The following is a 57,671-nucleotide window of genomic DNA, read 5'->3' as shown; positions in this document are numbered from 1 at the left end:
AGGTGTGCCTTTTATTTGATATGCCTAGTATCATTAAGGCGGATTTTCATCAATGATAAGTTTTTAAGCTCAATTGGTTTTTTTATTACATCAAAACATCAATTGAAAGACTGGCGAAATTCCAACGGGGACATCCTGGTTTTCTTTTTGAATAGGGTACTGAAAGACTGGGACTGCTCAAAGCCTAAGGCATAAGCGATTTCACTAATTGACAAATTGGATGAGGAAAGTTGTTCCTTCGCTCGTTCAATTAATTTTTCATGAATGTGTTGCTGTGTGTTTTGCCCGGTATGGACACGTAACAGGTCACTCAGGTAATTCGGTGACAAATTCATTTGCTTTGCTATATACTGAACAGTCAACAAGCCTGTTTGCTCAGTTTCAAAATACTTGTTAACTACCTGTTCAAAGTTGATTAGCAACTGATGATTGCCTGTTTGCCGGGTGATGAACTGCCGCTCGTAAAATCGTTTTGAATAATTCAAGAGCAATTCAATCTGGGAAAGAATAATTTCCTGCGTATGCCTATCGATAGGTGCACACTCCTTATCTATTTTCTTGAGAATCGAAATAAGGTCCTCTTCCTCCTCTGCCGACAAATGAAGCGCTTCATTGGTTGCATAAGAGAAAAATCCATATCTGCTCATGCTCTGGGCAAGGGGATGCTTCATCAAAAAATCCGGGTGGAAAATCAATAGATATCCTGAGCCGCACTCCATGGTCTGAAGGTCTAATTGTTGAACCTGATTGGGCGCTGTGAAACTTAAGACTCCTTTATCGTAATCGTAATGTTGCTGTCCATATTTTATTTTGCCTTTTGCTTCCCTTTTTAATGCAACGCAGTAAAATCTGTTCACAAAACCTTTCCACACCTCGTCTTCTATAAAGATACTATCTGCTAGATTAATCATGCTCACCATGGGATGCTTGGGCTCCGGCAACGACAGCAAGCGGTGAAATTCTGATATAGATTTTATGGTATTCATGGTCTAGGTTTTACTGGTAAAGCAATATCCGAAGAAAGCGGATGCATGATGAAATGCAGCCGCCAGCACAAGTTAATCAATAAGTCCCATGCTAAACTCATCATAGGGCAAGCCTGTATCAGTACCCAGAGGGACTATACTTTCCAACTGGGTAAGCTCAGTCTGACTTAGTTTGACATCTACCGAAGCTATATTCTGCTCCAAGAATTTTCTACGCTTGGTTCCAGGAATTGGCAAAATACCTTTGCACATGATCCATGCTAACGCCAGCTGTGAGGAGGTAATTCCCTTTTCTTCCGCCATGGTCTCTATTAATTTGACCAATTCAATATTCTTGTGGAAATGCGCTTCCTGAAAGCGTGGGATTGCCCTTCGGAAATCATCTTCAGGCAAATCACTTATGCTGCGAATGTTCCCTGACAAAAAGCCTCTGCCTAAAGGCGAGTAGGCGACAAAACCTACCCCCAGTTCCTTCAAGGTTTGTAGCACCCCACGCTCCTCCACTGTACGCTCGAACAAAGAATATTCGCTCTGTACAGCGGTGATGGGATGAACTGTATGAGCTCTTCTGACTGTATCGGATGATACCTCAGAGAGACCTAAATAGCCCACCTTTCCTTCTTTCACCAGCAAGCTCATAGCCTCGATGGTCTCCTCAATAGGGGTATTTTTATCCAGTCGGTGCAGGTAATACAAGTCAATGTAATCGGTATCCAGGTTTCTCAGGGAGCGCTCCACCGCCTTTTTCACATATTCCTTGGTACCATTAATCGCCCAGGTCACTTTGTTTGTATCGTCTATCTCCCAGCCAAATTTGGTAGCAAGGACGTATCTATCCCTGTTTCCCTTGATCGCTTTAGCAATAAGCTGCTCATTTTTGAGCGGCCCATAAAGATCTGCTGTATCCAGGAAATTACTGCCTAGTTCAAAAGATCTGTGAATCGTAGCTATCGCTTCTTTCTCATCTGCTTTGCCATACATATTGCCTTCTTCAAAGCCCGTCATACCCATACAACCCAATCCGATTTTCGGAACACGAAGTCCCTGACTTCCTAATTCTATTTTCTTGATATCCATAAATCTTTGTTTTAATGTTAGGACAAAGTTCAGCTAAAGTACCCTCACCCCTGTTTGCAAAACCACGAATGATGTATGCAAATCAAGGATGGCATACGCAATAGGTAAGATTTATAAATCCAGCAAAGAAAAATTATCGGAAAACCTGGCTAGAATAGAAGGAAATCGGTAATCCACCTCAGCAACCCACTAAACCAACATTTTCATCATAAAATGGGTGGGTAGTTTAGCGCGAGCTATACATACTTTTATAAGCTGCAGGGTATAGGTTAAAAAAGGACACCTAATCACCGAAGATAGCTTTGCACTATTACCCGGATTAATAACTGTATTCCTTAATAAACCAGTCATGTCAATTACTAACTAGACCGAGATTGGAAAAAATTCTTTGCAATCCCCAATTCCCGGAATACCAGCCGGTTTTTCATCTTCAGGCTACGGCTTCTTTCTGCGATTTCCCGGAGTGTTTTGAGTACCTGCAGGGTATGATCCCCTTTATTGATCATAATGCATTCTGCCATTGAAGCCCTTCCTGCATCTGTGATTTCTGCCCGGCTAGCAATACCGGATTTATGGAGACTTTCCAAGACCTGGGTAGCCCAGATCACCGGTGTATGGGCGGCTTCGCAAAGCCAGGAAATTTCTTCCTGAATTTCCACCAGCCTTTCAAAACCAATCTCGACTGCCAGGTCTCCCCTAGCGATCATCACACCAAAATGGGGATGTTTCATTCCTTCCAAAAGTAAGTGGGGCAAGTTGTCCACCGCTTCTTTGGTTTCTATTTTTAAAATAACCGGGGGAACATCACTTGAAAAAGAGGCGAGTTCTTCCCGTAGTTTTTGAAGATCAGAAGCCTTACGTACAAAGGAAAAACCTACTGTATCTGCATGGCTCATCACAAAAGGAAGACAGGCGATATCATAGTCTGTCAAGGATGAAATAGGCAAATCTGAGTCTGGAAAATTAATCCCTTTTTCTGCCTTGATTTTGGATTTTTTGGAGGAATCCCGTGCTATTTTTAGACGGACTCCCCGCTCCAGCAACTCCTCTACGGTAGCCATTATCAGCCCATCGTCTATAAATACTCTCTCCCCGACCTTCAGGGCAGAGATCACGCCGGGTTCACCTGGACTGATTACCACATCTTTCTTAGAAAATTTTTCCTGGGATTCAGCCAACCAGATAGTTTGTCCCTGCTTTATTTTCACTTTCCCTTCCTCTTTTCCCTTTTGGAGCAGAACAACCCGCAGTTTGGGTCCAGCCAGATCAAGGTGGATTTTACATTCTATATTTTCCTGGGCACTTTCCTTCCGGATTCTCAAAATCATTTTCTCCCATACCTCCTCACTGTCATGCGCGCAGTTGATTCTGGCGACAGCCATACCGTTTCGCAATAGATCACGGATGGCATGCTTCTTTGCCAAGAAAGCCGGATCCATAGTTACCATGATGGAAGAAGGCCATTCCTGATGCGTATGCCCAAATAACACCTCGCCCGTCTGACTGATCCTATCACTGCCGTATTGGGCTGTACTTTGATCCTTTACTTCAAACTCCCGTCCAAGACGCTCCATAGTGGATTGGAGCTGGAAATGCGTGTGACTCTCACAACTTGCCAACGAGGAAAGTCCCATCAGGTGCAAATCATTTTGCAACTGTTGGATATCGGTCTTTCTTAAAACGAGGTATTTCAGCAAGTTTTGCGCTGATAGTAATCGGTCCGGGTGAATATGTGATAAGATCTCTGCAAACTCTCCGGGGATGCTGGACATTTCTGACTCCAGCGCTGAAAGCGCTACGGTTATTTCTTCAAGATTGGGTTCCATATCACATATGTCTTATTCTACTATCTCTTTAACCGTTTTCTTCAAAAGCCGAAACTTATATTTGGACACCAAACTGTATGTGAATCACATTTGAAAACTACAGGTCATGACTTGCTGTAGCTGGTCATAGTCCAATTATAAGCATTGCAAATAGGACATGCAAAGCAAGTGGAATCCCAAGGTGAATTAACTATAAAAACTAGCTGCAGATTTTATTCTTTCTTATATTCTATAATATCTCCCGGCTGACAGTCCAACGCCTCACAAATAGCTTCGAGCGTGGTAAAACGAATGGCCTTGGCTTTTCCGGTTTTTAAAATCGAAAGGTTTGCAGGGGTGATTCCAAGAATCTCACACAATTCCTTCGATTGCATTTTTCTCCTTGCAAGCATCACATCCAGGTTTACTATGATTGGCACAATTAAATTATTAAATCGTTTTCCTCCTGCAGCGTAATCCCCTCTTTAAAAACATCGGCCAAAAAGAACATCAGGTATCCCAAAATCAGAAACACCAATAACTCGGTAGATAACAAATCCATTACTCTACTGGAGGTATGAGCCCAAGCCAAAAAAGCAACGTCTATAATGAATGTACCGAAAGCAAAAGCTAGGAATGATTTCCCTGCTCTCTTAAAAGACACACTCACTTCGGGTTGAAAAACACTATTCCCCTCAAACAACTTAGTGGTTCTGTTGAGTTGGTAAAGCCCCAAAATAATAAATCCAAAAACCAGGATGTAAGCCAATGCAAACACAAGATAGGCAGTGGTTGAAATCTCAACCGTATTGTTCATGAGTACCACCTTAGAAAAAAATGGTTCATCGGGTAGATCCCATTTCTTAATCAACTGAAAAGTCCACTGAAGATAATCGATCAATTTGGTGGTGGCAAAAATGACTCCAATCATGTAAATGACAGTAAAGGAGGCTCCCTTCTTACCTGTGCTTGCTGTTTTTCTGTTCATTGTATGTAAGTTTTATTATTGCAAGTCTATAAAAATTTATCGTAAAACAATAATTAAATATCAATTTTTAATAATTGAATAACAGCAGCTTCACAATCACATAGCAGACACCAAACATCATGCGCTATAGGTAATGCTTTTAAACTCCATAGGAAGTTGATGTTTAGTCCCGTGAATATCCCCAGGTCACTTAGAAGATTAGGCAGGCTTGCGACGGTTAACCTCCATCTAGTTGAATTTAAAGTAGTCGCTGAATGCTATTCCTTCCATCATTCCTGCTACTAGGGCGAAAAAAGCCTTGGCTTTGTCCCTTGGCTTTATATTACTCCAATTGGCTTTAAAGCAAGTCTCAACTTTCTCAAATTAATTTAATTGCGTTCTCTTTCTGCTTACTTAAAATCAATTGCCAGTAAGCAGCTTGAGTAAGAGTAAAACTAAAGAATCAAGCAATTCCAAAATAAAAGCTGAGCATTCCTAAGGTGTTGAAAAAACCGTGAACCATGATATTAAACCACAAATCGTATTTGCGCAGGTAGAATATAATGCATAGGAGAGATCCGGTAGATGCAGCGACTATCTGTCCGGTGATCCCTTGCTGCATATGCATGTAACCAAAAAAACTGGAAAATATCAGAATATTAATCACTAGACTGATTTTGCTTTCCCCAAAGAATTTGACAAACTGTCGCATTAAGTAGCCGCGAAAAATAATTTCTTCTCCAAATGCAGCAGTAGCCCACACGATTAACAACCAAACAACAGTGGTTGGAAGATCACCTTCCAAGTGACGCATACTTGAATAATCAATAGGAACTCCCGTGAGCATTTCGACTCCGGGCACTATGGCGAATACATACAAAACAAAAAGCCCAAAGGCTACCAAGGGGGCAAGCACAAAGAGGTTTTTGGCAGTGAATTTATCACGATAAAATCCAAGTGCTGAAAATGGTTTTCCCTTGTATTCAAAATAATTAGCCGCAATTATCACTAAGGAAATAATGACATTTTCAAAAGCGGTCCGGGTGATCGGGCCAAAGTACATGAAGATAACAATGGCGAGGGTAGCTATGGGAAGTATGACTTGCTTTAGCGATAATTTATTCATCTTTCTGCTTTTTTAAATTGATACAAGGGCAATATCAATTTATGCTACCTACCTAGAAAGCTGTTTAAACTGGACTATCGTAAATGTCGGTTGAATTGCGATAGCCGACAGATTACCCGTTCATCCAATTCTTAAAATCGCCGGTTTTTGACCTGCTTACGATGAATTCCTGCTCTCTTGGGTTGCTCACAGAAAGCCTTACCCGATGGTTGAAATAAGGCTCCAATTTCAAAATGGAAGATTTAGCGACTATCTGTCCCCGGTTGATTTTGAAGAATTTTGTTTGATCCAGTGTACTGAATAACTCATCTATAGTCTCTTCAATAATAAATCGTTTGTGATGCGTAACGCCAAAAGTGATGCTATCCTCAGAATAACAATACAGTAAATCAGCAATTTTAAGCTGTACAAATCCATTCCCTGATTTAACCAATATCCCATCTCTTTCGGCAGGCGTTTGAAGGTCACGGAGTAGTTGGGTTAACGTAGCAGTATCCACCGTAGCAGAACTGTTGGATTGGAGGAATTTGTCAAGTGCCTTGCTAAGGTCATCTTTTTGTATAGGCTTCAGTAAATAATCCACACTGTTGACCTTGAAGGCCTGAATGGCGTATTGGTCAAAGGCCGTTGTAAAGATAATTGGAGCCTTTACGGTTGTTTTCTGAAAAATTTCAAAGCTCAACCCATCGGCTAACTGAATATCCATGAATACCAGATCCGGGCTGTCGTTCTGTTGAAACCAGATCACCGCATCTTCTACCGTATCAATGATTTCGAGCAATTCGAATCTAAAGCCGCAGGCTGTCAACATTAATTGCAGCTGGCTAACAGCCCTAATTTCGTCTTCGATGATTAAGATTTTGGTAGTCATTCTTCAAGCAAGCTAGTATCCAACAACGGGAGCGAAACGGAAAACAGATGGCCGTCATTCTCTATTTCAATTGGTCTGTCTGTAATGAGCGCATAGCGCTTTTTAATATTTTCTAACCCCACCTTAGTAGAAGGGAGTTGTGTGGATTTTTTTTGGATTTTATTAGTAACTACAATAAAACCATTTGCAATACTAATGTTGATCTCCAGTGGCCTAGACCTGGAAATAACATTGTGTTTAATGGCATTTTCCAAGAGCAATTGGAGGCTCATGGGTGCAATAATTTTATCTTCGATCGCTATAGGGATGTTCCAATTCAATTTCAGGTTGTCACCAAACCGTTCTGATTGTATATGCATATAAGCTTTGGCAAACTTCAGCTCCGCCTTTAATGAAATCAAATTGGTGTCTCCTGATTCCAACAAAAAGCGATAGATATCCGATAGTTTATCTACAAATTGCTTCGCATCCTCCCTGGGGCTTTGGTCAATTATATCCCGCAAGGTATTCAAGGTGTTGAAGAAAAAATGGGGTTGAACCTGATTTCGGAGGGTGTCAAGTTCGGCTTGAATGATCGCTTGCTTTGCCTGTTCTTCTTCTCTGACTGATTTTTTAAGAAGAACGAAGAAGTAAATAGCTTCATAAATGGCCATTATCATGGTCGTGAGAAAAACGATGACGACCAATGACCTGGCCCTTTCCTGAAAATCATAGCTGACATTCTCCACGAACAGGGAGATTAAACTGACCCCAACAAAATCAACAATAGTTACAGTTAGTAAAGTCCCAATAAAAAGCAGCGTTACCCGCTTGGCACTATCCTTTAAGCTGGGATAAATAATTCTTAAGCGTATTAAGATCAACCTATTGATCAGCCAATCAGAAGCTGAAAAAAATAAAGAAGCTACAAAGGTGATGATGAGTTCAATAGTACTAAGCTGAACTACTGTTAGATTAAAGAGGTATGAAGCTGACAAGCCCAACAGCAGCACACCAATGGCAGCAAACCATCTATCATCAAACCCCAGGTATTCTATCCGCTTGTATTTATTTGTGATCATTCAAATCCCAATTTCTACTCATTTCGACGTAAATCTCTATACTGGGCTCAACTTACGAAAGTACTTTGAGTTGAATCATCGTTAATCGGGTTTGAATTGAAAAAGTTTGATGACATAAAGGGCTATGCCGTCCATCTTAATATCAGTTCAGGTGTGTTCCTGTTCAGGAATCTTTAAGCTTCTATCCATCATACTATAAAACCTTAAATCTGCGGTTTTAAGTCCAAGATGGCATTCTGTGAGGCTTTCCTGAAATGTAAAGAGTGCTTTTCATCCTTTGGACTAGTGTCAGCTGAAAAACGCCATCAATTGCTCAAAAGCTATCATTTTGAATGTTTCTGCCATTTATAATGGATTATACCTGGATTCCCCCAATCCTTCACTATATAGTCCAGTCAGTACACAGGGACATTAAATATCCTCTTGTGTGACACTTGGAGGAAATCTTGTTTTACCCTTAGAATATGGACATTCGTTGACTTGACTTAACTTAAATCCACCCTAATTCTTTTACCGTTACCTCAGCATCCACGTTCCCGGTATGAGCGGTTGTCTTCGGCTCAAAGAGCAGATTCAAAACGATTTCTCCGTTAGTATGTGGACGGTGTTCCACTCCTTTGGGGACAATCAGAATCTCTCCCTCCTTGACTTCCACGGTCCGGCCATCCCGAAAGTCCATGAGAAGGGTCCCTTTAAACACCATAAACAGTTCATCTTCATTATCGTGACTGTGCCAGACAAAGTCGTTTTTGAGTTTACAAAGCTTGACATATTGTCCATTGAGCTCCCCGATGATATGTGGAGTCCAGAGCTTTTCAAACATGGAGAATTTCTCCAAAATGTTGATGGGTTTGATTTCTTTCATAGTTCTCTGGTTTTTAGGATTAGGTAGTGTTCCTGGTTAAAGTTTATCCAGCCCCCCCTTTCGTAGTAAATAGAATTCTGCTCAACCCGGATCTTGCCCAATAGTATTAACCTGTTCAAACAGATCTGAAATAATATGTTGCTTAGAATCAGGAGTCACTTCTCGAAAATACTGGATTAAGTCTAAGGTGGTTGCATAGCGACTGGGCTTTTTTAGATTATCGAAAGAATGCCAATCATTCAGAAAATTCTGTAAAGCAAGGTTCACATTTTTTTCGCCTATCTGCCTTTGGAATTCGTACATAGCCAGCGCTCCTTTATTGTAGTAGATGTGTTCTTCATTTTCAACCAAGGCTAAAGGCAGCTCCTCTATACTGGACTTAATAGTAGCTTCTGTGTAGTCCTCCAACTGGAGTTTCAGAAATTGTTGGACTTTTTCATCCGCATATTTTTCCCTGAGCACCATCATGGCTGAATACTGTGCCAGGGCTTCCAAAATCATGTGCTGTCCCTGCACGTTGGCAGCTTCGAGTTGCAAGCCCCACCATTGGTGAGCCACTTCATGCGCCGTAACATAAAAAGCCATGTCCACATCTTTTTCATCATCAATGTCCAAAATAAAACCGATGGCCTCCGAAAAAGGAATGATGCCAGGTAGGGATTGGGCGAAAGTTCGATACCTTGGAAACTCCACGATTCGAAGTTGTCTGTATTGGTACGGACTGAAATACCTGCTAAAATAATCCAACGACATTTTCATCGATTCCATCATCCGTGAGAGGTTGTATTCATGTCCTTTGTGATAATAAATCTCCAAATCCACCACTTCCTCCACCGTATTGCCAGATGGAATAGTGCTATCTCTCATTACCTCATAGTGAGCTGATACAAAGGGATAAAAGTGGATGATTGGCTGATTGGTTTTGTAGTGAAAATAATTACGATCCTCCTTATTCCATGTTGCCACTAAATCACCGGAGGTCAAAGCTGTTTGTGGCGCTTCTGTACTGATTATTACTTCTAAGTTGGTACCATCTGAATCACTTCCACCACGGGCATTTACCAATTCTCTCGCGTCATTGCGTTTGGCTTTATGGAATCTTGTAGCCAGCCCAAAATTGGCTCGATCATCCTCATCCTGCAGCTCATATTTTTTCTGATAACCAAAACTCGGCAATTCAGCATTGTCGAAGAAGGTCCCGTTATATACCACATCCGAAACGGAATTATCTGCTTCAAACCCCTTTGGATTTAAGGTTTGTCTGAAATTCATTCTCAGCGTATCACCGGGGGCTAGAGATTCGCTTAATTCGTAGATGGCATAATGATAGTCAGAATACGAGTTGTTTATCTTCATGCTGCGATCAAAGGCCACATCCGTTAGTTCCACATTTGACTCGATTAGCTTTTGAACATGGACTTCATGGATGGGTTCTTGGGATGTATTGGTGACAAGATAATATCCTGCTACTTCATAGGCTCTTTTGGATGGGAATAGGTCTATAGTGAGTTTGACATCTATTATTTTGGGCTGTGGAATAAATTCAAACTGCTTCAGTGACTTTTCGTATTCCGCTCTGAAACTGATTTGTTCACCTTTTGTCCAGAATTCATTCAGCACATTGGTATTGTAAAAAATATACCCTCCAACACTGAGGAAGAGTATGAAGCAACCTAAACCAAAAACTGCGAGAGGTTTTCCAGTTTGCTTGAGTCCACTTATCCATCGTTTTCCCAAGCCCGTTTCGTTGCCCTTAACCATCAACATACCGGCGAAGATCAGGAGCAGCACTCCAAACAAGACCCAATACAGTTTCACCCAGAGATAGGCAGGCAGAAAGTGGCCATAACCATTCATATCCGAGTAAGTGGACAGCGCATGTCCACCAAAATTGAGTAAGGCATGTTCCAAACCGAAAACGCCAATGCCTACATTGATGATAGCAAACGCGATGGTGGCGAGCATGCCCATAAACTTATTTCCGGTAAGCGCCTGAAAAAACATCGCCGCAAAGGTATATAAGGCCAGAAATGGAAATAACTCCAAAAAGAACCCAAAGAAATAAACCTTCAATTCGTAGTTATGGAAGCCATTTAATGTCTGAAACAGCATCCCTGCTGCAGTGAGTGAAAGCATGACAATGGCATAGATGAGCAGTAATGCAAGGAACCTGCTACCCACATTCACCATACTGGAAATAGGAGTAGCATCATGAATGAGGTCAAGCTTTACGTCCCGTTCCTTCCACATGATTTCACCGGAATAAAAAACCAGGATGATCATGAAAAAGTAAATGGACATCTCCCGTAATTCTTCGATAATAAGATAAGTGGTTGGATAACTATCCACGCCATAGGAGGTGCCCAGGCTAACAGAATTCACAAGAATAATGATGAAACAGCACAGGATAATTGCCCAAAAGGATTTGAGCTTGAGTATGGAAACGCCATGAAACCAAGTGTTGAGTAGTAGCTGTCTGATCTGCGCATTAAGATGAAATACAGGAGATACAGCAGGCAGCCTCTTGGAAAATGTATGCGGTAAGGATTTGACTTTGTGAATCTGCTTTTTATAAAAAGCCTTTTCATTTACCACCATCAGCTTGAACTTGATATAGGCACCTGTCAACACCCAAATCCCAATCCCTGTCCAGAAGAGTTTGTTGAGCAGCATAATACCTGACACAGGAATAAGCAGAGAATTCCTGTCCGCAACCGTCCACTCCTTACTTGCCTTTGTCAATGTGGTAAGGGAAAAAGGATCCAGCAAGGCTTGAAGCGTCTCGTTAGTAATGCCTTTGGTAATCATGAACAAAACAAATATGACCACACCTTGCGTGTAAACCACCATCAGATTTTTGCTAAGGGCACCAGTCGCAAAAAACACGCAGGCGCCAAAAAACAAGGTGGGTAAAACAACCCATAAAAAGGGCTGCAGGTAATTGATGTATCGAAAAGGTAAAAACTCGGTTGGATCATTCCAGGGCATAAATTCTCCAATCATCATTCCCCAAAGTATCCCACTGAAAATAAAGAGTAGTACAAGAAAGGATCCCAAGAAACGTCCCACTAAATACTCCTTCTTGGAGATTGGATTGACATAAATAAGGGAAGTAACGTCGTACTGAAAGTCCCTCAGTACAGGAACACCCATAATCATCGAAGCAATGATCATCGACAAGCCTGTAATTGCCCCCATGGTTTTAGCAATGACCAGTGGAGAATTCTTCTTCACCAATCCTAAATCAATCCCCTGAAAAACGAATTCAGTGCCTACTACAGAGAATAAAAACAAAAGCAGGAAAAAGAAATACGTTTCCGGTCGCTTCAATCGGTACTTAAATTCGAATATGAAAAACTCGTAAAGCATGAGGAATTGAGATTAGGATTTAAAAATTTGAGTCATGTACACATCTTCCAGATTGGCTTCAATGGGCTTGAAGTCAGACCCAGGATGGGAGTCACTGAGCACATGCACCAACTGTTTTCCTAAATACAGGCGATCACTGATTACCTGATATTCATTTTTGTAATGTTCCAACTCACATTTTTGAATTGTCTTTTCGTACAACCGCCCATTGAGGCTTGCTATTATTTCGATGGGATTTCCCTGTATGACCACTTGGCCTTTGTTGATGATGGCCATCTTGGTGCATAATTCTTTCACATCATCAACAATATGGGTGGAGAGGATAACAATAGTTTGCTCCCCCACTTCACTTAGAAGATTGTAGAACCGGTTTCGCTCGACAGGATCTAAACCTGCCGTTGGTTCATCTACAATCAAAAGCTTCGGATTATTCAGCAATGCCTGGGCAATACCAAAACGCTGCTTCATTCCCCCAGAGAACTCACCCAATTTTTGCTTCCGCACTTCATAGAGATTTACCCTATTAAGTAGAGCGAGTACAATATCTTTACGCTCTTTTCGGTTCATAATTCCCTTCAACACCGCCAGATGGCTCAAAAGCATTTCTGCAGATAGCGCTGGATATACACCAAATTGCTGTGGCAGATAACCCAATATTTTTCGCAGTTCATTAGGTTGTGTTTGAATATTGAGTCCGCCAAGCATCAATTCGCCGTGGTCAGCTTCTTGAAGCGTTGCAATCGTACGCATGAGTGTGGACTTCCCCGCGCCATTAGGCCCCAGCAGTCCGAACATGCCTTTTGGTATTTGCAATGAAATATTCTGAAGTGCTTTTACCCCGTTTTTGTACGTTTTGGAAAGGTCAGAAATAATCAGATTGTCCATGTGTCGTTATTTTTAACACAAGGTTAGGTGGAGAAAAAGGGTAGAAAAAAGAACTGGGATAGACGTATTGCTAGGTGGTTTGGATCAGTGAAATTCCGGGGTCAAAGAACTTCGTACCTATATTTAGCTAATCCGTCACACCCATGCATACGTCTGCAACAATGACCCAATGCCTGTAGGTTTTTGATTAATTTCGCAGGATGATTTTCTTTCAAAAACCTTTCAACAAGCAATTTCTCAAAAGGCTTGTGCCTTATTTTTTTATTATAACCACCATTTTAATTTTGGTTTTCAATGATGCTTTTGGAGAGACCGATGAGTTAGTGGTTTTCTCACTTTTGTTTTTCACTTCCATGGCAGTCTGGATGATCCGATGGTTGGTGATCCAAATAAAAGCTATCCTAAGGCTCAAAAAAGAAAAAAAGCAAGCTGAATTAATGCATTTGAAAAGCCAGGTAAATCCGCACTTTTTCTTCAACACCTTGAATAACCTCTATGGTCTGGTCGGCCAGGACACCGAGAAAGCCCAAGAGCTGATCCTCAAACTGGCTGACATGATGCGCTACAGTATCTATGAGGGACAAAATGATTTTGTGACTTTGGCTGATGAAATCGCATATCTGGACAACTACATGGATCTACATCGAATGAGGTATCATAAGGAGATTTCCATTCGTTTTGATGTAGATGCGGACGACCAATACATTCAAGTCATGCCACTGCTGTTCATCATACTAGTGGAAAATGCCTTTAAACATGGCGTGGAAAAACTAAGGTCCAATGCATTTGTTCGCATTCGCTTGAAAGCCACAAATCAGCTTGTTGATTTTGAAATCGAAAACAACTTTGATATTGAGGAGATGGATGAAAGTAAAGGTATTGGGCTAAAAAACCTGAAAAAGAGACTGGAATTAGTCTATCAGAATAGATATGAACTTGAAACAAACCTGGACCCTACCGGACTATACAAGATCAGACTTAAGCTAATGCTATGAGTATTAAATGCCTTATAGTGGATGACGAAACTGTCGCCCATGACATCATCAGAAAATATTGCGCACTGCTTCCCAACCTGCAGGTAATGAAGGATTGCTACGATGCTATTGAAGCAATTGAATATCTCAATAGTAATCCTATTGACTTGATCTTTCTTGATCTCAATATGCCCAAGCTTCGTGGCTTTGAATTTCTTAAAACACTTCCTAATCCGCCCAAGGTAATCGTAACGACTGCTTACAAAGAATATGCATTGGAAGGCTATGAACTGAATGTAGTGGATTATTTGCTGAAACCTTTCTCATTCGAGCGATTTGTAAAAGCTGTAAATAAGGCAAGTTTACAACCTTCCAAACCAGTTCCTATCCCCCATGAGGAAGCTTCGGAAACAAAGGCAGGTAGAATCTTTCTGCGCACAAACAGCAAACATGTACAAATCGAACTGGATGAAATTCTCTTTGTTGAAGCTTCCGGGAACTATGTAAAAATAGTGTTGAAAGAAGAAGTTATTACGATACGAGGGAACTTGTCTTCGCTTACAGAACATATCCCAACGGGTGGTCTGGTCCAGGTGCATCGGTCGTTCATGGTGTCGCAAAAACACATCAAAAGCATTGAGGGAAACCAAATCACTATTGATAAATACACCGTGCCTATAAGTAAGTCTTTCAGAGCACAGCTAGACCAGCTTTTAAAAGAATAGAATATGCGTATCCCGTAGATCTTTGGGTTGTTTTCCAAAATCCTTAAAATATTCAATGCTTAGTTTTAATACAATGACGATTTACCGATAACGATAATCGGGAGCATGAATATTTTTTTTAATCGCACCTAATGTCTGATAATATCCCTCTTGGAGCGGTTTGGGCAATAATAGGGAGCTTGAATTCCTAAGATTCATTTGTTTGATTTTGATCAGTTTAATGATATTTCTCCTTCAATCTTAATCTGTTCCAAAAACGTTTCATCGTGGGATATCACAATCAGGGTTCCTTGGTATTCATTGATGGCGGCGGTCAATATTTCAATATTCTGGATATCCAGATTATTGGTCGGTTCATCCAGGATTATAATATCAGGAGAAGAACTATAAACCGTTAAACAACAAAGAAGTAAACGCATCCTTTCTCCACCGCTTAGCGCACTGCAGGGTTTGACCCATTCTTCTTTTGTAAACAAAAATCTGTTTAGCCTACTTTTAATTTGGTGTTCCTGCAAGGAGGATTCATTGAATTGTTGTGCCTGATCGTACACATTCAATGAGTTATCGATCAGGGAGTACTCCTGATCAATGTAAACCGACTTAATTTCGGCGCGGTAAACACTGCCTGATGTTGGTTCTAAACTCCCCAAAATCAGGTTTATTAATGTGGTTTTCCCTGAGCCATTTTTTCCTTTAATTGCTAGGCGATCACCACTGGTAATCTGAAATTTCAGATCATTTCTCCAGCGAGGTTGCTTCCCGTAGTAGAAATTGATGTCAGAAGCTGAAAAGAGGACTTTGCCCTTGTGCAATTGGGAATTATCAAACCCAAAAGTCATTTTGTCAATACCGGGCACGGCTGCCCGCAAGGATTTTAATTCTTGGGAGATCCCTCCAATCTTTTCGGTATGGACATTTTTTAATTTTGAGGTACTATTCTCTGCTTTGTTCCGCAGGGTATTCATCATAATTCGGGATACTCCTGCTTTTTCCTGCTTCCCTTTGCCCCGGCTATCCAATTTTTGTTGACGTTCTGCAGTCTCCCGTTCTTTTTCTTTGGCTTTCCGCAAGGCCTTTTCTTTACTTTGGATATCCAGGCTAAGGGACTTGGTTTCAACTTCTTTCTGTTCTGCATAAAAATCATAATTGCCACCATATATTTTCACACCGCTCCTGCTCAGTTCAGCTACTCTGTCCAGCAGATTAAGTAACTTTCTATCGTGACTTACAATGAGCATGGTGCTTTTGGAAGATCTTATAAAATCATAAAGCAATTCTCTGCCTGACAGATCCAAATGGTTGCTGGGTTCATCCAGCAGAATAAATTTAGATCCATGAATGGAAGTGCCGGCAAGGAAAACCTTTGTTTTTTGACCTCCGCTTAGTGTTTGAAGCGATGTATTCAAGTCCAGATCTCCGATACCCCAGAGACTCAATGCCTCACTACAACGCTCTTCAATAGTCCAATCATCATTCAGCGTGGTAAAATAATGGGCTGAGGTATCACCTGCTAGAATAGCTTGCAGGGCAAAGAGTTTATCCTCGACACCCAAAGCCTGCGCAACTGTCAGGTGATTGAATTGCCCGAAAATCTGGGGAATAAAATATGGGGTGACATCAACGCTGAGTTGGCCTCCGTAGGTTTGGATCTCTTTTGCTATGATTTTTAGCAGGGTGGATTTCCCCGATCCATTATTGCCTATCAAGGCAATCTTTTCATGGGAGTTTACTGTTAAGTTAACATCAGTAAACAGTAAGTCTTTGTTGGGAAGTATATAGGAAAGGTGTTGCGTAGTCAACATGATTTCTTTCTTTAAAGCGTAAACAATCGGACAAACTGCATTGCGGTTTGCTGTCTTTAAATGTTCTGAAAGAAATTAATTTTCACATACTACTAGGCGTATTTCCTGTTTTTGCGGTGGCAAATATATAAAATTCTAGGTTGGGAGTAAAATGCATACCGCTACACCAGGATGAAATACTCAGGTTTTACCTAGTATTCCAATAATCAGCCAGCTTCTACATCATGGAGCTTTAAGGTATATAGGTTAGTTGATTCTTTAGCATAAATCCCTTTTCCTATACTTGATTACTGGGCTGCAATAGAGCATATGCATGAATGGATTGACTAACAATATCTTACCGAAACTCTCCTGTTCATAGCCGTCAAACAATTCCTTCAGGTTTATTAATCTGCTACAAATAATACCTATACTACACCAGCAGAATAGTAAGTAGGTTATAAACCCCATGAGCAACAATTGAAGCCGTCAATCGGCCGGAATAGAGAAGCAATGCGGTATAAAGAACAGGTGGAACCAAAATATCGAACCAATCCAAACTTGTTGAAGGCATATGCCCTACTGCAAAAAGCAGCACGGACAAGCCAGCCGATACCCATATTCCCAGCTTTGAGTTTTGGAATGGAAGACCTGCCGGAAATCAATTCATAAGAGCCTGTTTAAGGAAGCAGTTCGGGAAGTTCTTCGTATTCCTCTTTCGCTGCCACTTCGGCCACATTAGAGTTTTCAGTACGGGAAGTCACCAGCCTACTGATCGTGTGGGCTTTCATCTTTGATGCCTCAAGTGGGCTCATTAAAGATTCAATTTCTTCTTTAACCAATCCAGAGTTCAGCCATTCCCCGGCACCTACGCTATCCAAAATCAGAGGCATCCTTTTCTTGGTATTGTGGATCTGATCCATCATGCCATTGGCAGCAGTGGTAAGGATAGAACAAGTCTTTCTGATTTCTCCTGTTTCCTTATCCGTCCATTCTTCCCAGAGTCCAGCTAACAGGTACACCTTGCTATTCTCCGGATAAATAAAATAGGGATAAGTCTTGCTCTTAAAATGTCTCCATTCATAAAATCCGGAAACAGGGATTATACATCTGCGCTGCTTGATGGCTGCCCGGAAGGATGGCAGTTCAAATACCGTTTCAGACTTTGCATTGAGGGTTTTATTGGCAATATCCGCAGCCTGCTCGGCATTTTTCACCCAGAAGGGAATCAGTCCCCACTCCATCTGCTGGAGTTCCCCAGGCTCATCGGAAGCAATCACCCAGAGCTTGGGATGGGCAAAACCGTTCAAGTGATAGCGATCTGTACCGTCCTTCACAAAATACTCAGGAACGGTAACTTTGAAATCCTCATCAAAATCCAGAGAAGACTGGTTTACATGGTAGCACATCTTGCTTTAGAATTGATCATACCCTAAAATAGCACAAATATTCCCTCTACCATAAGCTTACAATCTAATATACAAGTGATGCAACTGATGCTTACTCCACCTTTGTGAAAATCTGAGCTCCGATACAATTATTCATGCCCCCCAACATATCATTACAGGTGTATTCCAATAAAAATGATTCCTCTGAATCATTTAAAACCAAGGTTCCTGTTTGCGTAGGATTTGTTGGGTTAAGATTACTTACCAATTGGTCTTTGGGTACGCATCCATCAGAGATATCAAAAGTTGCTGGATCTGGCCCCAAAGAAGAAGTAAATGAAAACGTAAAGTCCTCTCCTTTCAGAGAATATGTTCCCTCGCTATAGCCTCTCAAACATCGCACTTCAGAATTAGCTCGGGTAATGAAGTGTTCAATCAGTACATTGCCTGATCTGGAAAAAGTTATTTCACTGGAATAAACCGGGTTGCCTTCTGAGGATTCTAACACACCATGATAAGTTCCTTCCAAAAAAACCGATGGAACGTTATCCTCCTTTTCGCAGGAGTAAAGTGCCAATGCCAGTATCGTCAATAGTAAAAATTGCTTTTTCATAGTGGAGTGGATATAAATTAATGTATGAACTTATATACCGGTTACGAATAACGTTTTGTTAACGCTACAGGGCATGAACAAAAAAGGGGGATCGCTCCCCTAGTTCTAAAATGGCGGCTCCATCAGGATGTATTCCACCGCCTTCTGTGCTAAGCTGGCAGCCTCTATCAGTAAGTGCTTGTCGTTTCTGAGTTAACACAGCCCGTTTTTGTTAATAGCACCTAGCTATCCACCAAAAACAACTTATAATCAGAGCATTAGATAAATTATGTAGAAATAGTCTAAATAAGACTAGGATTTTTAAAGAAGCCAGCCTTATTTTTGCTATTATTTATAATTAATCTAATTAAGCTTATTATGAAGAAAATCATACTCCTCACGCTGATTTTTATCCTTCCACTTGGAGTTATTTCTGCTTTCGCACAAAGTGCAGGTATAAAAGGAAAAGTGACTGATGCAACAGGAAGTCCTTTGGAATTTGCCAATATCAGCCTGAAAAACACCAAACAAGGCGCCATTACCGACGCTAATGGAGAATTTTCCATTTCAGAAGTGAATCCAGGTGCATACAGTTTGATAGTTTCATCCATCGGCTATGAAAAGCAGACAAGAGAAATCAACCTTGAGAAAGGACAGATTTTGGAAGAAAACTTTCGTATGTCTGAATTACAACTCGGTCTGCAAACAGTAGAAATCGTAGGCCGAAGAGAAGTGGGCTACGACAATAAAGAAACCTTTTCTTCAACCAAAACAGCCTCCCTTATCAAGGACGTCCCTTCTACCATCAATTTCGTTACCAAAGAACTGATTCTGGACCAGGTCGCTTTCACAGTCAATGATGTAGTCAAAAACGTACCGGGTGTCAACCAGTTCTCTTTTTACAATGACATAAGCATACGGGGTTTTAGAATCCAGGGTCAGCGGAATTCAGGGACACTCCTGAATGGCATGCGTACATTCACCAGCTTTTGGAAACCACAGTTAATCCCGCATATCGAGCGCGTGGAAGTAATCAAGGGACCTGCTTCCGCCCTGTTTGGCAATGCTTCTCCCGGGGGATCCATCAACAGAGTGACCAAAAAACCGTTGGAAGAATCCAGAAAATCAATTTCCACTACCGTGGGAAGCTTCAATACCATCCGTGCTTTGGCGGATTTTACAGGGGCCATGTCCGAGGACAAAAAACTGCTCTACCGATTGAATCTTGGATTTGAAAACTCAGACGGCTTCAGGGACTTACAGTTTAGCCGAAATTTGGTAATTGCTCCTTCCTTTGCATTTTTGCCAACTGCCCATACCAGTTTGAATTTTGATATTGTCTATCAGGATTCCAAAGGCAGATTAGACAGAGGACAGGCAGCATTTGGAAACCGGGATCTAACGACTACCCCTATCACCACCTCATTGAGTGCCATCAATGATTACCTCAACGAAGTCACGATTAATGCCACGGTATCTTTACTCCACAATTTTTCGGAGGCCATCAGCTTCAATAGTACCTATCAGTTGTCCAGTTATACAGAAGACCTGTTGGAGCATAGAACTTCCAACCAATTTGCTGCTTTAGGGGATGGGTCACTGGATGACACCAAAGTGGCTATGCGGGTATTTATCAGAAAACGCTCCTGGAACAACAATGCTTTTAATAATTACCTCAATGCAGCTTACAACCTAGGCAGCATAAAAAACACCGCATTGATCGGCTATGATTATTTCCGTCAAGAGCAATTGCCGGGAGGATCCCAACTCGAAGCAAGAACCTATTTGTTAAAAAACGGAAATGCAGTCAACAGCTACAATCCTGACAACAGAGACAACTACCAGCTCGATGCTGAGGGAAACCCGCTGACCAACGTTGCCCACTTTGATCTCACCTCCCCTATCTCCAATGGAATCCGGGATATGAGCAAATACATTTATAATCAAGTGACCTATAACCAGTACTTGCAGCAGACTCATGGGATTTACCTCCAAAATCAGTCTGAAATCGGTCCGTTAAAAGTATTGTTGGGACTTCGTCAGGAATACTTTCAGGATTTACTCAACTACAACAGCCCAGAGGAAGAAGAGGTAAAACAACAGGCTCTATTACCCAGAGTAGGTTTGGTTTACACAATCAACCCAAGGATCAACCTCTATGGGACCTGGGTGCAGGGCTACCAGCCTCAGGAAGCCGCAGGAATTATCAATCCTGACGCAGGGGGTCCATTTGATCCCTTGACCAGTGAAATGTTTGAGGTAGGAGCCAAAACAGAATGGTTCAATAAAAGAGTGAGCGGGACGGTATCTCTCTATCAGATCAAAGAGCGCGGCGGACTGTATAATGCCAACAACCCGGACAACCCTGAATTAATGCTACAGCTGGGAGAAGAGCAATCCCGTGGCGTAGAATTGAATCTTAGCGGAAACATTCTTCCTAATTGGTCCATAGTGGCAGGCTATGCCTTTAATGATGCCAAGATCACACAGGCGGATATCGAAGAAGTAGTCGGGAGGCAAAAACCAAATGCCCCAAAAAACTCGGCTAATTTCTGGACCAAATACATATTTGAAAATGGTTCTATCAATGGGTTGGGCATAGGCCTGGGATACAATTACGTATCAGACCGATTTGGATCCATTGTTTCGGCAGACCAACCGGATGTATTTCCTGCCTATGGGATTGTGGACGCAGCGCTTTACTACAAACTGGAAAAAGTACAGTTTCAGGTCAATGCAAACAATTTATTCAATAAAACACATTGGGTAGGAGGATATGATGTGCTCCGCGCATTCCCGGGCAGTCCTAGAAGTATCATGACTACCGTTTCTTACACATTCTGATCTTCAATTTCCAACCTGTGAAGCTTCAAAAAAAGACCTTATTTAAAATCCACAGTTGGATTGGGATCAAGTTGAGCATACTATTTTTTATAGTATGCTTTTCCGGCACGATGGCTACCATAAGCAATGAAATGGATTGGTTGTATTATCCGGGACTTAGGGCTTCTCCGCAGGGCGAAAGAGTTTCTTACAATCTTTTGGTTGATCAGATTCGCAAGGAATACCCTACGGGAAATCTTTCCTATTGGGTGATGGCGGAAGAACCCTATCTGAATGACATAGCCTATGTGGAAGTAAATGGCCATAGAAAATATGTCTTTGTGGACCCGTATCAGGGAAAAGTGACCGGGAGTACCACGGTGACTTTCCAGCGCTTTTTCAGGGATTTGCATTATTACATGTTTATGCCGTTTTACCAGATCGGCTATTTTCTGGTGTTGGTTTTTGCCTTTTTCCTGATGACAGCATTTATCACCGCATTGGTTTTCTACAAGAAATGGTGGCAAAAATTTCTGGAATTGAAGCAAAAAAAAGGTCCTCTTGTCTTCTTCCGTAGTTTACACAGGGTAGTCGGTCTTTGGTCCTTACCCTTTGCCCTTTTAATCTCAATTACAGGGATCTGGTATTTTATAGAACGGACCAACCTGGGCAATGTATCTGATATTTCAAATCCTATCCCACCTAAACTCGAAATTAGACCAAATGAAATCCCAGACACCACTGTTTTTTCCTACCAGCTGGATTATGATCAGGCAGCGCAGCAAGCACTGGCAGCTATTCCAGGCCTTAAAATCGGCGGTATTGTACCTGGCAAGGACAGCAGCCAACCTATCTATATCCGGGGAAAAAGCCATGTTCAATTGGTACGAAAAAGATCCAACAGAGTCTATGTAGATCCTTTGGACAACCAGGTGGTAGGAGTACAGAAAGCAGAAAACATTCCTACAGTCATGTATCTGAATGATATAGCCGATCCGTTGCATTTTGGCAATTGGGGCGGTCTGACTACCAAGATTATTTGGTTTCTGGGAGGCTTATCCATTTGTGGTTTGGTGCTGACAGGGATTTGGATTGCTTTGAAAAGACAGGCCACATCCAAAAAAGCGAAAAACACGAATGTAATGGGAAAATGGAAGTATGTTAACTGGGGCTTTGCTGTATTGATTGTAGGTTATATGTATTTCTTCATGATCAGCCGATATGCCAGTTCCTGGAGTTCAATTGCATTTGTGTCCCTGATATTAACTTTATTTGCGGTTGGCACTTGGTATGTATTTGATTATAAAATTACCAAGTCCATTAAGAAGAGTAAAAGTTTAAATTCCCTCTAACAGTTTACGTCCACCCTTACCAAATCAGGACAGTTTACCACTCACTTTAAGGCTAGTGAAAATTGGTTTTTGCAATACATTACTTTTCCAAAAAACCCTTCATAAATCCGTGACAAAAAAATTAAAGCTGGCTCAAACAAATTACCATCTGTTTGAGCCAAACTTCTATTATTAAAACGGAGCCTCCATCAGGATGTAATCCACGGCCTTCTGGGCTTTGCTGGCAGCCTCTATCAGTAGGTGCCTGTCGTTTCGAAGTTCGTTTAGCCAGTTTTGGATGTATGCTGCCGAGTTTTCCAACAGATTCTGATCCAATATCCCGGTAAAGTTATTCAGGTACCCTGCTCCCATCTCGGCTATTAATTCTTCTTTAGCGTAAAATCCATTTGCAAATTGCTGAGGTTCTGAAACTCCTACCCTGTTTAATCTGGATGGGTGCCCTGTAGAATGGCAGATCTCATGGTACAGTACCCCAAAATATTGCTCAGCGGATGCAAAGAGCCTTTTCTCCGGCATGGTAATCTGATCCAGATCTGCCCGGTAGTAAGCTGAGGAACCGGTATGGACCAACTCAGGAGCGCGGAGCATTTCCTAATCAGAATCGGCATTAGGCCATCTCCCCTGCTGGGACATGACATGGCGGCCCATCAATCCCGCATCGGTCAAAAAAAGCAAGGGAAAGGTTTCTTTAAGTTGCTCAAACTCCAAATTGCCTCAAATGATGGTCATAATGCTTGTAAACAAAAATCCCGATTTGATCTTCATTCATTTTCCCGAACAACCCGTGGATAAAATCAGGATTATTATAGGTCTTAAATTTTGAAGTTAAATCAATCCACTTCCTTTTTTGAAAATCAAAATCCCCGTTGCGCGCCTTAATTATAAAATTTGCACCGGCAGGAATATTTTTCCCAAAGGGTTTATCATCTTTGACAGTACTATGGAGCATTATTTTCCCAATAATCTTACCCAGAAAACTCTGTTTGTACAGAATTTCATTATCAATCCCCAATACCCATTGGTCCCATAAATTAAAATGTCGGATCATCTGATAAACAGTCATTTTTCCCCAACGAGCTTTACTTTTTTCGGAAAGGGAACTGATCCTTTTAATCAATTCCTCATTGGTGGATTTATCAAATACTGTTTTCATCTCCGAAATTATTTATGGGTTGTAATGAAAAGAAATTTCCTGAATCGTCTTTAAACAATGCCTCCGTCCCATAAAACTCCTTTGTTGGCGGTTTTATAAATTCCACACCCTTCATCTTGAGTTCCTCATAAGTGGCAAAAATGTCTTTACAAGTAAAAACACCGCATCCAAAAACCCCTTTTCTGATTAGCTCAATTAAATTTTCAGCAACCTCTTTTGGAAACATTTTACTCACTTTAACAGGAAACAAAACAAGTTGTAGGTCGGGCTGCTCCGGAGGTGAAACCGTCAACCACCTGGAATCACCCATCGGAATATCATCCACCACAGCAAAACCTAACTTATTGACATAGAAATCATAAGCACTTTCCTGATCAATAACATTGACGTTTGTGATAGTCATTTTAGTAATCATAGCATTCTGTTTTATTTATTAAATCCTATGCAATACTAGGGAAGAAATTATTCCACAACTTCTTCAAAATTGCTATTCTCAGTCCATCCATGCTGAGACGCATAACAACTTGGAATAAATGCCAAAGGCCTTTTGCGGATTTCACTAAAAGTTTTTCTATAATTTTTTGAATAGGCAGAAGGCGATTCCCCAATCATTCGTTTAAATAAACCACTAAAGGAAGACAGGCTGTCAAAACCAACCGAACTGCATACTTCTGTCACAGAAAGTCCTTTTTTTAACAGGTGTTGGGCTTTTTCAATTCGGACTGACTTCAGGTATTGGTGGGGTGTTTTTCCATAAATTGACTTAAAAAGCCTGATGAAATGGAATTTTGAAAAATAAGCCTCATCAGAAATATTGTCTACATCAATTTTGTCAGCATAGTTTGAGTCAATGAACAGTTTAGCTTGAACCACTCTTCGATAGAGATATACTTTTGGATATTCCTCCTTTGTCATTGTTAATTCAATTTTGATCACTTAATAGCTATTAGAACGGTCATTTCCTGTGAACCTGATAATTTTCAGTTTGCTTATTCTTACAGGAGCCGGAAAATATCCTCTAGACTATTTTTATGGAAGGATTAGAAAGCCAGAGTAACTCGTGTTTTGTTAGCAAAAAGGCCAAACCTACTATAAAATATAATCGGTTTTGCGGCAGTTTTCTTTATTTTTGATTACCCAGGAAAGTCTTTGTTGTGAGGCCATACTAGTTACTTGCGGATGTGTTTTTTATATCTGACACCCCAGTTTTCAAGTTCTTTTATTAAAGGTTTTAGTTCATGGCCAATCGAGGTTAATTCATATTCCACACGAGGCGGAACTTCTGCATAAACTGTTCGTTTCACAAGTTTATTTTCTTCCAATTTCCTTAGTTGAAGTGAAAGCATTCGTTCTGTTATATTGGGTAAACATTTTTTCAATTCTCCAAATCTATGCTTTCCGTTTATCAGGTAACAACAAATGGCTAAAGCCCATTGCCCGCCAATAATATTTGAAGCAAAAACCTCAGCACATTCATTCTCTAATTCCTTTTTGTTTTGAAAATGGGTTGATGTCTTTTTTATTTTTGTCATCACTTACATTTTTTATAGTACCCTGCAATTGGTCGTTCACATACGAATTTAGCCTTTTATCATCTAATTTTGTTTCAATATGAAAACATTAGTAATTGTCATCCACCCAGATATTCGAAATTCCATCATCAATAAACGATGGATAGAAGAGCTGAACAAGTCTCCTGAAAAATATGATATTCATCTGTTGCACGAAGTTTATCCTAACGGAAAAATTGATGTGTCAGCAGAACAGAAATTAGTAGAGCAATACAGTAAAATTATATTCCAGTTCCCTTTATATTGGTTTAATTGCCCTCCGTTTTTAAAAAAATGGTTAGATGAAGTCCTTACCTATGGCTGGGCTTATGGAAGTAAAAGTGGCTATAAGCTATCGGGAAAGAAAATTGCTTTGGCAATGTCTGTGGGAATAGACGAAAATGAATATACCCAAACAGGAAAATACAACTATACATTAGAACAATTGACTGCTCCATTTGAACTTACCTTTACCTATGTAAAAGCTGATTATCAGCCACTTTTCGCGTATTACGGAATTGAATTAAACTCTTCAAGGGAATGGATTGAAAGGAGCGTCCCACTGTATAAAAATTTTTTAAAGTCTTTTTAATTTCCAATTATTACGGGCATAGCGTTTTTGCAGGACGCACTGAGCCTGAAATAAGCGTATCGGGGAATTCTGGAACGATTTTCCTGCGCAATGTTAATAGGCTGCAAAAAAGCCAAATCTGATGTAAAGTATAATCGATTTTACAGGGGTTCTATTCCATTTTGAGAAAACCAACCAGCTCTTCTATCAGCTCCCCTTTACCTTTTTCCAATCTATCAAGGAATACATAATGAGTACCTGGTATTTCAATGATCCTTCTTTCTACCGTAGATGGTAAATCCTGTTCAAATGCCTTCAAATCATCAGGACGTGACCAAAAATCAAGTTCAGTTCTGATTATCAACGACGGAACATTAATATTCTCTGCTGTCCAGTATTTTCGACCCTGAGACATGTAAAAACTTTCCTCTCGATAACCTCCCGGCACAGTCATCCGGGTGGTATCCTTCCCAAAACTTACTGCTGTTTTCCTATAGCCCTCCATGACCAAAGAATCTCTCCACTCGTCTTTATTTGCGACAGGAATGGTTTCCATCCATTTTCTAACCAGACCTTGTTTATCCGAAGTCCTGAACAAGTCACCTTTTTTGAATTTGGTGGTATCTCCCTCATGCCAAAAATACTGCTTCAGTTCCCAAGGTGCATTGGTTCCATACAGGGAGTTCAAGGAAATAAAATGGGCTAAATCTGAAGAATTCTTGGAGGCAAAATATCCGCCCCAATGTCCGCCTGTAGCCCATCCAAAAAGAGAGATCTTATCCTTGTTATCTTTCTCTTTGATAAAATCCACCACACTTTTGATGTCATTATACGCCTCCAAATGATTGCCTATAACCAATGTCGAATCACTTTCCTCGTATTTCGGTAAGGTGGATGATTCCCATCCTCTGATATTCATCAAATAAACTTTGATCCCTTTTTCAGCCAATGATCTGCCAAACGAACCATTCGGAACAGCTACATCAAATGAAGCAATGGCTCCTGGCCCACCTCCATGAATTAATAAAAGAGGATAAGGGAATAAGGTTTCATTTACAGGATCCTGAAACTCCCTTACAAATATTTTCACACTGTCCGTACTGTTGATCAAGTAATCTTGATGAGTTTTGCCGGTATTAATTTCAGTTTGCTCACTACAGGCGATGATGAAACTTGATCCTATGAGTAAGAATAGCAGCTTTTTCATGTGTTTATAATTTGATTTTTAATGGCCACAACCTGTCCCGTGACGAAGGATACGGGATGGAATCTTCGCATGAATTATAATCATCCCTCTGTGTGTCGCTTCGGGTCATGCTTGATTTCATATGTTTATAATTTGTCTTTCAAAGGCCACAACCTGTCCCGTGACGAAGGATACGGGATGGAATCTCGCAGGGTGAATAATCATCAATCTCCCGAATTAATTTCGGGACAAGTAGTGTGACGCTTCCGACATGCTCGATTTCATATACTTATTATTTAAACACCTCGAATTTTGCATGATCAACCATCACGGCCTACCCCTCGATCTTATAGTTCAATTGTATAAGAAGTGATTGATTTGATTTTTGTGCCTTTGGCTCCTTGGAAAATAAAAAAATCGGAAAAGGCAACTGATTTACCATTCTCCAATTTGATTTCCCCATTGACAGCCCCTTCTTTTCCATGTGACAGAATCTGGTCAATGAGGAGTTCATGAACCTTTAAAGAAACTCCTTCTTTTAATTCACGAATAAAATTATTCTTTCCCTCTGTTTTCTTATCACCGATTTTATTCCAAACAATTTCATCAGTGACACTTTCCTTTAAAAAATCATGGTCTCCTTTGGCATAGGCAGTTTTAAACTCTTTTAGAAAGGCCATTTTTGGTGAATTCCCACATTTTGGGCTTGATACTTTAATGGTCATAATTCAGGCAATTCATTAAGGGTTAAACATTTAATCTGGTGTAGAAAAACTCATAGTTCCTCTAGTTGCTCAATCAGTTTAGCCGCATGGGCTTTTGCCGTTTTCCTTATCTCGCTAGCTGTGTACCCATCTGCCTTCGACGTTCTGAAAGAATAAATAGGGTCAATGAGGTTCATTTGGGCGAAATAACAGGTTTGCTCCAGATTCTTGCAAAATTCATATACCTTAAAGTGATGCTTTTCCAATAAGGTATACTCTTTTTCCTTCCCTCCTACAGTAAAACTGGCCAGAAAGTTTTTCCCTTTCAGCTTATCCCCCTTTGAACCGAAAGCAAATTGATGTTCAAATACTACATCAAACCATTGCTTCAAAATAGCCGGCATATTGTACCAATAAAACGGATATTGAAACAATACAGTATCATGCCTCACTAAAAACTCCTGTTCTATTTGGGGATCAATTTTAAAATCAGGATACAACTGGTGTAAATCACGGATCTCTAACTCCAGGTTGCTTTTCTCCAATTCTTCAATAATTGTTTTGTTGGCTGTAGACGTTTCGAAAGTCGGATGTGCCAAAATGATTAAAGTCATACTATATTTATTATAGTTGCAAAACTATTTTTAGTGATTTATTTTTACAATAACTATCTAATTCGATAGGTGCAAAAAAACTTCCTATGAAAACAGAATGCCTTAGCGAATACGTGAAGCTGAACCAAAAAACCTATCCCTGCACAGTAAGTCTGACGATGGATCTGGTGGGAGGAAAATGGAAAGCGGTCATCCTTTACCATCTAAAAGACGGGGCAAAAAGATATAGCGAACTCCGTAAGGAAATGCCTTCTGTTACAGAAATGACATTAAGCTTGCAGTTGAAACAACTGGAAAAAGACGGAATGGTTTCCAGAAAAGTGTATGGAAAAAAGCCTCCAATTAAAGTGGTCTATAGCCTTACTGAACTTGGTCAAAGTTTCGTTCCAATTCTGGAAGCTATCACCCAATGGGGAAATGAATTGGTCATCCAAAAAGGGGAATTTATCCAAGAACAGTAGGAAAAAGCCTTTTTTCGCTCTTATTTTCAAACCTTCTTTTTTTATGGAGTAACCATTCAAAACACTGCTGTTCAGCTAAAAAAATCAACAAAACGATACCATTTATCCAATGTTTACCAAAAATGAAACAGACCAATCTAACTTATCTACTACTGATAGGCTGAGAAAAGAAATCGAGGAGTTTGTCTGTTTGTCAGAACAGGAATTAGACTTTGTATTGGATCATTTCCAATTAAGGCATTTTAAAAAACATCAGATCATCCTCCACGAAGGAGATAATGCCCAGCACGAATATTTTGTACTGGACGGTTTGTTGAGAGTCACCAAACTGGACGCTACAGGGAAAGAACACATCTTGCAGTTTGGGATGGAAAACCGATGGATTACAGACTCGGAAGCCTATCATACACAATCAAAAGCAACCTTAACAATAGATTGCTTAGAAAAAACCACCGCCTTTTCTTTGACCTTGGAACAGAGAGATAAGCTGTGTCAGGCACTTCCTAAAATGGAAACATTCTTCCTTAAGAAAACCACGCTTGCTCTTCTGACATTGCAAAAAAGGATTCTATGCTTTTTAAGCAGCAATGCCAGTGACCGATATCACCATATCCTTTCAGTTTACCCCGGATTAATCCAACGAGTTCCTAAAGCGATGATTGCCTCCTATCTAGGCGTAAGCAGGGAGACACTCAGTCGATTATCCAAAACGAATCCATGACATGTGATATACCTCACATCAATTCATTGACAATTGTCCTGTTCAGGAAATCCAGTAATGTGGAATTTTGTAGAAATGGTAAGGTTAATGATTGGATTAAGGAGTTATTCCAGCTTGCTGGGAAAGAGTTTACTTAAGTATTCAATTTGAAACCATCCTATTTAAAATTAAAAATTGACTATAACGAGATTGGAATGGAATTTAGAAAATTGGGAAAATCAGGTTTAAATGTTCCTGCATTAAGCCTTGGGACAGGTACTTTTGGAGGGACAAATGAGTTTTTTGAAAAATGGGGACAAACCGATGTAAAGGAAGCCACACGTCTAATTGATATCTGCATAGACCATGGTATCACCTTTTTTGATACAGCAAATGTGTATTCCATTGGAGATTCAGAAATTTTATTAGGGAAAGCCCTTCAGGGGAAAAGAACACAAAGTCTGATTTCAACGAAAGCAACCTTTCAAATGGGAACTCAACCAAATGATAAAGGGTCCTCACGATATCATTTGATAAAAGCGTTGGAGGACAGCCTACAAAGATTGGGAACAGATTACATAGACCTTTATTTAATGCATGGTTTTGACAGCGAAACCCCAATTGAAGAAACGCTCCTAACACTTGACACAATGGTAAAAAGCGGAAAAGTCAGATATATCGGTTGCTCCAATTTCGCTGCTTGGCAATTGATGAAATCACTCTCCGTTTCTGAAAAATTAAATCTTGAAAAGTACATTGTTTACCAAGGGTATTACTCCCTGATCGGTAGAGACTATGAACAGGAGTTAATGCCTCTTCTGGAAGATCAAGGATTGGGGTTAATGGTTTGGAGTCCTCTGGGATGGGGTAGGTTGACAGGGAAAATTAAACGGGGATTGGAAGTGGAAGCAGGAAGAATAAAATCAGGAGGTGACCTTGGATCACCTCCTGTGGAAGAGGAAAGGCTTTATCAAGTGATCGATCATTTAGAACAAATCAGCAGGGAAACCGGAAAGTCAATTCCCCAGATTGCAATAAATTGGCTATTGCAAAATAAAACGGTCTCAAATGTGGTAATCGGAGCACGCAATGAAAAGCAGCTTCTGGCAAACATTGAAGCAGTCGGCTGGCAGTTATCAGATGAGCATCGACTCCTTCTCAATGAGGTTTCGGAACAAACACCCATTTACCCGCACTGGGTTGGAGAAAGATAACTTTTTGCAGAAAGAAACAATACAATAAGGTGTATGTATTCAAAGAGAAATTCAGCAAGTAATCTTTACAATTCATGGCTGCATTCCTAGATTATATTGCTAATTATCTCGGAAATTAAATTCCTTCTGAATTAAATCTTTGTAACGCCAAAATAGTCAATGACCAAAAAAAAGGGGATTGCTCCCCTCTTTCTAAAACGGAGGTTCCATCAGGATATAATCCACTGCCTTTTGGGCTTTGCTGGCAGCCTCTATCAGTAGGTGCCTGTCGTTGCGAAGTTCGTTTAGCCAGTTTTGAATATAAGCTGCCGAGTTTTCCAACAGATTCTGATCCAATATCCCGGTGAGGTTGTTTAGGTACCCTGCTCCCATCTCGGCGATCAACTCCTCACGACTGTAAAATTCTGACGCAAATTGCTGAGGTTCTGAAACTCCTACCCTGTTTAATCTGGATGGGTGCCCTGTAGAATGGCAGATCTCATGGTACAATACCCCAAAATAGTGCTCAGCGGATGCAAAGAGCCTTTTCTCCGGCATGGTAATCTGATCCCGGTCTGCCCGGTAGTAAGCTGAAGAACCGGTATGGACCAACTCAGGAGCCCGGGGCATTTCCTCATAGATCTTCCGACATTGTTCATTATCAGGTAATGGCTCTACTTTGCTGATTTCTGGAAACTCCCATTCTATTCCCTCAATCTGTTCTATGGGAAATACTTTAAACTCCTTGAGAAAACCGGATTTACTCACCAGTTTCAGGTCATATTCCCCTATTCTATCTTCTGGTATTACCTTTCCCGTCTTCTTGTCCCGAAAGGCAAAGTTCCAATAGCAGATCGGAAGTGCCTTTGCACCTTTCTTGATCTTACCTCCCAGTGAATTAGCCTGTTTAAAGGTCAGGTAGTAGGGATACTGATGGCCACAGGATAGCAATAGCCAAAGATTGATCCCTTTGTAGGGTTTCTTGGTCAGGTAGTTGGATGGCATTCCCATTTCATGCCAGGGCTGCTTCCAAGGAATCACCCCCTGCTCCAGCTTTTCTATGATCAGGTCGGTAACCTTCTGATAGATATCCGCTGATCCTTTTGGGAACTGGGTACTGCGTCCCTTGTTTCTTGCTAAATCATTTCGGCTTTTTCTCTTGGCCGGTGTCGTTGCTGATGTTTTTGCTAGTGTCTTCATAGTCTTTTGTGTTTTGGTTTGACAAATACTTATGAAGCTGCACCAGCCTGAAAACGGCACTACCTGCAAGAGGAAACGGAATAAACCAGCAGAGACAAGTGCGTGGGCTTTATGCCGTAAGCTCTTGCCTCGTGTGGCGGGATCAGGCTAAATTGGCGGAAGAAGGAATGGAAAAAAATTAGTCTTATTGTTGGCCTAGCAGTAATTCCCAGAGAAACACTCTTGTGAAGGGATGACATAGAATGTTTTCAGCTGTAGAACCCACGGATATAAAGCTTGGTCCGGTAAATAAACTGTTCAGTTAATACAACTTAGAGTTTAAAGAATAAATAATACTAACTTAGAAATTCAAAGTAGGATGTTTTAGCCCATCTAGTCATTCTTCGAGACACCATGCGTATGAACCCAAAAACTTGGGTTATCAATATCTTAACGATAATTAAACTAATTCATCAGGGCTGCATACCGAGATGAATCCTTGAAATGAATAACTCAATTAGCAAATATTTTTTGATTGCGATTGCTATCCTTTTTAGTATAACTCTGTTATCCTTCAAGAGTGCATTATTAGATATAGGCGACCAACAGAAAAAAGGCTTTTATGAAGAATCGTTTTTCTTTCCCATAAATGGCGGAAAACAAACATTAACTGGGACTTTAGCCATTCCCGAAGGGTTTAATGCGGACGATAAGGCAGTTATTTTGGTAGCACCTCCCGGAGCATCCTCGAGGGACTATAGCGGGCTTTATTCAAATTTATCCAAAGAACTGGTCAGGAATGGAATAGCCGTACTTAGGTATGACCCGCGTCATGTGGCAGATACTACGTTGGCAATTCAAAGCGTAACTATGTTTGATCAGGCCGACGACGCAGAAAGTGCATACAATGCCTTAAAAAAAGATAAACGATTTGGGCCAATAGGTTTATTGGGCCATAGTGAAGGAGGAAGTTCGGCAGCCATAGTAGCATCAAGGAATAAAAATATTCACTTTATAGCACTGTTATCATCACCTGGTATTTCCGGGCTTGATTTTCAATTGCAGAATACACTCAATAATATTAATAAGACTGATAGATTTATAAAATTAGTAGATGGAACGGAACCGGACACAGTACAGAATAACCTATTATATTTCCACAGGAAAAGAACCTATTCCGCAATTGCCAATATCAGCAACATAGATTCATTATATAGCTTATTAAAAACCGAAAATAAAAACTATCGCGAAAACGTTCGCAAATATCATAATACATCGTCTGGAAAAGCTTCTATGTCTATAAAGGAGAGGAATGAATTTGATTCGGTAATCTTACTCAATGATTCTTTAACCCTACTTAATCCTCGTATCATAGTTCTCATCCAATATCAACCTGAGCTATACTATCCAAAAATCAGCTGTCCCGTTTTGGCTGTATTTGGTAAAATGGACGAAATAGTTTTTTGGGAGGAAAATTCAGAAGGAATGGAAAGCCTATTCAAAAAAAGCCAAAAGGAAAACTATGAAATTCTTTTATTAGATAGTATCAATCATGAGTACAGAAAAGTGACAGATAGCCTGAGTATGATTATGCCCCCCGGCATTATTCAACACAGAAAAGAGTCAATCGGCCAACAAAACAATGATTTTTATATACCTGCTTTTTCAGCAATAGCAGAATGGATTAACGAAATGAAGTGAAGTCAGCAAAACTTAAGACATCCCCTTCATCTTGCTGATAAGCAAATAAATTCTACAAGTCCATACTACTTATATCATAAAAAATCCCCGAATTTTTCATCATTCGGGGATTGGCATTAAAAAACATGTGGAGTTAATCAATTGACTCTTCGTTAGCCTAGTATCCTGGGTTTTGTACTAACAGCTTATTTCTGTCGATTTCACTTTGAGGTACTGGGTACCAATAGTTTTTATCTTCCCATTCTGCTCTGGTAAATACCACAGATCTTTGGTGAAATTCCGGAGAGGATAATCCATCCCCTTCATCAATGTCCATTCCGTGAAATTCTCCTCCTTGATGGTATTCGGGTTGGTCAGCTACTTTCCATCTACGCACATCCCAATACCTGTGGCCCTCGAACATTAATTCAACCTGTCTTTCGATATGAATGACTTCACGCATAGCATCCTGCCCAGTATCTCCTTCGTAATCAGGAAGACCAGATCGATTTCTTAGCTCATTGAGGTATATAAATATATCTTGATGCCCCGGAGAATATTCATTCAATGCTTCAATGTAATTCAAGTAAATTTCTCCCAATCGAATATTCATAGCTGGTCTAGCAAAGCTTCTACCATCTCTATAATCATTATTAGGATGAATGTTTTTCCTTGCTGTATAACCTGTAGAAGGGTAATCCCTAGTTGCACCCTGCTTCCCTGAATTGCCTGTATAGAAATACTCAACTACACTGCTCCACCCTGGATTTGGTACTACTGGACAATATGCCCCATTAAAAGTGACATTGACATAAAATCTAGGTTCACGACCAACATACATATTAAATGTACCTGGAGAATAATAGTTATTTCCTTCTTCCACAAATCCCTCCTCAGAATATCCACTGTTAGGGTCATTAATTCTCAATCCATTTGACATTCTAAATGCATCAACCATTTCTTGTGGCACAGCAATACCATTCCAAGCATTACCGTTGGAGTTACGTGGAGAGGAGTGTCTTTCCCAGTTCCCATACATATCGGAGCTAGCTCTAAGCCATATGCCTTCAGTTCTCCACCCTTCAAACATCAGATTTCTATAGGACAAGAATCCTGCCCGGAATGGGTCTTCATCTTCGACCCTATAGAGCGAATAGTAACCTAAATCTATTACCTCTTTAGCGGCATCGGCTGCCAACTTCCACTTATTTGCATCGTAGTTTTGATTAATTAAAACCGTACCATCTGGATTAACTAATCCGGCTAGATCACTATTTCCATTTACTAATGGGCTGGCATGGAATAGGAGAATCTGTGATTTGATTGCCTTTATTATAGGCTTACTAATTCTACCAGTTTGGGCTAGATCTAGTTCCTGTGGATTATTGGGGTTCAGATGTTTTTCCGGCACATCTTCCATAGCTAAGTCCATTTCAGAAAGTACATAGGCTATGCCATCATCCCAGGTGCTTCTTGGTATTTGGAAATCAGCATCCGGAGGTAAAGAATTTTCACCCATCAAGACTACCGGGCCATACTGCCTCATTAGTAGCCAGTAGTAATAGGCTCTTAAAAAACGTGCTTCACCTTTGTATTGCTGTACTAATCTTTCCCCGTTTGGTTCAGCGGGGATCTCTTGGTTCATATCTACGTTTTCCAAAAATATTGCAGCGTACCGAATCGCCTGATAATAACTCGACCATACGTTGTGGTTTGTGTTATCAGGAGTCATTGCCCCAGAATTAATGGCTGGGAAAACCCATGCATAGTCAGCTTCATCGCTCTGTCCAGACCATTGTTGATTATAAGGCTGATTCCACATATCTGGCAGGGGATTATAAATTCTCGCCAGCCACTGCTCGGTCATACCCTTATTGGTAAATACGTCTTCGAGCGTGGTTATATTATCAGGTACAGTATCCAAGAAGTCTTCCGAACAAGACAACGTAAAGCCAATGGATACTATAGTCAGATACTTTCCAATTTTATTTATAATGCTATTCATTTCGTCGATTTAATTTTATTGAAAACTAGCTCTTAGACCAATGTTGAACGTAGTCGTATTTGGATAACTGGTTCCTCTTCCGTCTCCCAACTCAGGATCCCAGATTTTCCAGGGGCTGAACGTGACTAAATTTGTTGCATTCAAATACACCCGTAAGTTTTTCATACCGAACTTTTTAAGCTTAGTCATATCAAAGTTATAAGCGACTTCAGCATTTTTTAGCCTTATATAATCTGACCTGAATAGCCACCAGGTACTACCATAGTAATTGGTAGTAATGTCTTCCCTCGTTGACATTCTCGGGTAGAATACATCTTGGGAAGGGTTGTCTGGAGTCCATCTGTCCAAGGCCATATCGTATAGATTCCCTCTTGTTGGGCCGTCAAAAAATGGATTTGTTGATTCGCCACCGGAATACATAAAATCGACTAATCCAGCACCTTGGAAGAATAAGACAACCTCAAATCGTTTGATCCCTGCCCCCATATTCAAGCCGTACATGATTTGCGGTACAGGCCCATATCCTATAGCTCTTTGGTCATAAGTATTTATGATCCCATCATCATTTAAATCTTGATACCTAATGTCTCCTGGTCGTACATCACCTGCCTGCACTGGAGCGTTGGCTATTTCTTCTTCGCTCTCAAATAATCCCGTAGCTATATATCCGAACCTCTGGTCAATTCTATGCCCTACACGGTTTAACCATGGATACTGCCATTCAGGCAATCCATCATACACATTCTTATTCTTATTGTAGGTGAATGTTCCTCTAAAAGTCAGGAAATTAACCAGTGCGCTACCGCCAAAGTGTTTGTTATAGTTAAGGGTTAAATCCAAACCCTTATTTTCCGTTATCCCAATATTTCCATAGGGCGTATTTGCTCCGTATCCAGAAGCAGCAGGAATGTCATTTAATTTCATCAAGATTCCACTTCTGCGCTCTTTGAAAAACTCTACGATGAAAGATAGATCATCATTGAAGAAATTCATTTCCAGTCCAAGATTGTGTCTTCTGCCAGTTTCCCAAGTCACATCAGAACCAACCTGACCTTCTTGCATACCACTGTATCCTCTAGTGTTTCCAGGCACACCAAAGGTGTATCCATCACCGCCATCAATTCTTGTCTGAAAAAGGAATCTGTCGCTAGTATTGCTATTTCCGGTTAAGCCAAAGGTATATCTCAATTTCAGATGTGACATCACATCTCTCATGGGTTCAAAAAAAGATTCGTTTGATATTACCCAGCCAGTTCCAAATGAAGGAAAAAAGCCAAATCTGTTGTCAGGCGAGAAGTTTTCAGAACCGGAATACCCAAAGTTTGCCTCAATAAAGTACTTGGAATTGTAACCATATGTAGCACGTCCGGAGACACCTCTTAGTCTAAAAGGAATAGATGAAACTAAGTCACCAGCATCAGCATTGATGTAATCAGACTGATAATAAAGCAGCATTCCCGATACATCGTGACTTTCACCGAATGTCCTGTTGTAGTTGATCGCAGATTCAGTATAGAACTTTCTGTTTCCTCCTCTTGATTGTTCAAATCCAAGTACATCTGATCCCTGGTCTACAAGTTCAGTAATGAGGTTCCCTTCCTCATCTCTACCACTTGCAAAGTAAGTTTGCACATTTCTGGTTCTATTCAAATTGTTCCAATTATAGGCATCAAAGGAAAACATACTGGTGAATTTCAATCCTTTAGTGATGAAATCCAGATCCTGTTTCACGCGGATATTTGACCTTATGGTGTTTCGGTATTCTGTCGCATACCCTGACTGAGTAAGCCTTTCATAAGGATTTCTGTAGCCCCCAGGTACTCGTGGGAATTGCCCGTTAGAATATTGCGGAGGTGCAATGTGAGGAGGGCTCTGTGTAGCCATATTAAATAGATCTCCCGTACCAACTCCAGGGTAATTTGAATTTATTATAAAGCCATTGATACCCAATTCTATATTTGTGGTCTTGGTGAGGTTGACATCTACATTGGTCAAAAATGTAAATCGATCCAGCGTAAGTCTGTTGCTGTAGGATTCTATATCGTCAGCCTTGAACATCCCTGTTTCAGAGTAATATCCAGCGGACACATAGTATTTCGCATACTCGGAACCACCACGGATATTGATGTCTGCACTTCTATTTTGTGCATATTTATTGAAAATCTCATCGTACCAATTCACATTTGGATAGAGATCAGGATCTTCACCGGATTCCACCATTCGTATTTCCTCCGCTGAATATTGAGGAGTCCTTCCTCGCATTTCTAAGCCTTCATTGTAAAGTCGCATGAAATCCGGACCGTCCACAAAACTAGGCAGTTGAGTAAAGGAGGTGACGGCCTGTCTTACTTCAAAGTTTATGATCGGCTTGCCTATTTGTCCTGATTTGGTATTAATTATGATTACACCATTTGCACCTCTAGCACCATATACAGCAGTGGCTGAGGCATCTTTTAGGATCGTGAAACTCTCAATATCTTCAGGATTGATGTTATTGATAGGACGGTCAGGAACCCCATCTACAATTAAAAGTGGGCCACGTGGAGAGGATCCAAAAGTGGCAATACCCCGGATAAAAATCTCTGAACCATCATATCCTGGTTCACCACTTCGCTGCACAGATACCATTCCGGCAAGCCGACCTCCAAGTGAGTTAGTTAAATCACGTGTTGGAAGCTTTAACTCGGCAGGCTTAATTGTGGATTGAGAACCTACAAGGCTTATCTTCTTTTGCTCCCCAAAGCCTACGACTACCACTTCCTCCAATGCAGCTTCGTCTTCCAAAAGTGTAATTTCATAGGTCTGACTTGCACCGATCTCGACCACCTGACTTGCAAACCCTATAAAGGATACCTCAATTTTAGGATCTGCAGTAATCAAAGTAAGCGAGAACTCACCGTCATTATTGGTTACAATACCATTGGTGGTGCCAACTTCTTTAATATTTGCTCCAGGCAACGTAAAACCGTCAACAGATTTTACAACTCCTGAAATCCTTCGCTCTTTCGATTCAATACTTTTGGGAGCTGTTGTTTTTTGGACCTGTTTTACATGAATGACGCGATTGATTTCTTTGAATTCTAGCTCAAATTCTTCAGAAAGGGTATTTAAAATACTTTTAAGGGATTGTTTTCCTTTATTGATTTTAACATTGCCTACCCCCTTTAATTTATCCTTATCGTAAGCAAAATTGAAGTCTGTTTTCCGCTCAATTTCAGAGAATATTTCAAAAATGGAGCCTTCAGATAATTCGATATTTATGATGATATCAGACTGATTATTACTTGCAGAAAGACTAGCTGGACTAGCTAGCACTGTAGAAATAAGTGAAAATAAGATCAGAAAAGAGAGGCTGTACCGCCAAAGTCTTCCTGCAATTGGTATTTTTCTTGCCATAGTTTTTGGGTTGTTGTTATTGAGGTTTATTTAATTTTGAGGCATAATTCTAGGGGTTGCCCCTTACTTTCTATTCTGTCACATATACTAAATTGGATTTTATCTGAAATTTCAAATCTGAAGCATAGCTCAAGCCTTGCAGCACATCATCAAGTTTTTGATTGCTGTATGTCGCGCTATATAGCCCCTTTAAATCAAGGCTTTTGTCATAGATAAATTCTACACCGTACCAGTTAGAAATTCTTTCAAAGACTATTTTATAAGACTCATCTTTGAATTTTAGGATATTCTTTCTCCAGCCTAAAATCTGGTCTTCATCAAAACTTCCTTTCCTTAATTGATTGCTTTCAAAGTTTATAAAGGCGGCGTCTAGTGGTAGCAAATTGACTTCTTCCTCATTCTGCATCCTCACATTTACCTTACCCGTTACTAGTGCTACATGCCCATTTCCTCTATCCTTATCGGTGTTCATGTCGAAGGAAGTACCAAGTACATTCACAGCAAAATGATCAGAAGAAACTTCGAAGGTTTCTCCATTTTGCTTTTTCACCTCAAAAAATGCCCTTCCTTTCAGATGGACTTTGCGTCCCCGATCAAAATCTGTCAAATATTCGAGAGATGAATTTGAATCCAGGATTACTGAAGATCCATCAGGCAGCATCACATTTCTTCTTTCTCCCCGATCGGTAGAGACAGTCACCCAGTTGGCGCTTTCGCTGTAATCCGTCTTTAGATAAGTCCAACTTAATCCGCCCAAAACAAGAAATAGAATTACGGATGCAGCTGCCAGCCACTTATATTTCTTCCAATTGGAATTAGTGCTCTTATTTTCAAGATGAGCGATATTTTTACGTGGATTTCCATAAGCCTCCAGCAACTTTTCGCGTATAGTTTTCAATCTTAAATCATCAATTTTTTCATCTCCAGAATATTGGAATGAATTGACGATAGCTTTGGCTTTGTGGAAATATTCAGCTTTATCAGGATTTTTTTGAACCCAATGATGCCAATATTCAGTGTCCTGCCCTTTTTGGTGATTTACCCACAACACGAAATCTTCGTTTTTCAAAAAATCGTATTCACTTTTAGGATTGAATTTCATTATTCGGATTTACAAGTAGAGAAGTACACTTACTTTTCTCCATAGAGAGGGAAAACCTAAAAGTGACATCAAAAAAAATTAACTTTTTTTAAAAAATTTTATACTACTCCTAATTGATGTTCCTGGAAGTGCTATGATTTCCCTTAATTCATAGCTAGCTTTAAGAGCAGTATTTCCTATTCAAACTAATTAAATGCAGGCTGAACTTAAGAAAACACTCAAGGTTTTATAATGCTATTCCTGAATCTCATTCATTATCCTTGGCTATATAGTTCACCTTCGAATTGACACTTTTTTGCAGCTGCCGACTGAAAATGGATTAAAGAAGTTAGTTCCAAATATTTTGACAAAGCCAAAATAATAAGCTATTCTAGTGTCCTTTCTCAGATCTTTTCTAACCATCACCAGTTTTGGAGAGTAAAAAATTTGATAAAAACAGAGGACATAATTCAATAAGTAAGAAGTTTTCATTTAGCACTGGAACCCATGAATGTGAGAGATTTTAAGCCGGAAGGCCAATTCGATCAGAATTCTGAAAAGGATGCTGGAGAGAATAACCGTATAACTGATGATGAATTGTGGAAAGGGATAATAGCCAATGATAAGAAAAGTATAGAAATACTCTATAATCGATACGCATCAATTCTATGCAAATATGGATTTCAGATTACTAAGGATGATTCGATTGTATATGATTCTATACAGGACACTTTTCTGTATCTGATCCAGAAATCAGAAAATCTCAGTGCTCCAGTAAATGTAAAAGCATACTTATTTGCCAGTTACAGAAGAAAAGTGCTCTCCTTATTGAAAGAGAGTAGAAGTGAAAAGAATAGACATGATGAAATAAGTATGAATGAAGAGCTTTTCGAAAACGGGGACTCTATCCTTATGCATGTTAATGAAGACTATAGGCCAGAAATTAAAAAGTTGATATTAGCCTCGACGAGCCAATTATCAACCAGGCAACAAGAAGTAATTTTTCTCCATTTTTATGAGGGGCTATCGTACAAGGACATTGCGGAGACCATGCAATTTAAAAATGTGCGATCAGCAAGAAACCTTTTGTATAAAGCCATTGATATTTTATCGGTTAGTTTAAAAAAATACAAAAGTGACATTTGGCCTATTATTTTGACTTCTGCCTTGACCGCATTAAACTGACATAAGACTTCTTTTATTCACTATCCCACTTTAGGATGTTGGCTTAATTTTCCTTTTAGATGGCATCCAAAGGTGATTTTTGCTAGCTAGTGAAGGGTTTTGCACTTGATTTACAGCTTCCATAATGCATACATTTAAGCCAGAATTTTTTTAGGATGCCGTAATCAGGTGCTACGGAAGCAGTGAATCAGGAAACGGAAACCAGCAGAGACAAGTGCGTGGGCTTTATGCCGTAAGCTCTTGCCTCGTGTGGCGGGATCAGGCTAAATTGGCGGAAGAAGGAATGGAAAAAAAATTAGTCCTATTGTTGGCCTAGCAAAAATTCCTTACTAGAAGTCTGCTTGATCGAAGTTTTTTATGCTAAATCTTTTTCACGGAGAGTACGCACAGGTATGTCACCTTGACTAGCAGAGCCTTTCTATTTTCTAGATGCATGTTTGAGTTGACCAATGATATGAATTTTGCGTTTGAAAACTGATACTCATTTTTTCACAATTTATTATTCACCACCAATTCATAGAAAAAGTCCTTGTAGCTTGCTCCAATTAGGATGAATTCCTCCTTGTTCTTCAACTTAACTCTGTTTCTACTGATAGTTTCGATCTTGTCTATAGAGATAATGTGCCGTTTATGGACTCTCACAAAGCCTTTGGAAAAGAGTGATGTTTCGTAATGCTTGATACTGCTTAGGGTCAATATTGGCTTTGATTCATTCAGCAAGTGGATTTTGACATAGTCCTTATAGCCTTCCAATAATACAATGTCCTTGAGATTTATCTTGATGGAGGAGTATTCCGCCTTTACAAAAATATAATCCTGAGATTCGCTGAATGCGAAATTTATGCTATTCGCCTGAGGAAAAGGTATAGGTTTTCCCGAGGTCATCAGTTTGTTAACAGCCATAAAAAAACGCTCAAAACTGAATGGCTTTACCAGATAATCGATGGCATTGATCTCGAAGCCTTTCACTGCAAAATCACTATAAGCAGTGGTGAAGATAACTTTTGGTTTGATCGGAAGGTTCTCATAAAATGAAATCCCGTTCATATCAGGCATGTTAATGTCTAAAAAAATGAGGTCAACAGCCCCGTTCAAAATGGCATTCATAGCCTTCAGAGGCGAGTCGAATGAGCCAACCAGCTCAAGGGGAGGAAACTTACCGATGTAGTCTGACAGGACATCTATAGCCAGAGCTTCATCATCGATCACTATGCATTTGTAGCTCATTTTTTAATCGTCAAGAAAGTTTTAAATAGGTTGTTTTCCCGCTTTTGGCGGAAGGAATATTTGCCTGGGTAGATGAGTTCCATTTGATTTTCCAGATTTTTTATTCCCAGTCCTGCGTGTTTTTTATCCTCGGGATTATCATGCTTTCTGGAAATACTATTGATCACTGAAAACTTGAGTTCTGCATCATTTTCCTCAAGGGAAATTAGAATAAAAGAGGGTGTGTGATAGCTTACGCCATGCTTGAAGGCATTTTCTACAAGCGTCATAAGTAATAGAGGCTCGATCATATAATATGTGTTTATGATCGAAACCGTAAAGTTGATATTTGGGGCATTTTGCTCAGTGAACTTCAGCTTTTCCATTTTGATGTAGTTCTGGATAAATTCGATTTCCTGCTTGATGGGGATTTTACTTTTCCCTGCTTCATACAAGACATGTCGGAGCATATCTGAAAGCAGTAGGATCGCATTGGTGGTCTCTTCGGATTTTTTCCTAGCCAGCGCATAAATGTTGTTTAATGCATTTAGGAGGAAATGTGGATTGAGTTGTGTTTTTAGAAAGTTCAACTCTCCTATAGCTTTTTGCTTTTCCATTTCATCGTTTCGTTTTCGCTCTTTGTCGAAAAGCAATAAGAGCTCAAAAGCAGTCCCTAATGCCAACAGCAGGAGAAATCTAAAGACGAAGGAGAAAGTTCTAAAGAAAATTGGATTATGCTTGAATTCAAAATCCCTAGGCGCGGGCATGTTTTCCGACAACCTGTCCGGCAACATATTAGTTGAGGGCAAATCAGGCCTTCTAGGCATCATTGATTCGGGGTTCCAGAAATAGGTATTGATGAGGTAAAAAAATACTAAGGAAAAAATAAGAAGTATCAGGACGCTCAGCAGGTAATTTTGGTACGATCGTTTCTCGATGAATTTTGGGATGAGGATAGTAACATTCAAAATATAGAATAGCACCAAATTGATATTGGTGAATGTTATATTTAAGACCTCAGTGATTCCTGAATTTGGTCTGGAAAATGGAGGTATGGACTGAGATAATAGCACCCCAATAATGAGTAGATGCACCATTCCCTTTAATACTTTCCTTTGCTCCATGGGGTTGATATTCAATCAAGTTGCAAAGGAAACTGAGAATGAGTGACCTATTGCAACTTAATCTGTTGATTTAAGAAATTTTAAAATGCATCTTCTTAAAGTTCAATTACTGTAGCGAAGTTTTATGCTGTCCCAATTAACCAAGCTATCAATCGTCTTCATCAGATTCTTCGAACGGCAGGAATTCCCAAATGTCATCAAACCTTAGGGAGGAACTTTTTCCTAATAAGACAAATGCTCTATCGCCATCAGAAAAGACAGAGGCTCCACTTCTAGCAGTTCCCTCAAAATCTGTCTTGTCTTCCCAATCATCCAAAACTGGATCATATTCCCATGTAGCACTCACTAGTGAACCTTGAGACCCGGTGGCAAGGTAGCCCATTGGGCCAATGCTAAAGCCCACCGCTTCGCTTCTTACGATGGTGTAGTTGTCATCTTCATCCAAGTCCTCTTTTTGAGACCAAGATTCTGTAGTGCCATCCAATGCCCAGAAATCAAATTCGTAAATGCCATTGTTGATTCCTCCTCCAATGTAGGCAACGTCATTGATTACAAAGACAAATGCCCCAGACCGCTTGGCACCCCCCATGCTTATAAAGGAGTTCCAGGTTTTCGTGTTAGGGTCATACTGCCAAAAATCCTTTTGCTCACTTCCATCAAATCCAGTACCTATGTATCCTTTTCCGTTCAGTGCAAAGCCTAATGCACTATACCTCTCTGTTCCGGGGAAGGCTGCTTCTTCAGTCCATGTGTCCGAGTTTGGATCATAAGACCAGAAGTCTCCGAGTTTGTTTCTGCCATCGTAGCCTGTTCCATAATAGCCTTTGGAATCAATGGCGAATGCGACGGCATTTGATCTTGCAGTGCCTGGGAAATCAGCTCGTCGGGTCCATGCATCGGCGGAAGCATCATATTCCCATAAGTCCCTCATGTAATCATCACCTGTATAGCCACCCACCACGAAGTGTCTGCTTCCTACGGTGAAGGAGGAAGAATTGGAGCGATTGCTTCCATCGAAATAAGACCTTCGCACCCAATTTCCTTCTGTAGTAGTGTCTTCGGATTCTTGGCAGGAAAAGAAAAGCCCGAGCATTACCAATGCTGCTAGGGTTGATAAAAGCTGGTTTACTTTTTTCATAATATTAGTTTAATGGGATAAGTGTGATTTCTAATTTTGATTTATAACTCGAGGAGTTGTCTCCCACTACCAGGTAGCCCATATTGAATGTAGATCCTGGGGAGACTTCCAGCCAGAGCCCATCGGTTTGCCTGCTTCCTGAAATTTGACTTCTTACAAAGTCATTGATGGGTATTATGAAGTAAGTTGCTTCCTGAAAGACCTCATCAAAACTTGCCAAAGTAGCTTGCGAGAGGTAGGATTTTGTATTGTTGTTTTTGTCTATGACATAGACATCAAGCTGTTGCAGGGGCTGGTTGAGACTACCATCGTAGGTGCCTTTTTTGACCGGGATGTAAAGATTTGCTTCGGAGATATATAAATCATGCGGAACGTCTTCGATATAGGTAAGATCTCCCAAGTCAATCCGGACAGCTGAATATCCCAATTCATCAGCAATAGCCATGTTTTGACTTTCTGAAGCTGGAAATTGAACATAGTCTTGAGCCTCTGAAAATGGAGTGCCTGCTCGATTTACTTCTATGTGTGAAAATCCCAACGAGGCATCGCCTATCGGAATCTGATATTCTTCATCCTCTTCCAAAAGCTCTAGAGGAGGCTTATGATAAAAGGAAATATAAGACTCCTTCGATACAAGCATGAGCGGGCTAGAGCCGGCAACCTCAAGCATAAACCCGGGAAAATAGTCTAGGAAATCCTCATTACTCTCGAACAGCTTTTCTGAACCCCGTACTTTTTCAAATAAGTCCTGCCCAAATTCCATAGGAAGGGTGATTCTAATAGAGTCTTGGAAAGGGATGTATTGAATTCTTTTACTGACTAGGGGAACACTATTGGTGGGAAATGACTCAAAATCGTAAAAGACATCGTCGTCATTTTGATATGCTAGCCGCTCTTCGAGTTGATAGATATGTAGGTCAAATTCCGGTAGCGTGTCATAATGGGAGTTATCTATTTTTAGCACAAATACTACTGAATCTAAGATAGTTTCATCATCAAAACCCGTGGATGTACTTTGTATATTAAACTCGAAATAGGGATTAGCTTTGACCTCTCCTCTGGTTGGATCAATCGTATTTCCCAACAGAAATGATTCTTTGGTGCTAGTCACTATACTGTCCTGGAAATAGCTTGAATAAGAGATGTCAGTAAATTCAACTTTTTGGATGTTGAAATCATCCTCGAGATCTACTTCGGGTATTTCATCTAAAAAGCTATTTTCATAGCATGAGCTGAGTATCAAAATAAATAAGCAGAAAGTAATTCTGGACTTCATTAATTTTTTGTTTCAAAACTACCTGAGCTTTAATGCCCCTGAAAGAATACTAGAACAACTGCCCGATTTCCTAGAGGAATACGCATATAGTCTCTACCAAATGCATTGTTCAGCTTTCTGGAAAAAATGCATACTCCTCGTAACAAAATACCTTTTGGTCTATAGAAACCGCGTGTTCTTCTATAATCATGTTTGGCTTGCTAGGCGGTTTCTAGCTTGCAAGCAAAAAATCACGCATGATCAAATACTTTCCAGGTTTGATGATTCTCTTTTGGTTGATGTCAATCACTCCGACCCTAGCTCAGCGGGGTCATGGGTCACTGTATTCGACGATAGGCTTGGGATTGCCCACCTACGATAATTATGGCTTGGCCAAAAGGCTGGGCGCAGTAGGTGCTGGGGTACGCTCGCCTTACTTTTTGAATACCATTAATCCTGCTTCGCAGAATAGCATCGGAATATCCAACACATTTATGCTGGACGTGGATGTCTCCTATAATCAGCAAAAAATCACAACCAGTGATGAGACGATATCCAACAACTTTTCCAATCTGAATCACTTCAGCATGTGGTTTCGCTTTTCTCCTAAAACAACGCTTTCCTTTGGACTTAGTCCGGTGGGTGTTCAGGATTATAGCTATTCTGATACCTATTATTTTGAAGGTTTTGCAAGTAAATATGTGAGGATATTTAAAGGTTGGGGGAATATCAACAAGGTTTATCTGAACTATGCTACCAGTCTTGGTTCAAGGATTTCGGTAGGTTTAAGACCTTCTTTCCTATTTGGTAATTTTCAAAAAGAAACGAGCTATCTGGATCAATATGCGGAAGGGTTTCTTTACAGAAGGCGTAATTCCTATTCAGGAGTTGGTGCTGAAGCGGGATTCCAAGTGGAACTCCTGCAAAATGAAAATGGAAGTCTGACATTCGGTACTACTGGTCAATGGTTTTCCAAGCTAAGTGGGACAGGAGATTCTCAAGTGGAAACCTATGCTACTTCTGAAGTACTGTACGTAGCGGATGAGACCGATATGGACTATGAGCTTGGCTCTACTGTCCGATCTGGACTTTCTTTTCAGAATAAGTCATGGCTCATCGGAGCAGATTTTCTCTACGGCTTTCCTACAGATGATAATGAGTACAGCATTGCCAATCAGGTGTACAGCATTGGAGCCGAGTTTATTCCAAATTATTTCGGAACAAATCTCATCAGTCAGACGAGTTTCTCGCTAGGAATGAATTACGATACCGGTTCAATACAGATGGAAGGAGCTAAAGTCTCTGCCTATGAGGTCACCTCTTCAATAGGTATTCCCCTTAATCGATCCAGTAGGATAAGCCTAGGTTATAAGTACCGAGGAATGGGTGAGACTTCGATTGTTTCCAAAGAATCACTCAACACTATTACCCTAAACTTCACCTTCGGGGACACCTGGTTTTTCCGAAGAAAATTTGAATGATACTTATGAAAGAAAAATTAACCATTCTGATTCTTATGGCAGTTAATCTATGCTATGCTCAGGGAGTTGAAGTAAAAGAGCAGAAGGAGTCCAGTTTTTTTGATTTACCGATAGAAGATGTATTGGGGATTATTGATTTCGATCTAGAAGTGCTTGCAAAGCGCATTCATGTCAAGAATCAGTCACCGGAGTATAAAAAGCTGGAGCGGATAGTTTCATGGTATTCCGATAAGACGGATAGTTTATTTGATCTCAAGAAAGTCGAATTGGAGGGGATTGAATATGCTTATCATAGAAATGTAGCTGGTATTAAAGATAGAAATGACTTTGATGAAGTAGTAAGTGTGGTAAAAAACTACCTAGGAGAAGTCAAGCCCTATACCCCACCCTTTCAGGCAGTTGAGCATCAGCTTAGCAATTGGGTCGCGGGATTTTTGAATGAGAAACAGTATTCAAAATGGGAGACGTACCTTTCCAAACAACATAAAAAAATGAAGCCAAAGAGCCCAATGCCCATGAGTGGACCACCTACAGAGTTTTTCTAGAAAGTGGATAGAGATTTAAATCACATTTCACGCCTATTTATTTTGATCTATTCGGGGTTTGCAGCCCTACATTCCTCGGGATCAGGCTAAATTGGGGGAAGAAGGAATGGGTAAAAAATCTATCAAAATGAATCTTATACCCAGCTTCCTTCGGCACTCAAACTCCCTTGAAGTCCGATTTTCAGACAATCTTCAGGGATTGAATCAGCCCGTCATTAAATTCATATTGATAGTTCAACACGATAGGGCTGCCGGGAAACTGCCCTGTGACTTTAGCTTTCAGTGTTTGGTCGCTTTCCGAATATTCCAGCGGGATCATGCTTATCTTATACTCCTGATTTGCCTTCTCAAACCAATCCTGGATCTGCCTTCTTCCTGAATAGTTTTTCCCTCTTCAAAAACAATGGCTATTTCAGTAAAAACAGCTGGCATAATCAGTACTGTCAAAGTGCGTTTGTACTTCGATTAATTGGGCAACTACCTGCGGGATTTCATTTTTCATTTTTTCAAGTGTTCAGATATAACTAAGATTATTTTTGCGAATTAGTAAGAGCAGGATTGTAGGGATCCTCCCCCCGTCAATGATGTATTCAGTTCTGAGGTATTTTGTCCCTTGAGAGTCCAACAACCCAACAAACTCTGCTAGATCCTCAGGCTGGGTAGGACGTCCGATCGGTATGCCTATCTTAACCCTGCGCTTCTACTTAAAAACAATTGAATAAGAGGCATAAAATTCTTTGTAGTTAAAATTAGTTAATCGATTTTTGTAAGGAAGTTGCTGTTTGTGAGGAAATCACTGTTTATTTGAATCCTTACTTCCTGAAATATGGAGCACAACTTGTTCACCAATAGTTACTTATTTCAAATGAAAAATGTCCTGTTGACATTTCTACTACTTTTTGCCAGTACTCTAGATGGGATTTCTCAGTCTGAATTGGCTACTCCCAATATCAAAAATTTCACCAATAAGATATACGCAGGTGGACTTCAAAACTGGGGTGCTACCCAAGATGAGCATGGCGTTATTTACTTCGGCAATAATGAAGGTTTGCTTACCTTCAACGGGAGCTTTTGGGCACGTTATCAACTGCCTAATCAGACTATTATTCGCTCAATGAAATTTGATTCCAATAAGAGGCTCTTTGTTGGTGGGCAGGATGAAATCGGATACTTTCAGGCAGAACTGAATGGGCAGCTTAAGTTTCACTCCCTGAAACCCCTCATTCCGGAATCAGACAGAAGTTTTTCGGATATCTGGAAGGTAGAAATGCGGGAAGACGAATTCTTCTTTTTGGAACACGATAGAATCTTCCATTTCAAAAACGATGTAATGCAGGTTTTTACTTCAGAAGTGGAATGGTTGTACTTGGGCGTGGTCAGAGATAGGGTATTTGCGCAGGACAAAGAGGCCGGTCTAATGGAATATTCGAATGGGGTGTGGAAAAAAGTTTTCGGAAAGGCTGTACCTGAACTGCCTCCTATTGTCAGCATCCTTCCCTATAAGGAAAATAAGCTATTGATTTCAACAGTTGCGGATGGGATGTTCTTAATGGACAAAACTACTGTCGTACCATTTAATACTTCTGTAGATAAGCTTCTGAAAGAAAGTTGGGTAAATGCCGTAACCCAAATCAATTCAAACAGCTATGCAGTAGGCACGAAATCCTCTGGGGTTTTACTACTGGACGCAGAGGGTAAACTCAAGCAGCAATTCACCTATTCACATGGCCTCCAAACCAATAATGTAAGGAATATTTTTGTGGACAGGGATTTTGGTCTTTGGATTGGCCTGGACGATGGCATAGATTACATCGACTTTCAGAACCCTATCAAAGAAATCCAGCCCGACCCAAGTAAAGGGGTATCTGGATATTCCTCATTAATCCATCGGGACCAGCTTTACCTAGGGACTTCAGACGGTCTGTACAAGTTTTCCATGTCATCCAAAGAAAGTGACATGAGTCTGACCCAAGGTGAGTTTTCACTGATCCCGGGGTCAGAGGGCCAAGTTTGGAATATACAGGAGATCAATAACCGCTTGTTAATGGGGCACGAAAATGGCGCCTTTGAGATTGTTAGAGACAGGTCTATACCAATTTTCAAATCTACAGGAACCTGGATTTTTCAGCCGTCCACAGCAATTTACCCAAGCCAAAAAATCTTCGTTGGTACTTATAAAGGGATGCAAGCGCTCGAAGACGATGGAAAAAGACTCCACGTATTAGGCCCTGTTGGAGAGCTGACAGAATCACTTCGTTTCTTGAAGATGCAATTCAGGACAGGAGAACTCTGGGGCTCCCATCCCTATCGGGGTGTCTATCGCCAACAACTTTCTACTGATTTTTCCTCTATAGAAAAAACCAATATTTATACTAAAAAGGATGGACTTCCCTCAGATCTTTACAACTACGCATTTGAGGTAAAAAACAGGATCTTGATTGCCACAGAATCAGGGATATACGAATTTGATTCTGCTGCTGAACAGTTCCATGCTTCAGAACTATTTAACGGAGTCCTAAAAAATCAAAGTATTCAATACCTCAAAGAGGATCAGCAAGGAAATGTTTGGTTTGTCTCAAATAAAAAAATAGGAGTCTTCGATTATGATCTGCCCACCGATAAGCTCCCGTTTACTGTCATTCACTTACCAGAACTCAATAACCAGATCATTGGCGGTCATGAATTCATCCATTCAATTGACCCAAGGAACATACTCATCGGCTCAAACAAAGGGTTTATCCATATTAATTATGAAGAGTATAGCAAAAGAGTCAGTCCTCCATCCAGCTGGATAGCAAAGGTTAGCCTGATAGGAATCCAAGACAGCATAATTTATAGCTTGCACCCTGGGGAGGTAGCGAACTACAACACTAAGATTCCTGAATTACCCCATAACCTGAATTCCATTCATTTTGAGTACACTTCTACTTCCTTTAGACAGATGGGGAATTTGGAGTTCAGCTTTCAGCTAAAAGGCTTTGATAAAGATTGGAGTGAATGGACCATTAAGAATGAAAAGGATTACACCAACCTCTCCGCCGGCACCTATACCTTTGAGGTAAAATCCCGAAACAATCTCAGCAACGTATCAGAAATCACAAGCTTTCAATTCACCGTATTACCCGCTTGGTACGAAACCATATGGGCGTACCTACTCTATTCTATCCTGCTCCTGAGCGTGATAATCTGGTTTTTCAGACGACAAAACCGAAAACATACGCTCATTCAAAAACACTTGAGAGATAAGCATAGTCTGGCACTGGAGCGATCAGAGCGGGAAATAGTACAACTCAGAAATGAAAAACTGCAGTCAGAAATCAATTTCAAGAACCAAGAACTGGGCTCCTCCACCATGCAGCTCCTACAGCGGGGCAAAGTGCTATCCAAAATAAAGGAGGAATTGATGGCGGAAAACCAAGAGACATTAGACACTAAAAAAGTGATCCGCCTGATCAATGAGGTGGAACGGAGTGAAGACGATTGGGACAGATTTGCAGTTCATTTTGATCATGTGCATTCCGACTTTCTGACCAAGCTAAAGGAAAAATTCCCTTCGCTTACTGCCAATGAACTTAAACTTTGTGCCTTTCTTAAAATGAATCTTTCTTCTAAGGAGATTGCCGATCTGATGAGCATTTCGCTCAAAGCTGTGGAAGTGGGCCGCTATAGATTGAGGAAAAAATTGATGATCAACACAGAGGTAAACCTTCATGATTTTTTAATACAGGCAACCAATACTCCCACTACTTCTGGATAAAAAGAGGATCCCCCTCCCAATTCCCATAACAACTACTGCCCATCTTCCATCAGAAAGTGTAGTGGTCATGTAGTGTGCTCAAAATGCCAAAATCGGGTATTTATACATTTCTGTAGGGGTAATGTAGTACTGTCTTGTAGTGCTGCTTTAAGAATAGATTGCCAGCTTTGAAGAGTGTGATTTAGCGTAAAATCAAAACCACAACTAATTAATCAGTCAAATTAACTTAAACCCAATTCAAATGGAAAGAAGAATCTTTACTGTTTTCTTCTTTTCCTGTATGTTACTAATGGCTAGCGTAGCGCATGCCCAACAAGTAACAATCACAGGAAAAGTAACACTTCAGGAGGGGGAAGTCCTCCCCGGAGTTACAATTATCGAAAAAGGCACCACAAACGGAGCCGTCACTGATATCAACGGTGACTACAGCATCAATACCCCTGTAGGAAGCACCTTGATATATAGCTTTCTAGGATTTGATTCCCAGGAAATTCTCGTTGGAAACCAATCCGTGATCAATGTGCAACTAACCGAAACCAGCAGCGATCTGGAAGAGGTTGTGGTTGTGGGTTATGGTATCCAGAAAAAAAGTGTGGTGACTGGGGCAATTTCCAGTATAAAGGCATCAGATCTGGAAAACCAACCGATCAACCGGGTGGAGCAGGCGCTTCAGGGCCGTACATCAGGACTCACCGTAGCAGCCGGTTCAGGCCAGCCTGGTTCAGGATCCACCATCCGGATCAGAGGCATTACCACCTTAGGAAATAACAACCCACTCTGGGTAGTGGATGGCGTTGTTGTGGATAATGGAGGTATCGGCTACTTAAATCAGTCAGATATAGAATCCATAGAAGTATTGAAGGATGCTTCATCCCAGGCTATTTACGGAGCGAGAGCTGCTGCCGGGGTTATTTTGGTGACTACCAAAAAAGGGAAGGCCGGTGAAATGCGGGTAAACTACCATGGATATTACGGCACTTCTGCTCCTGCCAAAAAACTGAACCTATTAAATGCTACCGACTATGCTACGCTGAGAAATGAATCTGCAGTGAATGCAGGCAATAGCCCTGTATTTAGCAACCCCGCTAGCTATGGGGAAGGAACCGATTGGCAAGACCTGATTTTCAATAACGATGCTCGCCGTCAAAACCATGAAGTAAGTGTAAGCGGAGGAAACGAAGTTTCTACCTTCTATGCTTCATTTGGCTATCTCCAGCAGGATGGTATTGTAGCTACTGAAATCTCAAATTACAAGCGTACTAACATCCGTCTCAATTCAGAGCACAAATTGTCCAAATGGCTTACCGTAGGCCAAAACCTGGGCTATGCACATGACAAATCAACGGGCTTAGGCAACACCAACTCCGAGTTTGGTGGACCGTTAAGCTCAGCGATCAATTTGGATCCGATTACCCCTGCTGTGATCACAGATCCAGCTGTAGCTTCCCAGCCTCCTTATACTTCCCCGAATATCGTGCGTGACCCTAATGGCAATCCTTATGGGATATCTACGATTGTAGGTCAGGAAATGGTAAATCCACTGGCTTACATTCAGACCAGACTTGGAAACTATGGCTGGTCAGACAATATAGTGGGTAATGCCTATGCGGTAGCTGAGCCTATTGAAGGCTTAAAGTTCAGATCCACTTTAGGCGCAAAATTATCCTACTGGGGAAATGAGTCCTTCACTCCCTTATTTTACCTGAACGGATCCAATGTATCCAACCAGACTTCCTTTACCAGAAATCAAAATAGAGGTTTCGACTGGAACTTGGAAAACACGGTCTCTTATACCAAAAGCATACAAGATCACAGCTTCACTGTTCTCTTGGGTCAAGGAGCTTATAAGGACAACAACAGTAGATCTCTTGGCGTGACTTACTTCAATGTTCCTGTGGACAATTTTGAGGATGCCTCTCTGAACTATAATGTACCAAGTGACCAGAGAGTGGCCTCAGGATCCGAAGGCTCCGGGCACACGGTTACCTCCCTTTTTGCCAGAGTAAACTATAACTTCAACGAAAAGTATTTATTCGAAGCCTTGGTGAGACGGGATGGCTCTTCCAGATTTGGAGAAAACAACCGATACGGTGTATTCCCTTCCTTCTCAGCTGGCTGGGTAGTTTCCCAGGAGGATTTCTGGCCTAGCAATACCTTTATCGACTTCCTGAAAATACGTGGTGGATACGGTGTGGTCGGAAATGATAACATCGGTGATTTTGCCTATTTATCAACCATTGGGGGTGGCAGAAACTACGCGATCGGAACCAGCGGAAGCTACCTGATCGGATATAGCCCGAATGCTCCAAGTAACCCGGATTTGAAATGGGAACAGACCAGCCAGGCAAACTTTGGCTTTGAAGCTACGGTATTTGAGGATTTCAACGTGACCTTTGACATGTATAAAAAGGTAACCACAGGCATCCTTCAAAATCCAAGAATCCCATCCTATGTAGGCGCAATTTCTAACCCTGCCGCAAACGTAGCTGACCTGATGAACAAAGGTGTGGAACTGGAAATTGGCTATAGAAAACAGTTGGGCAGTCTCAATCTAGGTGTAAGCGGCAATGTGTCTTACCTGCACAATGAGGTGACTGACTTGGGGAACAACATTGATTTTCTTTCAGGCGGTCAAAGCTTTCAGGCAAGCACCTACCCTATTACCCGTACTGGTGTAGGGTATGCGGCTAACTCCTTTTATGGATTCCAAAACTTAGGCATATTCCAAACTACCGAAGAGGTGGAAAACTACGTGGACGCTAACGGAAATCAAATCCTGCCGAATGCACAGCCGGGTGATTTCATCTGGGCAGATCTGGATGAAGATGGTCAGATCACAGAAAAAGACCGGAACTACATCGGAAACCCTACCCCAAATTGGTCCTATGGATTCACCTTGAATCTAGCTTATAAGGCCTTTGATATGGTACTTTTCGGTCAGGGCGTAGCAGGGAACCAGGTATTCCAAGGACTTAGAAGACTGGATATTGGCACTGCCAACTGGCAGACCGAAGCCTTGGGTAGATGGACAGAAGCAGGTGACAACAATTCCTATCCTAGATTGGTAGATGGGGATCCAAACAAAAACTTCAGCAATCCATCGGATTTCTACCTAGAGGACGGTTCTTATTTCCGTATCAAAACCCTTCAGTTTGGATACACGCTTCCAACTGCCATTGCCAGTAAAGTAGGGATGAAAAAAGCAAGAGTTTACGTGATGAGCGAAAACTTGCTGACGTTCACCAAATACACCGGGTATGATCCCGAAATCGGTGGTGGTGTGATGAGTATTGACCGTGGTATCTATCCACAGGCTCGCTCGTTTATGGTCGGTGTAAACGTAGGTTTTTAATCAAAATTGAATCGAATCATGTTAAAACATAAAAAATATTTCGCTGCACTACTAGTGGCATCAATGGCCTTGAGCTCCTGTTCTGATGATTTTCTGGAGATCAAACCAAGAGGAACAGATCTGGAATCCAACTACTACCAAAACCAGCAGGAAGCGCTCAATGGATTGGTAGCAGTATATGATGTAGTAGGGATGCAAAGTAGTGGCTTTGTCACAAAGCTGACGGCTTTGAATTCTGCATCTGACGACCATTTCGCCGGAGGCGGTGGACCGAATGATGTCACTTCCATCCAGGTATGGTCAAATTACACGTTGGATCCAGCTACAGGTCCTCAGGGAGATCTATGGAGTAAGGGGTTCTCAGGAGTGTTCCGTGCGAATGTACTTTTGCAGAAGCTTCCACAGGTACCTATGGATGAGGCCCTAAAAGCTCGGTATCGTGCAGAAGCGACGTTCCTGAGAGCCTACTTCTATTTTGATCTGGTACGTTTGTTTGAAAATATTCCGCTTTTCACTGAACCTGTTTCGACCGCCGATATGTACGATGTGCTGCAGGCTAACCCTGCGGATGTATATGCCCAGATAGAGGCTGATATCCTGGCAGCTCTTCCAGACCTCCCTGCCCAGGTAAATCTGGAAACTGAAGCAGGCAGGGCAACCGAAGGAATGGCCAGAGCCGTACTAGGTAAAGTATATCTGCAACAGGAAAAGTTTGCAGAAGCTGCTGAACAATTTGAAATGGTAAACGGTACTCCAGGCGGTACCAGCCAGTATGGTTATAAGTTGCTGGACAACTACGCTGATCTATTTGCAGTGGACAACAAATACAACTCAGAATCTATTTTCGAAATTGCCCATACCAATACTTCCAATGGTGACTGGGGATGTGTGGGCTGTACGGAAGGAAATGTCCTGAATATCATGGTAGGTCCACGTGGCTATAACCCAATTGCAGAAAATGCCCCTGATTATGTATCGGGCTGGAGTTTTCTCACAATCACTCCTGAACTGAATAATGCCATGGAGAATGATCCCCGTAAATCTGCAACGATTGCAGACTTAGATAGCCTTGAAAAAGCAGGTGCAGTGACCTATGAAAAAGGCTATAACAATACCGGTTATTTTCTGGAAAAATTTGCAGGTCGCCAGAAAGACAGGTCCACCGGAGGTGGGGTAATGGAACTTAATTTCCGCCAGAATATCTACGAAATCAGACTAGCCGATTCCTATCTTTTGGAAGCTGAGGCGCTGGTAAGAGGTGGTGGAAATACTTCCCGCGCCCAAGCCTTACTTGATGCGGTACGTGCTAGAGTTGGATTGCCGTCCATTCCCGTCACTATTGATACGGTACTGGAGGAACGACGTCTTGAACTTGCAGGTGAAGGCCACAGATGGTTTGACCTAATCAGAAATGGTAGAGCTGCAGAGGCATTGGCCAGTAAGGGGTTTGTTGCCGGAAAACATGAAATTTTACCAATTCCACTATTGGAGCTGGATAATACGCTCATGGAACAAAACCAAGAATACGGAGGCACCAAATAAGTATCCTTAATTAAAATTCACAAAATCCTATTCGCGCTGATACGAATAGGATTTTGTGAATTATATGTGTTCCTGTTCAGCAAAGCCATTCAGCTTTCCGATCATGGTGTGTCCACTGTGACAATTCATCGAATTATTCTGTGGGGTAGCTCAGCTTAGTCTAAGCTCCTTCAAACAATTCAATTTTACGTTTTTGAGTCCTTTTAATCTTTTGCATTTTTGTGGAACAATGAAACAGGATATGGATTAAACCAGCAGAGACAAGTGCGTGGGCTTTATGCCGTAAGCTCTTGCCTTGTGTGATCGGATCAGGCTAAATTGGCGGAAGAAGGAATGGAAAAAATAGTAAGTCCTATTATTGGGCTAGCAGAAATTCCTTACTGGAAATCTGATTGACCGAAGTTTATAAATACCATTTGCATCAGTTAAAAACAACATTCAAATGGTTATAGAATCACGTAATGCTCATTAGTAGAAATACGCCTTTATAGCAAAAGGCCATCACTATAGATTTTATAAAAAAGAATGCTTACGGATAGCTTCCATGTAGTTTACGAATGGGAAGGTTCATGGAAACTAAAAAAAGAAAAAGAGCCCTAGAGCTCCAGGGAAATCGCTTTTAAAAATCGTTGAAATTTAAGAATTATTGGATATTTTTGGGAGTGGTCAAAAAAATGGCCAATCCAGATTTAGACCAGAAAGTACACCCGGCTTTCTCCTCATTTTTTTCAGAATTGAAAGATCCCCGACGTATAGCCAAAGGCAACCACCTTTACCCTCTTGATGAAATCCTGTTCCTTTCCATTGCCGCTGTTGTCAGCGGGATGGATAGCTGGACGACCATCAGTCTTTTTGGTCGTGCCAAGCTTGACTGGCTTCGCAGATTCTTCCCTTTTAAGAATGGGATACCTTCCCATGATGTCCTGGGCAAAGTGTTCGCAGCCCTTGATTCACAGGCATTCAGCA

At 40.8% G+C, this 57,671-nt stretch carries 47 protein-coding genes; 16 read left to right on the top strand and 31 right to left on the bottom strand.

Translation table 11 applies throughout. From position 1 onward, the window contains the following. Positions 1–98 precede the first annotated feature (98 nt). From BM386_RS21750 to BM386_RS21700, 11 genes are all read right to left on the bottom strand, one after another. On the bottom strand, positions 99–986 hold the full coding sequence (locus tag BM386_RS21750) for a helix-turn-helix domain-containing protein (RefSeq protein ID WP_091698049.1): 888 nt from the start codon (positions 984–986) through the stop codon (positions 99–101). A 72-nt stretch (positions 987–1,058) separates the two neighbouring features. Next, complete coding sequence (locus BM386_RS21745; RefSeq protein ID WP_091698047.1) at positions 1,059–2,063, bottom strand: aldo/keto reductase; 1,005 nt, start codon at positions 2,061–2,063, stop codon at positions 1,059–1,061. A gap of 359 nt (positions 2,064–2,422) precedes the next feature. Then, positions 2,423–3,889 carry a pyruvate kinase gene (locus BM386_RS21740; protein WP_091698045.1) on the bottom strand — a complete coding sequence of 489 codons (1,467 nt, stop codon included), beginning with the start codon at positions 3,887–3,889 and terminating at the stop codon, positions 2,423–2,425. Positions 3,890–4,101: 212 nt separating this feature from the next. Next, positions 4,102–4,308, bottom strand: coding sequence for a helix-turn-helix domain-containing protein (locus BM386_RS21735; protein ID WP_091698044.1), 207 nt, complete (start codon positions 4,306–4,308; stop codon positions 4,102–4,104). Between the two features lie 2 nt (positions 4,309–4,310). Further along, positions 4,311–4,856, bottom strand: coding sequence for a DUF2975 domain-containing protein (locus BM386_RS21730; RefSeq protein ID WP_091698042.1), 546 nt, complete (start codon positions 4,854–4,856; stop codon positions 4,311–4,313). A gap of 442 nt (positions 4,857–5,298) precedes the next feature. After that, entirely contained in the window at positions 5,299–5,961 is a 663-nt protein-coding gene (locus BM386_RS21725; protein ID WP_091698041.1) for a CPBP family intramembrane glutamic endopeptidase, read from the bottom strand. Positions 5,962–6,073: 112 nt separating this feature from the next. Continuing rightward, a complete protein-coding gene (locus BM386_RS21720) occupies positions 6,074–6,832 on the bottom strand; it encodes a LytR/AlgR family response regulator transcription factor (protein ID WP_091698040.1) in 759 nt (252 codons plus the stop codon). Continuing rightward, entirely contained in the window at positions 6,829–7,893 is a 1,065-nt protein-coding gene (locus tag BM386_RS21715; RefSeq protein WP_091698038.1) for a sensor histidine kinase, read from the bottom strand. Before BM386_RS21715 ends, BM386_RS21720 begins: the two co-directional genes overlap by 4 nt. Before the next feature lie 490 nt (positions 7,894–8,383). Continuing rightward, positions 8,384–8,758, bottom strand: a complete 375-nt coding sequence (locus BM386_RS21710) for a cupin domain-containing protein (RefSeq protein WP_091698037.1) — start codon at positions 8,756–8,758, stop codon at positions 8,384–8,386. Between the two features lie 81 nt (positions 8,759–8,839). After that, positions 8,840–12,127: a M1 family aminopeptidase gene (locus tag BM386_RS21705; protein WP_091698035.1), complete on the bottom strand. Its 3,288-nt coding sequence runs from the start codon at positions 12,125–12,127 to the stop codon at positions 8,840–8,842. A gap of 12 nt (positions 12,128–12,139) precedes the next feature. Then, a complete protein-coding gene (locus BM386_RS21700; RefSeq protein ID WP_091698033.1) occupies positions 12,140–13,012 on the bottom strand; it encodes an ABC transporter ATP-binding protein in 873 nt (290 codons plus the stop codon). Positions 13,013–13,212: 200 nt separating this feature from the next. Here BM386_RS21700 and BM386_RS21695 point away from each other — a divergent pair, with 200 nt between their 5' ends. Together BM386_RS21695 and BM386_RS21690 are read left to right on the top strand one after the other, a co-directional pair. Continuing rightward, complete coding sequence (locus tag BM386_RS21695; protein ID WP_091698031.1) at positions 13,213–14,007, top strand: sensor histidine kinase; 795 nt, start codon at positions 13,213–13,215, stop codon at positions 14,005–14,007. Further along, positions 14,004–14,711 carry a LytR/AlgR family response regulator transcription factor gene (locus BM386_RS21690; RefSeq protein WP_091698030.1) on the top strand — a complete coding sequence of 236 codons (708 nt, stop codon included), beginning with the start codon at positions 14,004–14,006 and terminating at the stop codon, positions 14,709–14,711. Before BM386_RS21695 ends, BM386_RS21690 begins: the two co-directional genes overlap by 4 nt. A gap of 212 nt (positions 14,712–14,923) precedes the next feature. On the opposite strand, the gene abc-f is transcribed toward BM386_RS21690, so the two are convergent. The 4 genes from abc-f to BM386_RS21670 all read right to left on the bottom strand — a co-directional run bounded on the left by abc-f (position 14,924) and on the right by BM386_RS21670 (position 18,493). After that, a complete protein-coding gene (abc-f, locus tag BM386_RS21685; protein ID WP_091698028.1) occupies positions 14,924–16,513 on the bottom strand; it encodes a ribosomal protection-like ABC-F family protein in 1,590 nt (529 codons plus the stop codon). A gap of 412 nt (positions 16,514–16,925) precedes the next feature. Beyond that, positions 16,926–17,114, bottom strand: a complete 189-nt coding sequence (locus BM386_RS24170; protein ID WP_425285324.1) for a CPBP family glutamic-type intramembrane protease — start codon at positions 17,112–17,114, stop codon at positions 16,926–16,928. A gap of 58 nt (positions 17,115–17,172) precedes the next feature. Further along, complete coding sequence (locus BM386_RS21675; protein ID WP_091698025.1) at positions 17,173–17,901, bottom strand: SOS response-associated peptidase; 729 nt, start codon at positions 17,899–17,901, stop codon at positions 17,173–17,175. A gap of 91 nt (positions 17,902–17,992) precedes the next feature. Beyond that, complete coding sequence (locus tag BM386_RS21670) at positions 17,993–18,493, bottom strand: hypothetical protein (protein WP_091698024.1); 501 nt, start codon at positions 18,491–18,493, stop codon at positions 17,993–17,995. A gap of 357 nt (positions 18,494–18,850) precedes the next feature. Here BM386_RS21670 and BM386_RS21665 point away from each other — a divergent pair, with 357 nt between their 5' ends. Continuing rightward, the gene (locus BM386_RS21665) at positions 18,851–21,316 is read left to right on the top strand and encodes a TonB-dependent receptor (RefSeq protein WP_091698022.1); all 2,466 of its coding nucleotides are present in this window, start codon (positions 18,851–18,853) and stop codon (positions 21,314–21,316) included. Between the two features lie 17 nt (positions 21,317–21,333). Beyond that, the gene (locus BM386_RS21660; RefSeq protein ID WP_170857152.1) at positions 21,334–22,647 is read left to right on the top strand and encodes a PepSY-associated TM helix domain-containing protein; all 1,314 of its coding nucleotides are present in this window, start codon (positions 21,334–21,336) and stop codon (positions 22,645–22,647) included. Positions 22,648–22,818: 171 nt separating this feature from the next. Here the strand turns inward: BM386_RS21660 and BM386_RS21655 are convergent, their stop codons facing one another. From BM386_RS21655 to BM386_RS21635, 5 genes are all read right to left on the bottom strand, one after another. Further along, positions 22,819–23,235: a zincin-like metallopeptidase domain-containing protein gene (locus BM386_RS21655; protein WP_091698019.1), complete on the bottom strand. Its 417-nt coding sequence runs from the start codon at positions 23,233–23,235 to the stop codon at positions 22,819–22,821. Positions 23,236–23,344: 109 nt separating this feature from the next. Further along, positions 23,345–23,800 carry a DUF1569 domain-containing protein gene (locus tag BM386_RS21650; protein ID WP_091698018.1) on the bottom strand — a complete coding sequence of 152 codons (456 nt, stop codon included), beginning with the start codon at positions 23,798–23,800 and terminating at the stop codon, positions 23,345–23,347. Further along, positions 23,784–24,215, bottom strand: coding sequence for a VOC family protein (locus tag BM386_RS21645; protein WP_091698016.1), 432 nt, complete (start codon positions 24,213–24,215; stop codon positions 23,784–23,786). Before BM386_RS21645 ends, BM386_RS21650 begins: the two co-directional genes overlap by 17 nt. 47 nt (positions 24,216–24,262) lie before the next feature. Next, positions 24,263–24,736, bottom strand: coding sequence for a helix-turn-helix domain-containing protein (locus BM386_RS21640; protein WP_244545593.1), 474 nt, complete (start codon positions 24,734–24,736; stop codon positions 24,263–24,265). Between the two features lie 233 nt (positions 24,737–24,969). After that, positions 24,970–25,332, bottom strand: coding sequence for a winged helix-turn-helix transcriptional regulator (locus BM386_RS21635; protein ID WP_091698012.1), 363 nt, complete (start codon positions 25,330–25,332; stop codon positions 24,970–24,972). A 79-nt stretch (positions 25,333–25,411) separates the two neighbouring features. Between BM386_RS21635 and BM386_RS21630 the strand changes: the two genes are divergently transcribed. Further along, positions 25,412–25,942, top strand: coding sequence for an NAD(P)H-dependent oxidoreductase (locus BM386_RS21630; RefSeq protein ID WP_091698010.1), 531 nt, complete (start codon positions 25,412–25,414; stop codon positions 25,940–25,942). A 151-nt stretch (positions 25,943–26,093) separates the two neighbouring features. On the opposite strand, the gene BM386_RS21625 is transcribed toward BM386_RS21630, so the two are convergent. From BM386_RS21625 to BM386_RS21615, 3 genes are all read right to left on the bottom strand, one after another. After that, positions 26,094–27,128 (bottom strand): alpha/beta fold hydrolase, encoded by a 1,035-nt coding sequence (locus BM386_RS21625; RefSeq protein WP_091698009.1) that lies wholly within the window; start codon positions 27,126–27,128, stop codon positions 26,094–26,096. A gap of 326 nt (positions 27,129–27,454) precedes the next feature. Next, the gene (locus BM386_RS21620) at positions 27,455–27,832 is read right to left on the bottom strand and encodes a nuclear transport factor 2-like protein (protein ID WP_091698007.1); all 378 of its coding nucleotides are present in this window, start codon (positions 27,830–27,832) and stop codon (positions 27,455–27,457) included. Between the two features lie 50 nt (positions 27,833–27,882). Further along, on the bottom strand, positions 27,883–28,425 hold the full coding sequence (locus tag BM386_RS21615; RefSeq protein WP_091698005.1) for an NAD(P)H-dependent oxidoreductase: 543 nt from the start codon (positions 28,423–28,425) through the stop codon (positions 27,883–27,885). Between the two features lie 86 nt (positions 28,426–28,511). Here BM386_RS21615 and BM386_RS21610 point away from each other — a divergent pair, with 86 nt between their 5' ends. From BM386_RS21610 to BM386_RS21600, 3 genes are all read left to right on the top strand, one after another. Beyond that, positions 28,512–28,886, top strand: coding sequence for a winged helix-turn-helix transcriptional regulator (locus BM386_RS21610; protein WP_091698003.1), 375 nt, complete (start codon positions 28,512–28,514; stop codon positions 28,884–28,886). 109 nt (positions 28,887–28,995) lie between these two features. Continuing rightward, positions 28,996–29,607 carry a Crp/Fnr family transcriptional regulator gene (locus BM386_RS21605; protein WP_091698001.1) on the top strand — a complete coding sequence of 204 codons (612 nt, stop codon included), beginning with the start codon at positions 28,996–28,998 and terminating at the stop codon, positions 29,605–29,607. Between the two features lie 194 nt (positions 29,608–29,801). After that, positions 29,802–30,800, top strand: coding sequence for an aldo/keto reductase (locus BM386_RS21600; RefSeq protein ID WP_091697999.1), 999 nt, complete (start codon positions 29,802–29,804; stop codon positions 30,798–30,800). Positions 30,801–30,992: 192 nt separating this feature from the next. On the opposite strand, the gene BM386_RS21595 is transcribed toward BM386_RS21600, so the two are convergent. Beyond that, on the bottom strand, positions 30,993–31,979 hold the full coding sequence (locus BM386_RS21595) for an ArdC family protein (RefSeq protein ID WP_091697998.1): 987 nt from the start codon (positions 31,977–31,979) through the stop codon (positions 30,993–30,995). A 483-nt stretch (positions 31,980–32,462) separates the two neighbouring features. On the opposite strand from BM386_RS21595, the gene BM386_RS21590 reads away from it, so the two are divergent. After that, positions 32,463–33,659 (top strand): alpha/beta hydrolase family protein, encoded by a 1,197-nt coding sequence (locus tag BM386_RS21590; RefSeq protein ID WP_091697996.1) that lies wholly within the window; start codon positions 32,463–32,465, stop codon positions 33,657–33,659. Positions 33,660–33,816: 157 nt separating this feature from the next. On the opposite strand, the gene BM386_RS21585 is transcribed toward BM386_RS21590, so the two are convergent. The 3 genes from BM386_RS21585 to BM386_RS21575 all read right to left on the bottom strand — a co-directional run bounded on the left by BM386_RS21585 (position 33,817) and on the right by BM386_RS21575 (position 40,141). Next, positions 33,817–35,643 (bottom strand): RagB/SusD family nutrient uptake outer membrane protein, encoded by a 1,827-nt coding sequence (locus tag BM386_RS21585; protein WP_091697994.1) that lies wholly within the window; start codon positions 35,641–35,643, stop codon positions 33,817–33,819. A 15-nt stretch (positions 35,644–35,658) separates the two neighbouring features. Next, a complete protein-coding gene (locus tag BM386_RS21580) occupies positions 35,659–39,039 on the bottom strand; it encodes a SusC/RagA family TonB-linked outer membrane protein (RefSeq protein ID WP_091697993.1) in 3,381 nt (1,126 codons plus the stop codon). 70 nt (positions 39,040–39,109) lie between these two features. Continuing rightward, on the bottom strand, positions 39,110–40,141 hold the full coding sequence (locus BM386_RS21575) for a FecR family protein (RefSeq protein ID WP_091697991.1): 1,032 nt from the start codon (positions 40,139–40,141) through the stop codon (positions 39,110–39,112). 486 nt (positions 40,142–40,627) lie between these two features. Here BM386_RS21575 and BM386_RS21565 point away from each other — a divergent pair, with 486 nt between their 5' ends. Further along, positions 40,628–41,305, top strand: coding sequence for an RNA polymerase sigma factor (locus BM386_RS21565; RefSeq protein ID WP_091697988.1), 678 nt, complete (start codon positions 40,628–40,630; stop codon positions 41,303–41,305). A 489-nt stretch (positions 41,306–41,794) separates the two neighbouring features. Here the strand turns inward: BM386_RS21565 and BM386_RS21560 are convergent, their stop codons facing one another. From BM386_RS21560 to BM386_RS21545, 4 genes are all read right to left on the bottom strand, one after another. Next, positions 41,795–42,532 (bottom strand): LytR/AlgR family response regulator transcription factor, encoded by a 738-nt coding sequence (locus BM386_RS21560; protein ID WP_091697987.1) that lies wholly within the window; start codon positions 42,530–42,532, stop codon positions 41,795–41,797. Further along, complete coding sequence (locus BM386_RS21555) at positions 42,529–43,635, bottom strand: sensor histidine kinase (protein ID WP_244545592.1); 1,107 nt, start codon at positions 43,633–43,635, stop codon at positions 42,529–42,531. Before BM386_RS21555 ends, BM386_RS21560 begins: the two co-directional genes overlap by 4 nt. Before the next feature lie 148 nt (positions 43,636–43,783). Beyond that, a complete protein-coding gene (locus BM386_RS21550; RefSeq protein WP_091697985.1) occupies positions 43,784–44,773 on the bottom strand; it encodes a Kelch repeat-containing protein in 990 nt (329 codons plus the stop codon). A 4-nt stretch (positions 44,774–44,777) separates the two neighbouring features. After that, positions 44,778–46,049 carry a DUF4270 family protein gene (locus tag BM386_RS21545; protein ID WP_091697984.1) on the bottom strand — a complete coding sequence of 424 codons (1,272 nt, stop codon included), beginning with the start codon at positions 46,047–46,049 and terminating at the stop codon, positions 44,778–44,780. Between the two features lie 236 nt (positions 46,050–46,285). Here BM386_RS21545 and BM386_RS21540 point away from each other — a divergent pair, with 236 nt between their 5' ends. The 6 genes from BM386_RS21540 to BM386_RS21515 all read left to right on the top strand — a co-directional run. Then, positions 46,286–47,509: a hypothetical protein gene (locus BM386_RS21540; protein WP_091697982.1), complete on the top strand. Its 1,224-nt coding sequence runs from the start codon at positions 46,286–46,288 to the stop codon at positions 47,507–47,509. Positions 47,510–47,514: 5 nt separating this feature from the next. Next, on the top strand, positions 47,515–48,054 hold the full coding sequence (locus BM386_RS21535; RefSeq protein WP_139235958.1) for a hypothetical protein: 540 nt from the start codon (positions 47,515–47,517) through the stop codon (positions 48,052–48,054). Positions 48,055–48,880: 826 nt separating this feature from the next. Then, positions 48,881–51,811 (top strand): triple tyrosine motif-containing protein, encoded by a 2,931-nt coding sequence (locus BM386_RS21530; protein ID WP_244545591.1) that lies wholly within the window; start codon positions 48,881–48,883, stop codon positions 51,809–51,811. Between the two features lie 241 nt (positions 51,812–52,052). After that, positions 52,053–55,163 carry a SusC/RagA family TonB-linked outer membrane protein gene (locus BM386_RS21525; protein WP_091697978.1) on the top strand — a complete coding sequence of 1,037 codons (3,111 nt, stop codon included), beginning with the start codon at positions 52,053–52,055 and terminating at the stop codon, positions 55,161–55,163. Positions 55,164–55,181: 18 nt separating this feature from the next. Beyond that, on the top strand, positions 55,182–56,705 hold the full coding sequence (locus tag BM386_RS21520; RefSeq protein ID WP_091697977.1) for a RagB/SusD family nutrient uptake outer membrane protein: 1,524 nt from the start codon (positions 55,182–55,184) through the stop codon (positions 56,703–56,705). A gap of 629 nt (positions 56,706–57,334) precedes the next feature. Continuing rightward, a partial coding sequence (locus BM386_RS21515; RefSeq protein ID WP_139235957.1) for a transposase family protein occupies positions 57,335–57,671 on the top strand: 337 nt, incomplete at its 3' end.

Source organism: Algoriphagus locisalis, assembly GCF_900116615.1.
Classification (GTDB): Bacteria; Bacteroidota; Bacteroidia; order Cytophagales; family Cyclobacteriaceae; genus Algoriphagus; species Algoriphagus locisalis.
This window is presented reverse-complemented; position numbering and strand designations above follow the sequence as displayed.

Excerpts from the sequence above, each read along its gene's own strand:
- BM386_RS21750 (WP_091698049.1), bottom strand. The coding sequence starts at position 986 with ATGAATACCATAAAATCTATATCAGAATTTCACCGCTTGCTGTCGTTG.
- BM386_RS21745 (WP_091698047.1), bottom strand. The coding sequence starts at position 2,063 with ATGGATATCAAGAAAATAGAATTAGGAAGTCAGGGACTTCGTGTTCCG.
- BM386_RS21740 (WP_091698045.1), bottom strand. The coding sequence starts at position 3,889 with ATGGAACCCAATCTTGAAGAAATAACCGTAGCGCTTTCAGCGCTGGAG.
- BM386_RS21730 (WP_091698042.1), bottom strand. The coding sequence starts at position 4,856 with ATGAACAGAAAAACAGCAAGCACAGGTAAGAAGGGAGCCTCCTTTACT.
- BM386_RS21725 (WP_091698041.1), bottom strand. The coding sequence starts at position 5,961 with ATGAATAAATTATCGCTAAAGCAAGTCATACTTCCCATAGCTACCCTC.
- BM386_RS21720 (WP_091698040.1), bottom strand. The coding sequence starts at position 6,832 with ATGACTACCAAAATCTTAATCATCGAAGACGAAATTAGGGCTGTTAGC.
- BM386_RS21715 (WP_091698038.1), bottom strand. The coding sequence starts at position 7,893 with ATGATCACAAATAAATACAAGCGGATAGAATACCTGGGGTTTGATGAT.
- BM386_RS21710 (WP_091698037.1), bottom strand. The coding sequence starts at position 8,758 with ATGAAAGAAATCAAACCCATCAACATTTTGGAGAAATTCTCCATGTTT.
- BM386_RS21705 (WP_091698035.1), bottom strand. The coding sequence starts at position 12,127 with ATGCTTTACGAGTTTTTCATATTCGAATTTAAGTACCGATTGAAGCGA.
- BM386_RS21700 (WP_091698033.1), bottom strand. The coding sequence starts at position 13,012 with ATGGACAATCTGATTATTTCTGACCTTTCCAAAACGTACAAAAACGGG.
- BM386_RS21695 (WP_091698031.1), top strand. The coding sequence starts at position 13,213 with ATGATTTTCTTTCAAAAACCTTTCAACAAGCAATTTCTCAAAAGGCTT.
- BM386_RS21690 (WP_091698030.1), top strand. The coding sequence starts at position 14,004 with ATGAGTATTAAATGCCTTATAGTGGATGACGAAACTGTCGCCCATGAC.
- abc-f (WP_091698028.1), bottom strand. The coding sequence starts at position 16,513 with ATGTTGACTACGCAACACCTTTCCTATATACTTCCCAACAAAGACTTA.
- BM386_RS21675 (WP_091698025.1), bottom strand. The coding sequence starts at position 17,901 with ATGTGCTACCATGTAAACCAGTCTTCTCTGGATTTTGATGAGGATTTC.
- BM386_RS21670 (WP_091698024.1), bottom strand. The coding sequence starts at position 18,493 with ATGAAAAAGCAATTTTTACTATTGACGATACTGGCATTGGCACTTTAC.
- BM386_RS21665 (WP_091698022.1), top strand. The coding sequence starts at position 18,851 with ATGAAGAAAATCATACTCCTCACGCTGATTTTTATCCTTCCACTTGGA.
- BM386_RS21655 (WP_091698019.1), bottom strand. The coding sequence starts at position 23,235 with ATGCTCCGCGCTCCTGAGTTGGTCCATACCGGTTCCTCAGCTTACTAC.
- BM386_RS21650 (WP_091698018.1), bottom strand. The coding sequence starts at position 23,800 with ATGAAAACAGTATTTGATAAATCCACCAATGAGGAATTGATTAAAAGG.
- BM386_RS21645 (WP_091698016.1), bottom strand. The coding sequence starts at position 24,215 with ATGATTACTAAAATGACTATCACAAACGTCAATGTTATTGATCAGGAA.
- BM386_RS21635 (WP_091698012.1), bottom strand. The coding sequence starts at position 25,332 with ATGACAAAAATAAAAAAGACATCAACCCATTTTCAAAACAAAAAGGAA.
- BM386_RS21630 (WP_091698010.1), top strand. The coding sequence starts at position 25,412 with ATGAAAACATTAGTAATTGTCATCCACCCAGATATTCGAAATTCCATC.
- BM386_RS21625 (WP_091698009.1), bottom strand. The coding sequence starts at position 27,128 with ATGAAAAAGCTGCTATTCTTACTCATAGGATCAAGTTTCATCATCGCC.
- BM386_RS21620 (WP_091698007.1), bottom strand. The coding sequence starts at position 27,832 with ATGACCATTAAAGTATCAAGCCCAAAATGTGGGAATTCACCAAAAATG.
- BM386_RS21615 (WP_091698005.1), bottom strand. The coding sequence starts at position 28,425 with ATGACTTTAATCATTTTGGCACATCCGACTTTCGAAACGTCTACAGCC.
- BM386_RS21610 (WP_091698003.1), top strand. The coding sequence starts at position 28,512 with ATGAAAACAGAATGCCTTAGCGAATACGTGAAGCTGAACCAAAAAACC.
- BM386_RS21605 (WP_091698001.1), top strand. The coding sequence starts at position 28,996 with ATGTTTACCAAAAATGAAACAGACCAATCTAACTTATCTACTACTGAT.
- BM386_RS21600 (WP_091697999.1), top strand. The coding sequence starts at position 29,802 with ATGGAATTTAGAAAATTGGGAAAATCAGGTTTAAATGTTCCTGCATTA.
- BM386_RS21595 (WP_091697998.1), bottom strand. The coding sequence starts at position 31,979 with ATGAAGACACTAGCAAAAACATCAGCAACGACACCGGCCAAGAGAAAA.
- BM386_RS21590 (WP_091697996.1), top strand. The coding sequence starts at position 32,463 with ATGAATAACTCAATTAGCAAATATTTTTTGATTGCGATTGCTATCCTT.
- BM386_RS21585 (WP_091697994.1), bottom strand. The coding sequence starts at position 35,643 with ATGAATAGCATTATAAATAAAATTGGAAAGTATCTGACTATAGTATCC.
- BM386_RS21580 (WP_091697993.1), bottom strand. The coding sequence starts at position 39,039 with ATGGCAAGAAAAATACCAATTGCAGGAAGACTTTGGCGGTACAGCCTC.
- BM386_RS21575 (WP_091697991.1), bottom strand. The coding sequence starts at position 40,141 with ATGAAATTCAATCCTAAAAGTGAATACGATTTTTTGAAAAACGAAGAT.
- BM386_RS21565 (WP_091697988.1), top strand. The coding sequence starts at position 40,628 with ATGAATGTGAGAGATTTTAAGCCGGAAGGCCAATTCGATCAGAATTCT.
- BM386_RS21560 (WP_091697987.1), bottom strand. The coding sequence starts at position 42,532 with ATGAGCTACAAATGCATAGTGATCGATGATGAAGCTCTGGCTATAGAT.
- BM386_RS21555 (WP_244545592.1), bottom strand. The coding sequence starts at position 43,635 with ATGGAGCAAAGGAAAGTATTAAAGGGAATGGTGCATCTACTCATTATT.
- BM386_RS21550 (WP_091697985.1), bottom strand. The coding sequence starts at position 44,773 with ATGAAAAAAGTAAACCAGCTTTTATCAACCCTAGCAGCATTGGTAATG.
- BM386_RS21545 (WP_091697984.1), bottom strand. The coding sequence starts at position 46,049 with ATGAAGTCCAGAATTACTTTCTGCTTATTTATTTTGATACTCAGCTCA.
- BM386_RS21540 (WP_091697982.1), top strand. The coding sequence starts at position 46,286 with ATGATCAAATACTTTCCAGGTTTGATGATTCTCTTTTGGTTGATGTCA.
- BM386_RS21535 (WP_139235958.1), top strand. The coding sequence starts at position 47,515 with ATGAAAGAAAAATTAACCATTCTGATTCTTATGGCAGTTAATCTATGC.
- BM386_RS21530 (WP_244545591.1), top strand. The coding sequence starts at position 48,881 with ATGGAGCACAACTTGTTCACCAATAGTTACTTATTTCAAATGAAAAAT.
- BM386_RS21525 (WP_091697978.1), top strand. The coding sequence starts at position 52,053 with ATGGAAAGAAGAATCTTTACTGTTTTCTTCTTTTCCTGTATGTTACTA.
- BM386_RS21520 (WP_091697977.1), top strand. The coding sequence starts at position 55,182 with ATGTTAAAACATAAAAAATATTTCGCTGCACTACTAGTGGCATCAATG.